Raw genomic sequence first — 56,588 nt, 5'->3', positions numbered from 1 at the left:
GCCGCGCGGGTGGTGTCGAGCAGGAAGTCGGCGGCGAACGGCGCAACGCCCGGGACCGTTGGTCCGGGCAGATCGGCGGGATGGATGAACACCACCGCCGAACGGGCGTCGAGGGCGGCGAACAGGGCCTGCTGACCGTCCTGGCCGAGGTAGGTGCCGGCGCTGTTGGCGAGCACCACAACACCGTCGGCGTTGAGATCGTCGAGCGCGCGCACCGTCTCGGCGATGGCCTGGTCGATGTGTGGCAGCGGGACGGTGGCGAAGAACCCGAACCGCTCCGGCTGTGACGCCACGAGATCGGCGGTGTAGTCGTTGAGATCGCGGGCCAGCGCCGCCGCGTCGGCCGGACCCGCTAGGAAAGTCGTGCCCGGGGTCGATACCGACAGGATGGCGGTGGCCACGTTCAATTCGGCCATCGTCTGCAGCGACCCCTCCGGACTCCAGTCGGGCAGCGCACGTCCGCCGGGTTCATCAATAGCGGCACCGAGCAACGTTTTTCGATAAAACGGCGGGATCAGATGGTGGTGAGTGTCGATGCGCAACATGAGTGCTCCTAATGGTCGGGGATGCCGGCGCCGGCCGGGGCCGGTCAGGTCTTGCCCGGGCCAAGGCCGGGGACGATGTCGCTAGAACGTAGGGTGAGCGGGTGGTCAAGTTGAGCGTAGGTGCATGATCGGGGGGTCGTAGCGGACCTCCACCACTTTCTCGGGCGAACAGCACTTCCTGCTGCGCAGGGCGGCGCCCGGCGAGTGCCACCGCCCCTACGGCACGCCTCGTGTCCACGAGCACAAAGAATGAACCGATGAAGCTGCCCGTGATGCCGCCAGTCCCGCCGATGCTGGCTAAATCGGTTCCGTCGATTCCACCTAGCGCGTCATACGAGCCGAAGTGGGATGGCTTCCGTTCCATAGTTTTTCGCGACGCTGATGAGGTGGAACTGGGCAGCCGCAACGAGCGCCCGATGACACGCTACTTCCCCGAACTAGTCGAGGCGGCCACGGCCGAGCTGGCCGAACGCTGCGTGATTGACGGTGAGATCGTCATCGCCACCGATCACGGCTTGGACTTCGAAGCCTTGCAACAGCGCATCCACCCGGCGGCGAGCCGGGTGAAGATGCTGGCCGAACAGACGCCGGCCTCTTTCATCGCGTTCGACTTGCTGGCCCTGGGCGACGATGACTACACGGGGCGACCGTTCAGTGAGCGCCGCGCTGCCCTCGTCGATGCGTTGACCGACACAGGCCCGTCATTCCACGTCACGCCGGCGACGACCGAACTGGCGACCGCACGGCGCTGGTTTGAGGAGTTCGAGGGAGCTGGGCTGGACGGCGTGATCGCCAAGCCCCTGACGATCACCTACCAGCCGGACAAGCGCGTGATGTTCAAGATAAAGCACGAGCGGACCGCCGACTGCGTGGTCGCCGGCTACCGCGTGCACAAGTCGGGTGACGACGCCATCGGCTCGCTTCTGCTCGGGCTCTACAAGGACGACGGCACCCTAGCGTCGGTCGGTGTCATCGGCGCGTTCCCGATGGCCGAGCGGCGGCGACTATTCACCGAGCTGCAGCCGTTCGTCACTGGATTCGATCGCCATCCCTGGAACTGGGCCGCCCACGAAGCCGGCGAACGCACGACACGCAGATATGAAGGCTCCCGCTGGAACGCTGGGAAGGATCTTTCGTTCGTTCCGCTCCGGCCCGAACGTGTGGTCGAGGTCCGCTACGACCACATGGAAGGCGAGCGGTTTCGCCACACGGCGCAGTTCAGCCGCTGGCGCCCCGACCGCAATCCCCGCTCATGCACCTACGCCCAACTCGAACACCCAGTCATCTTCAGGCTTGCCGACATCGTTCCCGGCCTCGGCCGAGGTGATTTGCGATGACGAAACGCCAGCCTCCGACAACCTGGGGAGAACATCACCGGCAATCGGTGTGACGTTCTGGTGGTTAGCGCGTTCGCTGAGCGCTTTTCGATCTAGAGTCGCTTCGTCGTTGAACTAGCCGAGGCACCGAGGACAGTCGGGGCTGATTGGCGGAGCGTGAGCGAGGACAGCATGCAGCAGTCAAGATCGCATCTGCCGATTCCAAATGCCGCACGCACGGGTCTGATTACTTACGACGCCAAGGATCCAGACACAACGTATCCTCCGATCGAGCAGATGCGGCCCCCCGCCGGGGCGCCGAACGTGTTGATCGTGCTGCTCGACGACGTCGGCTTCGGCGCCTCGAGCGCGTTCGGCGGCCCGTGTCAGACGCCGACCGCCGGGCGGCTGGCGTCGAGTGGCCTGAAGTACAACCGATTCCACACCACCGCGTTGTGCTCACCGACGCGGCAGGCGTTGCTAACTGGACGCAACCACCATTCGGCCGGGATGGGCGGTATCACCGAAATCGCCACTGGTGCACCGGGATATAACTCGGTGCTGCCCAATACCATGTCGCCGATCGCACGTACCCTCAAACTCAACGGCTACAGCACCGCCCAGTTCGGCAAATGCCACGAAGTGCCGGTATGGGAAACGAGCCCCGTCGGACCCTTCGACGCCTGGCCCACCGGCGGAGGCGGATTCGAATACTTCTACGGATTCATCGGCGGCGAGGCCAACCAGTGGTACCCCACCCTCTACGAGGGCACCACACCGGTCGAGGTGACCCGTACGCCCGAAGAGGGTTACCACTTCATGGAAGACATGACCGACAAGGCCATCGACTGGATCGGGCAGCAGAAAGCCTTGGCCCCCGACAAGCCGTTTTTCGTCTACTTCGCCCCCGGCGCCACCCACGCGCCCCACCACGTCCCGCGGGAGTGGGCCGATAAGTACAAGGGCAAGTTCGACGCGGGCTGGGATCAGCTGCGCGAGGAAACCTTCGCCCGGCAGAAGGAACTCGGCGTCATCCCGCCAGACTGCGAACTCACCGCCCGCCACGCCGAGATCCCGGCGTGGGATGAGATGCCCGAGGAGCTGAAGCCCGTGCTGCGCCGCCAGATGGAGGTCTATGCCGGTTTCTTGGAGTACACGGATCACCATGTCGGCCGGCTGATCGACAGCGTGGAGCGGCTCGGGCTTCTCGACGACACGCTGGTCTTCTACATCATCGGCGACAACGGCGCCTCGGCCGAGGGCACGCTCAACGGCACCTTCAACGAGATGCTGCCGTTCAACGGCATGGAAGCAATCGAGACCCCGCAGTTCATGATCGAGCGGCTGGATCAGTTCGGCGGACCGCAGTCCTACAACCACTACGCCGTCGGCTGGGCCCACGCCATGGACACCCCGTATCAGTGGACCAAGCAAATCGCCTCGCACTGGGGCGGGACCCGCAACGGCACCATCGTGCACTGGCCCAAGGCGATCACGGCCAAAGGCGAGATGCGCTGGCAGTTCCACCATGTCATCGACGTCGCGCCGACACTTCTCGAGGCGGCCGGGCTGCCCGAGCCGCTGTTCGTCAACGGTGTGCAGCAGCACCCCATCGAAGGGGTCAGCATGCTGTATTCGTTCAACGACGGCCAGGCGCCGGACCGGCACGAAACCCAGTACTTCGAGATGCTGGGTAACCGCGGCATCTACCACAAGGGCTGGACCGCGGTGACCAAGCACGGCACGCCGTGGCAGCTCTTGGGCCAGCAGAAACCGGCGTTCGACGACGACGTGTGGGAGCTCTACGACACCACCACGGACTGGTCCCAGGCCAAGGATCTGTCCAAGGAGATGCCCGAAAAACTGCATGAGCTGCAACGGCTTTGGTTGATTGAGGCCACCCGCTACAACGTGCTGCCGCTGAACGACGACACCGCCAGTAGGATGAATCCCGACGTCGCCGGCAGGCCAGTACTCATCAAGGGCAACACCCAACTGCTGTTCGGCCGCATGGGACGCCTGTCGGAAAACTGCATGCTCAACATCAAGAACAAATCGCATTCGGTGACCGCTTCGATCGAGGTGCCCGACAGCGGTGCCGAAGGGGTGATTATCGCTCAGGGCGCCAACATCGGCGGGTGGAGCCTCTACGCCAAGGACGGCAAGCTCAAATACTGCTACAACCTGGGCGGCATCAAGCACTTCTACGCCGAATCCGCCGACCCGCTACCGCTCGGCGCGCACCAGGTCCGTATGGAATTCGCCTACGCCGGCGGCGGAATGGGCAAAGGCGGTACCGTCACCCTCTACACCGACGGCCAGAAGGTCGGCGAGGGAAAGGTCGAAGCGACACTGGCGATAGTCTTCTCCGCCGACGATGGCTGCGACGTCGGCCAAGACTCGGGCGCACCCGTCTCACCCGACTACGCCGCTGGAAACAACGCCTTCAACGGCCGAGTCAAAGGCGTCCAACTCGCCATTGCCGAGGCAGCCGAAGCCGAGGGACACACCGTCAGACCCGAGGACGCCGTGCGCATCGCAATGGCACGCCAATAGCTCGTGATAATCACAGTCGGTCGGGCTGGCAAAGGGGAGTTTGAGATGAAGAAGCTGGCAACAGGGCCCTGGCTTAAAACGCACAAGTTGGAAGGGCGTCATGGCCGATCAACCGTTGGACACATCAACTCGACTCGCCGTGGAACGTACACGCCTGGCGCTCGAACGCACCCTGATGGCGTGGATTCGCACCAGCACGTCGCTGATCGCTTTTGGCTTCACCATCTTCAAGTTTTTCCAGTATCTGGCGACGGAGGAGCATCGTCCCCGCCCCATCGTCAGTCCCTGGGTCGTCGGAATGCTCATGATTGTCATCGGGCTTACTGCGCTGGCGCTGGCCTGGTTTCAGCATCGCCAGGAGATGAAGGCACTTCGGGCACAAGTTACACACACACCGTACTCACTGGCCGGCGTCATAGCCGGGCTGATCGCCGCTCTCGGATTGTGCGCACTCGTCGCAGTGGCCTGGCGGATGTAACCCGCATCGATGACTCGTCGCTCGGCTCGAATGTAGACGACCGACGAGCGGCGATGAGTTTTGTGCGATGTAGCAGGTCTACATCAACGTGACGACACTGCTGCAGGATGGATGACGTGGACTTGCCCGCACTGCCGCCGATCGAACCGATGCTGGCCAAGGCTCAGGCCAAGGTCCCGACCGAGGCGGGGATGTGGTCCTATGAGCCGAAGTGGGACGGGTTTCGGGCGCTGGTGTTTCGCGACGGCGACGAGCTGGTGCTCCAGTCTCGCAGCGGCAAGGAGCTCGGCCGCTATTTTCCGGAGCTGATCGAGTCGCTGCGCGACGAGCTGGTGGGGCGCTGCGTGCTCGACGGCGAGGTCGTGGTGCCGCGTGAAATCGGGGGACGGATCCGGCTGGACTGGGAATCGCTGAGCCAACGCATCCACCCGGCGGCGAGCCGGGTGAAGATGCTGGCCGAGCAGACGCCCGCGCATTTCATCGGTTTCGACGCGCTGGCCAGCGGTACCGCATCGTTGATGGGCGAGCCGTTCCGGGTCCGTCGGCAGGCGCTGTCGGAGTCGATCACCGAAAAGCAGTGGTGCCATGTCACCCGCACGACCGAGGATCCCGAACTCGGGGCACACTGGCTGACGACGTTCGAGGGCGCGGGTCTGGACGGGGTGATCGCCAAGCGACTCGACGGCAGCTATGTGCCCGGTAGGCGGGAAATGGTCAAGGTCAAGCATGCCCGCGATGCGGACTGTGTGGCGATCGGCTACCGGATTCACAAGAGCGGCGAGGGCGTCGGCTCGATCCTGCTCGGCCTGTACCGCGACGACGGCGAACTTCAGATGGTCGGCGGCGCGGCCTCGTTCACCGCCAAGGACCGGCTAAAGCTGCTGGCCGACCTCGAGCCGCTACGCAAGGGCGACCAACTCGTGTACGACGGAGAGCCCAGCCGATGGAACTCCGCCGCCGACAAGCGCTGGATCCCGGTGCGACCGGAGAAGGTCGCCGAGGTGGCCTACGACCAGATGGAAGGCAACACCGTGCACGGCCAGCGGTTCCGGCATGCCGTGCACTTCGTGCGCTGGCGCCCGGACCGGGATCCGCGCAGCTGCACGTTCGATCAGCTCGACGTCCCGCTGAACTACGACCTGTACGACGTGCTGGAGTCCTGAATTGGCAACGACTGCAGAAGAACTCGACGTCGACGGTGTCGTCGTCCGGCTGACGAACCCGGACAAGGTCTACTTCCCGAAGCTCGGATCGGGCGGCACGAAGCGCAAGCTGGCCGAATACTACATGGCTGTTGCCGGCGGCCCCATGCTGACCGCGCTGCGCGATCGGCCCACGCACCTGCAGCGGTTTCCGGACGGCATCGACGGCGAGGAGATCTACCAGAAGCGGGTGCCGCAGCACCACCCCGACTACCTGGAGACGTGCCGGGTTACTTTCCCCTCGGGCCGCACTGCCGACGCGCTGAAGGTCACGCATGCGTCGGCGATCGTGTGGGCGGCACAAATGGGGGCGATCACGCTGCACCCCTGGCAGGTGCGCTGTCCAGACACCGAGCACCCCGACGAACTGCGGATCGACCTGGACCCGCAGCCCGGCACCGGGTTCGAGCAGGCCAGCTCAATCGCCGTCGACGTGCTCAAGCCGCTGCTCGACGAGCTTGGGCTGATCGGCTACCCGAAGACGTCCGGCGGCCGCGGAGTGCACGTGTATCTGCGCATCAAGACCGACTGGGATTTCATCGCGGTGCGCCGTGCGGGCCTCGCGCTGGCTCGCGAAATCGAACGGCGGGCACCGAAGTTGGTGACGACGTCGTGGTGGAAGGAAGAGCGCGGCGAGCGGGTATTCATCGACTACAACCAGAATGCCCGTGACCGCACGTTCGCGTCGGCCTACTCGGTGCGGCGCACCGCAATCGCGACGGTGTCGACTCCGCTGGCGTGGAACGAGCTGGCGCACGCCGACCCGGACGACTACACGATGGCGACCGTGCCCGACCTGGTGCGGCGGCGCGGCGATGCGATGGCCGGCCTTGACTCGGTCGCGCAGTCCATCGAGCCGTTGCTGGAGATGGTCAGGGCCGACGAAGAACGCGGGCTTGGCGATCTGCCCTACCCCCCGAATTACCCGAAAATGCCCGGCGAGCCGCCTCGCGTGCAGCCGAGCAAGAAAGTCGCGGCGAACTGGGATGATGAGGGAAACAGGGTCTGACCCGGCCTTGACCGTGGCCACCGGACGAGCGAAAGATCACATCGGTCCGTCGCATCCCGCCGGGGCCACAGGAGGAGCCGTGATTGGTGTCAACGTCACGTTCCAGTACCAGGATTCGTTCGACCGCGCGCGAGTGATCGGCGTTGCCGACAATGCTCGGGCGACGTTCGAAGGCATGCCAGGCCTTCGCTTCAAGTTCTTCACACTGGACGAGTCCGCCCGACGGGCGACCAACTTCTACGTCTGGGATTCGAAAGAGGCGGCGGTTGAGTTCTTCTCCGACGGGCTTCGTCAGCGGGTGACCGACCTATACGGCGTCGCACCCACCATCGAGTACGTTGAAATCGCGCAGATCGTCGATAACTCTGGCCCATAGAACCCGGATCGCCCTCCCTCGACCGGCATCACAGGCCGAGTTCAATCGTGATCGGCATCGCTTGTCGGGGCGCTGTGCGCGAACGGCCGCCAACGATTTTCGGGTTGGGCAAGACGATCCGCGATGACATACAGGGTGCCCAGGTGGTGGCCGTAGCCGAGGTGGCTGCTGCGCACTTCAATGTTTTCGGTTAGCGGCGCGGGCAAGCTGGTACAGCACTGCCACGCGACGATTCCGTCGGATTTGCTATAGATACACGTCGTCGGCACGGCCAGTGGTTGCTCCCGTCTGATGCGTGCGGCCGTGGAAACAACATCGGTCGCGTCCGAACCGCGGTTGAGCAGCGACCACAGCCGCCATGCGGTGCTGGCCCGGTGATTGCCCCGAAATGGAGAGCCGAGCGTGATTACGAAGCGGACATCGTTTGGGTACGCGCGGGCCAGTTCGCGTGCGTAGATGCCGCCGGCACTCCAGCCGATCAGGCTGACCCGCTGTCCGCCATAGCGTTCCCGGAGCTGGCAAAGGCGCGCCGGCAGGTCCTCCTTGAAGGTGGGCCGGTATCCCAGATTGGTGCCCAAACCCCAGTCGTGCGCGCGGTATCCGAGACGGCGCAGCACGTCGCGCAGGAAGCGAGTGGACGGCGGGCCAGCCAGGAAACCCGGCATAACCAGCACCGGGTGTCCGTCGCCGTGCGGCCATCTCTCGATTAGGTCGCCGGACTGCCGCGCGACCATGTACTCCACCGCGGTGCGCCATTCCCACAACCGCAACAAGTGCCCGGGCGGAGCGGCGCCGGCGGCGTCGGGTATGTCGTCTTGTGATTCGAGTGCGTCAGGAAGCCGAAACATCGAGCATGTCCTTCTTCTACTCGGCGTTCTACTCGGCGACGACCGAGTTTCTGGGCGTCTGCCATGTTGCCTTATCGGCAGGCCGGCGCAAGCCGCGATGCGATCGGAGTGGCCAGCGGCAGGAACTATTTAGCCGCTGGCGTCTTGGGGCAACGGCAGCGCCCGCATCTGCGCCCAGCGTTGGCCGGACCTATCATTGAGTCGCACTGTTACGGCGAGCCGCAGCGTACAAGCAGTAGGGAATCAACCCGGTGCGGGCAACGGCCCGTCGAGTTCGGGGTTGATGGGGCGATGAGTTCGCGAGACGACACCTCCGCAGCCGTCCGGCGGGCACGGGAGCAGTTCCTGTCCGCGGGGCGGCTTGACGACGCCACACCTCGTCCCGACGTGCTGGACTCATGGCGTCGATCGTCGGCCTTGGGCGTCCACCCCGACCGGTTCGACCTGCCATTCGTCCGCGACCCCGATTGCGACTCGCCGCTATCAGTCGCGGCCACGCCCGTCCTCCGGCGGGTCGCCGACGACCTGACGGCGCACGCGGTGAGCGTCATCCTCACGTCGGCCGATGGCCTGGTACTGCAACGGCTGGCCTCGGAGCCGAGCATTAACAAAGCGTTAGACACGGTGCGACTGGCGCCCGGCTACAGCTATGCCGAGGAGTTCGTCGGCACCAACGGAATCGGCACCGCGCTGGAGACCGGACGGCCCACGTTCATCCGCGGCGACGAGCACTATGTCGGGACGCTGGGTGGGCTCGCATGCGCAGGGTCACCGATTCGCGATCCGGTAACGGGAAAGCTCATCGGCGTCCTCGATCTCACGTGCTGGGCCCGCCAGTCCGATCCGTTGCTGTTCGCGCTGGCCAAAAGTGCGAGTGGCCAGATCGAGGACCGGTTGAGCGCGCTGGCGCGCAAGAGCGAGACGGCTCTCTTGGAGGCGTTTCGGGAGCACGCCCGACTGTTCCCATTGGGCGTACTGGCGATCGGGGCCGACGTTGTGCTGATGAACCGCCACCTGCGCGAGACACTCGAGGCCAACGACCAGATCGCGCTTGTGGAACACGCGTCGGATCTGCTCCCATCCCGTGTGGCCCGGCCTGCCCTGGCCGTTCTGCCGAGCGGAAAAACCGTCAAGATCACCGCCGTTGAGCGGGCGGCGAGCCGCGGCGGCACCGCCCACGCCGTGTTCCATGTTCACCTCGCCGCCGATGCGACCGCTCACCAGCTCGGGACCGGCCAGCCGTGGCAGCGGCTGGTCGAGACGGGCCAGGACGCCCTTGGCGTTCTTGCCGAGCTACAGGCCTCGTTGCGGCGGGTGGCGACGCTGGTCGCACAAGGGGTCGACCCGTCGGAAGTGTTCTCGACGGTGGCGGGGGAGTTGGCCCGGTGCCTGGATGTGTACCACTCCGCTCTGGTCCGCTACGAGCCCGACGGGACAGCGGCTCTAGTGGCGGGCCGCCACGTGCCCGGCTTGACGAAGATGCCGGTCGGTTTGCGCTTTTCACCCGCGAACGAGACCGTCGCGACGAGGGTGTTCCGTACCGGCCGCGCCGCGCGGATGGACGCTCACGACAATGCGCCCGGTCCCGCCGTCGCGCACATCGTTACTGTGGGAATCTGCTCTGCGGTCGGAGCGCCGATCATCGTCGACGGCCGCCTGTGGGGCGCCGCGATCGTCGGCTCGACGCGGCCCGAACCCCTGCCCCCGGACACCGAGGCGCGCGTCAGGGACTTCGCAGACCTCGTTGCGACGGCGATCGCCAACGCCGAGACCCGCGCCCAACTAACCGCGTCGCGGGCCCGGCTCGTCACAGCCGCCGATGACGCTCGCCGCCGTGTCGAACGTGACCTCCACGACGGTGCCCAACAACGGCTGGTATCGCTTGGGCTCGAACTGCGCGCCGCAGAGGCGCAGGTGCCGCCCGAACTGCACCCGCTCAAGGAGCAGATTTCTCACATAGCGACGGGTTTGGCCGGTATCTCCGAGGAACTGCACGAGATCTCGCGGGGGCTCCAACCCGCGATCCTGTCAAAGGGACTGGGCCCAGCACTCAACACGCTGGCCCGACGTTCGGCCGTGCCGGTCCAGCTCGCCCTTGGCGTTGGCCGACCGGTGCCGGAGTCAGCCGAAGTGGCCGCCTACTACGTCATTGCAGAAGCATTGACCAATGCGGCTAAACACGCACGAGCTTCCAATGTGGACGTGCGCGTGGACACCGAGGGTGCGCAGCTTCGTATTCTCGTTCGAGACGACGGAATCGGCGGCGCGGACGCACGCAAGGGATCCGGACTCACCGGCCTCCTCGATCGCGTCGAGGCCAATGGCGGCCAGATGAGAATCTCGAGTCCCGCCGGGCGCGGGACATCACTGCACGTCACGATCCCAATCGGGAGTGGGCTCGACAACGACGACGGGTGAGGCAGCGAGCCCGGTGCGCGCTGAAGCCGGGGAAATGCGGAACCAAGGGTCTGCGAGTATGGACGGCGTGACCACCGCGATTGTGGTGATGCTGACGCTGCTGGGCATCGGCATTGTGATCGATCGGCTTCTTTGGCTCAGGAAATGGCTGAAGAACTCACCTCCGAGCCGAGAAGATCGCGAACCTCCTGCCGGAAAATTGTGATGCGAGGCGCTGTTAGCCCCGCGGCGTGACGCCGCGGGGGGTGAGCGGCAGCACGGGGGAGGCCGTCGTCCCCGGTCAGCCGACGGGGCCGGTTGCCAAGGTGATGTCGGCGGTGTGTTGCTGACCGGATTGATCCCGCCAAGACACGTTGACACCGGCGCCGGGATGGTGTTGGTCGAGCAGGTCGGTCAGCGCGGTATCGGAGCTCACGGCATTGCCGTCGAATCCGGTGATCACATCGCCCGGCACGATCCCGGCTTGACCTGCCGGGGAGCCCGGCAGCACTTGTCGCACCGGTACGCCGGCTTGGCCCGCAGAAGTGCCGACGCCGACGCCGAGCATTGCCGTGTCGCCGATGTGCACCGACCCGGACGAAGCACCCGACTCAATCTGCGAAGCGATCGACAGGGCGGTGTCGATCGGAATCGCGAAACCCTGCGCGCCGCCACGGCCCGAGAGTCGATATGTCGGGGACGCGGCGGTGTCGATGCCGATCACCTGCCCGCTGTTGTCCACCAACGGTCCGCCGGAGTCGCCCGCGCGGATGTTGGCGTTCGTCTGGATCATGCCGTGCAGTTGCTCGGCCGCGGCAAGGTCATCGGCGGCGACGATGGTCTGGCCGAGATTCGTCACCGTACCCCGCGCGTCGCTTAGTCCCTGCCCACCGGCGTTGCCGATGGCCAGGACCGGATCTCCCACCGCGACGTTCGACGATTTGCCGATCGGCGCGGTCGGCAGGCCGGTCGCGCCTTGCAGCTGCAACACGGCGATGTCATGCGTGCGGTCGTAACCCACAACGGTTGCCGGATAGGTCGCACCGGTGCCGACGTTGGTCGCGGTGATCTGTGTGGCGCCTTCGACGACATGGTTGTTGGTGAGCACCTCGCCGTTGGGGCTGAGGACAATGCCGGTGCCGGCGCCGACCGCACCCTGGTAACTCAGGCCGGTATTGATAAGTACAAGGCCCGGATCGATCTGAGCCGCGACCGTTGACGCATTCATCGCCGCGGCGCGTGCCTGGCTGATCGGCTGGAGCCCGTTCAGGCCATAGGCAGACTTATGCCAAGCCGGCGTCAGCAGCGCGACGAGGGCCACTACCGCAGCCATGACAAAGGACCACCACGGTGCTCGTTGGCGCATCTGGAGCCTCCCTTCGACGTTCTACTTCAACCAACGTCTGGCTCCGTGAGTTTCTTGCCGCGGTGGAGCTGGGAAGTCACTTAGAGGCCGCTGAGCCCCGCGTCACAAGGTTGATCGCATTAGAACCCGAGGTGGTTATCCAGGCCGGTGTTCTGGTGCGCTGTCTCGTGGATCGAGTTGTCGTGCACCGAGCTATCGAGCGATGTGCTGTTGTGCACCGAGCTTTCGAACAGCGAGCTGTGCGTCGAGTTGTCATGCACGGAGTTGTCGACCGTCGACGTGTGGACTGAGGTCGTGCTGTTGTCCACGCCGCTGGTGTTGTCGGTGCCGTGGATGTCGGTAATGGTCTGGTTGCCATGCACATTGGTGGTATTGCCGTCCGAAATCGACGTGGTCCCGTGGCCGGACGTCTGGATCACCGTGCCATCGTGCGAGCTCAGGACGTCACCGCCCGCGGTGGTGTTGCCCTGACTGATCGAGTTGCCGTCGCCGACGGTCACGCTCGATCCTGAACCGGCGTGAATGTTGCCGTTATTCACCGTGTTTCCGTTGCCGAGCACCGCGCCGTCACCGCTCACGATGTCGCCGCGGTTGTTGTCGCCGGTCACCACCGCATTGCCGCTGGCCTCGGTGTGGCTGCCACCGAGGGTGATGTCGCCGAAGCCGAGGTTGACGGCGCCGTTTTGGGCGTTGGCGCCCGCCTGCTGGTCCGGGCTCAAAAAGCTGTTGCCGCTTGCCAAGTCGGTGGTGGGGGAGAAACCGGTGTCCCACGACGGCTGGGTGTCGAATCCCGATCCGTACCCGTAGTAACTGGACACCGCCTGCTGCAGGCCGGCGACCGGGTCACCGCCGCCATTGAGCGCCAAGCTCGGGACGGCGGTCGCCGCTACCGACTGCAATTGCGCCGACGTGACATCGGAAAAGCCGGCGTTGGCAAGTGCTTGATTCGGATCGGAAACGAAAGCCCGCGCTTGCGTCTCGTCGCGGAACAAGTCGAGGAGGTAATCAATCAGGTTGACCATGAAGCGGAAAGGTAACCACGTTTCCTGCGAGCTGGCCGAGACAAAACGTAGGGAATGCTGAAAGCCGCAGGGCAGGAAAGGCTTCCAGGATTTCCCAAGGTTTAGTCGTCGACAGCGACTCCACCGCGCAGTCGGCGGCGCCGCCGCGACGTGGGGGTCTTGCCCGACGGTCGGCGGTTGCGCAGTCCACCACGCTCGGCCTCGACGGTGTCCTTCGCTGGTTCGTCGTCGCCTTTGTCCGCGCGCTTGTCGGGGTCCTCGGGCTTGCCCTCTTCCGCGGTCACCTTTGCGGGTTCTTCGGCGGGCTCTGCTGCGGTCGGTTCCGGCACGCCTCCGGATTCGGTCTCGGCGGCCTCGTCCTCTTGGGTTTCCGCGGGCTCTTGGGTTTCCGCGGGCTCTTGGGTTTCCTCTTGGGTTTCCTCCGCGGGCTCGTCCGCTTGGGTTTCCGCGGGCTCGCCACGCTTGCGGCGCCTGAAGCGCTTGCGCTCCTTGGGTTGCTTGGTCTTCAGCGGGCGCGGCGGTGGCGGCGGCAGCTCGGCGACAAACGACAGGTAGAACGCGGCGATGCCGAGGATCCAGATCGCGGCTGCGGCGCCGTAGATGCCGAACAGCCACTGGCCCGCATCGTCGAGCGAAAGCCAGATCTCGCTGATCGCGGTGCCCATGATCAACACGCCGCCCAACACGTGGAACACCGCCGACCACAGCCGCAGGGTCAGCGCCATCTGCGGGGTCCCGTACTCCGGCTTGCGGGTGCGCAGCAGCGTGAACACCACCGGCAGCGCCAAGAGCCCAATCAAGGCGCCGCACACGATCCGCATGACGGTGCCGAGCGTGTGCGGGATCTGATAGGACAGTTCCCACCAGCGGGGCAAGACGAAGAGGAAGTACAGCGCGCCCGCGACTACTGAAAGCGGCGCATGCACGAGCACCGCGACCTTGCGGCCCATACCCCTCCTTGAGGTTTGTTAGAGGCGCGACCAGGGCGATCGGCACCTGGTCGCACCCGACCGAGTGCGGAGGATGCGGGATTTGAACCCGCGAGGGCTGTTAACCCAACCCGCGTTCCAGGCGAGCGCCATAGGCCACTAGGCGAATCCTCCGTCGGCCATGGTAACCGACCCCTGAAACCGGGCCCGGCCTTCGCTCGACTCACGGGTACTACACTCTCGGTGGACCCCGTGCGGCGTCTATCCTGTGAACTCCCCCAGGGCCGGAAGGCAGCAAGGGTCAACGGGCTCTGGCGGGTGCGCGGGGTCCCCTCAAACTTTCCTCCGCGGCCAGAGGTGAAAGGCGCATGGTCTCGTACTACTCCCTCAGCCGCGATGAGCTCGTCACCCAGCACGCCATCCACCAGCAGAACTACGCGACGCTACTGGCCAAGCGACTGGCACTGGACCTGACCCGGGGCAAACCGTCGCCCGAACAGCTCGACCTGTCGAACGCGTTGCTGAGCCTGCCAGGCGCCGACGACTACCGCGACGAGGACGGCACCGACACCCGGAATTACGGCGGCCTGCACGGGCTGCCGGAGCTGCGGGCGATCTTCAGCGAGCTGCTCGGTATCCCGGTGCCGAACCTGATTGCGGGCAACAACGCCAGCCTCGAGCTGATGCACGACATCGTCGTGTTCTCGATGCTGCACGGCGGTGTCGATTCGCCGCGTCCTTGGAAGGACGAGCCGAAGGTCAAGTTCCTCTGCCCGGCGCCCGGCTATGACCGTCACTTCTTCATCACCGAGACCATGGGCATCGAGATGGTCAGGATCCCGATGCGCGAGGACGGCCCCGACGTCGACCTCATCGAGGAACTCGTGGCCGTCGACCCGGCGATCAGGGGCATGTGGTGCGTCCCGGTGTTCGCCAACCCGACCGGTGTCACCTACTCCTGGGAGGTGTGCCGGCGGCTGGTGCAGATGCGCACCGCGGCCAACGACTTCCGGCTGTTCTGGGACAACGCGTACTGCGTCCACACGCTGACGCACGACTTCGTGCGGCAGGTCGACGTGCTCGGGTTGGCGGCCGCCGCAGGCAACCCGAACCGGCCCTACGTCTTCGCGTCGACGTCGAAGATCACGTTCGCCGGGGCCGGCGTCAGCTTCTTCGGCGGCTCGCTGGGCAACATTGCCTGGTATCTGCAGTACGCGGGCAAGAAGACGATCGGGCCCGACAAGGTCAACCAGCTGCGACACCTGCGCTTCCTCGGCGACGCCGACGGGGTGCGGCTGCACATGCAGCGGCACCAGCAGTTGCTTGCGCCGAAGTTCGCGCTGGCCCTGCACATCCTCGAGGACCGGCTCGGCGATTCGAAGATCGCGTCATGGACCGAGCCGAAGGGCGGCTACTTCATCAGCCTCGACGTGCTGCCCGGCACGGCGCGTCGCACCGTCGCGCTGGCCAAGGACGCGGGCATCGCCGTCACCGAGGCGGGTGCGGCCTTCCCCTACCGAAAAGACCCGGACGACAAGAACATTCGGCTTGCACCCACGTTCCCGTCGTTGCCTGATCTGTCCGAGGCGGTCGACGGGCTGGCGACGTGCGCGCTGCTGGCGGCCACCGAGTCGCTGCTGCAGCGGACGTAGTCGGACCGGGTCGGTAACCTGCTGACCGTGGCCCTCTACCGGAAATATCGGCCGGCGACGTTCGCCGAGGTGGTGGGCCAGGAGCACGTCACCGAACCGCTGTCGACCGCGTTGCGGGCCGGCCGGATCCACCACGCGTACCTGTTTTCGGGCCCGCGTGGCTGCGGCAAGACCTCGTCGGCTCGCATCCTGGCCCGCTCGCTGAACTGCGAGCAGGGCCCGACCGCGACGCCGTGCGGTGTGTGCGAGTCGTGCGTCGCGCTGGCGCCCAACGGGCCCGGCAGCATCGACGTCGTCGAGCTCGACGCGGCCAGCCACGGCGGCGTCGACGACACCCGGGAACTGCGCGACCGGGCGTTCTATGCGCCGGCCCAGTCGCGGTACCGCGTGTTCATCGTGGACGAGGCCCACATGGTCACCACCGCCGGCTTCAACGCGCTGCTGAAGATCGTCGAGGAGCCGCCGGAGCACCTGATCTTCGTGTTCGCGACCACCGAGCCGGAGAAGGTGCTGCCGACGATCCGCTCGCGCACGCACCACTACCCGTTCCGGCTGCTGGCGCCCCGCACCATGCGGGCGCTGATCGAGAGGATCATCAGCAACGAGGACGTCGAGATCGACGACGCCGTCTACCCGCTGGTGATCCGTGCCGGCGGCGGCTCCCCCCGCGACACACTTTCGGTGCTCGACCAGCTGCTGGCGGGTGCGGAAGGCAACAAGATCAGCTATCAGCGGGCGTTGGCGCTGCTCGGCGCCACCGACGTCGCGTTGATCGACGAGGCGGTCGACGCGCTGACCGCCGGGGACGCCGCGGCGCTGTTCGGCGCCGTCGAGTCGGTGATCGATGCCGGCCATGATCCGCGGCGCTTCGCCACCGACCTGCTGGAGCGGTTCCGCGACTTGATCGTGCTGCGGTCGGTGCCCGACGCTGTCGCGCGCGGAGTGGTGGACGGCCCCGAGGACGTGCTGGACCGGATGCGGGAGCAGGCCTCGCGGATCGGCACGGCGACGCTGACCCGGTACGCCGAGGTAGTGCACGCGGGCCTGGGCGAGATGCGGGGCGCGACCGCGCCGCGGCTGCTGCTCGAGGTGGTGTGCGCCCGGCTGCTGCTGCCGTCGGCCAGCGACACCGAATCGGCCCTGTTGCAGCGGATCGAACGGCTCGAGACACGGCTGGACATCGCCAAGCCGGTTGATGGGCCGGAGCCCAAGCCGGCGCCCGCCGCACGCCCGCAGCCGGCGAAGCCGAAACCCAAACCCACGCCGGTCGAGGTCCAGAAGCCGCCCGAGCGTACGGCACCACCGGTCGCCGGCGGGCTCGACGCCGCCGCGGTGCGCACCATGTGGCCGACCGTGCGGGAAAAGGTTCGTAAGCGCAGCCGGACCATCGACGTGATGCTGGCCGGTGCGATCGTGCGCTCGGTCGAGGGCAACACGCTGGTGCTCAGTCATGAAACCGGGGCGCTGGCCAAGCGCCTGTCCGAGCAGCGCAACGCCGATGTGATCCGCGAGGCGCTCAAGGATGCGCTCGGAGTGGACTGGAAGATCCGCTGCGAGGTCGGCGCAGGGAGGCCGGACCCGACACAGCCCGACCCGACACCGCCCGACGAAGAAGAAAGCATGCTCGCCGAGGCCGGCCGCGACAACGCCGCCGGCACCGAGCGGCGTGACCCCGAGGAGGCCGCGCTGGAGTTACTGCAGAACGAGCTCGGCGCCCGCCGCATCGATGGTTCGTGACGCCGCCGCCGCGCCGACGGCGGTGAAATCCGACGTCGCGTGTGCGGTCACCGACTGGCTGCCCCGGGGACCCAGTTCGTCCCGGCCAGCGGCACACGGGCCATCGCCGCGGATTCGACGGTGAGCGCGACGAGGTCTTCGGGTTCCAGGTTGCGCAGGTGGGACTTGCCGCACGCGCGCGCGAGTGTCTGGGCCTCCATGGTGAGCACCCGCAGGTAGTTCCGAACGCGGCGGGCACCCTCGACCGGGTCGAGCCGGTTGGCCAACTCAGAATCCTGGGTGGTGATGCCGGCGGGGTCGCGACCGGCCTGGAAGTCGTCGTAGAAGCCGGCATCCGAACCGAGTTCGCGGTATTCGTCTGCGAATCGGGGATGGTTGTCGCCCAATGCGATCAAAGCGGCAGTGCCGATCGCGACGGCGTCGGCGCCCAGCGCCATCGCCTTGGCGACGTCGGCGCCGGAACGGATGCCGCCAGACACGATCAGCTGCACTTTGCGATGCATGCCCAATTCGGAAAGTGCCTGCACTGCTTGGGGAATCGCGGCGAGCGTCGGAATGCCGACGTGCTCGATGAACACCTCCTGCGTCGCCGCGGTGCCCCCTTGCATCCCGTCGACCACGACCACATCGGCACCCACCTTGACCGCGAGTTGCACATCGTAATAGGTGCGGGTGGCCCCGACCTTGACGTAGATCGGCTTCTCCCACTGCGTGATCTCGCGCAATTCGAGGATCTTGATGGCCAGATCGTCGGGTCCTGTCCAGTCGGGATGGCGGCACGCGCTGCGCTGGTCGACCCCCTCGGGCAACGTGCGCATCGCCGCCACCCGCTCGGTGATCTTCTGGCCGAGCAACATTCCGCCACCGCCGGGTTTGGCGCCTTGACCAAGCACGACCTCGATGGCGTCGGCCTTACGCAGATCGTCCGGGTTCATTCCGTAGCGCGATGGAAGATACTGGTAGACGAGGTGTTTGGAGTGACCGCGCTCCTCGGGTGTCATCCCGCCGTCGCCGGTGGTCGTCGACGTACCGACCTCGGTCGCTGCGCGCCCCAGCGCCTCCTTGGCGGGTCCGGACAACGCGCCGAAGCTCATGCCTGCGATCGTGATCGGAATGTCCAGGTGCAGCGGGAATTTCGCATGCAAATCGCCGAGCATCACATCGGTGCCGCACCGTTCCCGGTAGCCCTCTAGCGGATACCGCGACATCGACGCGCCAAGGAACAGCAGGTCGTCGAAGTGGGGAAGTTTCCGTTTGGCGCCCCAGCCGCGGATGTCGTAGATGCCCGTTTCGGCGGCTCGCTGGATCTCGTGGATCACGTCACGGTCGAAGGTCGCAGATTCTCGCAGGCCCGGCGCGTTGGTGGTCACGCTTGTCTCCCTTTCGGCGGCTTTGGCCGCCTTTGGCCGGCGGTCAATACGCCGACGCGTTGTCGACATGGAAGTTGTACAAAGTGCGGGCGGACCCGTACCGGGTGAACTCCGCTGGGTCGGCGTCGAAGTCGGCCGCCTCGAGCAGTTCGGTAAGCTCGGCGAGGTGCTCGGCACGCATCGGTTTCTGGATGCAGTCGGCGCCGAGCGACGCCACCGAGCCGCGCACGTAGATCCGGGCCTCGTACAGGGAGTCGCCAAGTGCCTCACCGGCATTGCCGCACACCACCAGACGACCGGCCTGGCCCATGAACGCGCTCATGTGGCCGATGTCGCCCCCGACGACGATGTCGACACCCTTCATCGAGATGCCGCAACGTGCTGCCGCGTTGCCCGTGATCACCAAGAGTCCACCGTGCGCCGTCGCTGCTGCCGACTGCGATGCGTCGCCGTTGACCCGCACCGTGCCCGACATCATGTTCTCGGCCACGCCGACGCCGACGTTGCCGTCGACGGTCACGGTCGCGTGCTTGTTCATTCCCGCGCAGTAGTAGCCGACGTGCCCTTCGATGGTGACCTCGAGGTCGGCGTCGAGCCCGCAGGCAAGCGCATGGGCGCCTTGTGGATTGGTGATGCGCAACGCCTTCGGCGCATCGGTCGACGCGAGCAGCGCGTTGATGTCGCGAGTGGTCGATTCGCGAAGGTCGATTGTGACGACCGAAGTCGTCTCTACCGATGCCATACGTACACCTGTTCGGGTTCCGGCTCAAAGATGCGCGCGTCGCCGATGCCGGGCAGGTTCGCTAGCGCGCGGTATTCCGACGCCATCGCGACCCAATCGCCGGTCTCGGCGATGATGGCCGGTTTGCACGAGATCGCATCGCGCAGAACCGCGAACGACTCGGCAGTGGACACCAGCAGCGTGTAGAACCCGTCGAAGGTCTCGTTTAGTGCCAACAGCGCCTTCTCCAGATCGGCGCCCTCGGCGAGTTGCTTGGCGACAAACCGCGCGCCGACTTCGGTGTCGTTCTCGCTGTCGAAGACGACGCCGTCGCGCTCGAGCTGGTGCTTGATCGACATGTGGTTGGAGAAGGAGCCGTTGTGGACCAGGCACTGGTCCGGTCCGACGGAGAAGGGATGCGACCCCGCGGCGACCACGGCCGATTCGGTGGCCATGCGGGTGTGTCCGACGCCCTGCCATCCGCGCGCGTTGGCCAGGCCGAAGCTGCGGGCAAGCGCGCGGGGGTTGCCGGTGCCTTTGAGCACGGTCAGCTCGGACCCGAAGCCGATCAAGCGCGCGCTCGGCACAGCCGATCGGGTGGCGGTGGCCAGGATGTCGTGGTCGAGGGGTGCGTGCAGCACCGTTGTCGGCGACTTGTCGATCCCAGTCACGGTGACGCACAGCTCGGTGCTCAGCTCTGCGGCGAGCGCCGGAGCGGCAACGGGGCTGTCAAGCAGCGTGACGGTGCCGTGCCCGGGGGGCGACCAACTGTCATCGCCGTAAATCGCCATCCCGGCCGAATCGGGTCCGCGGTCGACCAGCTGGGAAAGCATGTCCGCGAGCAGCGCGCCGAGCCGGGGGTACAGCGCGGGCTGGCGCAGATGAAGTCCCACTATTCCGCACATGCCGATCCTCAGAATGCGGTGAGGTAGCGGTCGACTTCCCACGCGGAGACGGTGTTGTGCCAGTCGAAGAACTCTTCGCGCTTGAGCGCCGCGAAGTAGTCCGCGACGCCGGCGCCGGCACCGTCGAGCGAGCCGCGCACCACAGCGTCGGCGTCCAATGCGTCGACCGCGTGCAGCAGGGTCAACGGCAGACCCGGACCGGTTCGGCTGCCTGGTACGCCCGGATCGAGCCCGCGGGCCATGCCGTCGAGGCCGGCGGTGACGGTGGCGGCGGTCGCAAGGTACGGGTTGGCCGAGCCGTCGGCACCGCGCAGCTCCACCCGGTTGTGGTCCGGCACGCGCAGGAAATGGGTGCGGTCGTTGCCGCCGTAACTGGCTGCCTGTGGCGCCCAGGTCGCCCCGCTTGCGGTGGACGTGGCACCGGTTCGCTTGTAGGAGTTGACGGTTGGGGCGATGACCGCCTGCAGCGCGCACGCGTGATCGAGAATTCCGGCGATGAACGAGTAGGCAGTCGACGACAGGCCGAGGCCTTTCTGGTCGGCCGGATCCGGGAACAGCTGACCGCTCGCGTCGGAGAGCGACAGATGCATGTGCATGCCGGTGCCGGTGCGGTCGCCGAACGGCTTCGGCATGAACGTCGCCTGCATGCCGCGGCGTTCGGCGATCACCGAGAGCAGATACCGGGCGGTGATGACGCGGTCGGCGGTGCTCAGCGCGTCGGCGAATTCGAAGTTCTGCTCGAACTGGCCGTTCCCGTCCTCGTGGTCGTTGGCGTAGTTGCCCCAGCCGAGCGCGTTCATCGCGTGCGAGATATCGGCGAGGTGGTCGTACATGCGGGTGACGCCCCGGGCGTCGTAGCAGGGCTGGGCGCTGAGGTCGGCGGAGTCGGCCACGGTCAGCGCGCCGTCGGCACCGCGGACAACCAGGAAGTACTCGATCTCCGCGCCCACGTCGACTGACAGCCCGAGGTCGGCTGCTTTGCGCAGGGCCGCTTTGAGGATGACGCGCGGCGAGTACGGCCACGGTTTGCCGTCGACGTGCGGGTCACAGTGGACGATTGCCAACCCGGGCCGGACGAACGGGATCGGCATGAAGGACGCTTTGTCGGGGATCGCGATCAGATCCGGATCCTTCGGCAACTGCCCCATGCCGCCCGCCGCGTAACCGGCGAAGCCGACGCCCTCCGTTTCTAACATCTCGGCGGCCTCGACCGGCACCAGCTTGGCGCACGGTTTGCCGGTGAGTGTCACGAAAAGGGCAAGAATGAACGTGGTTTTCGACGCGTTGGCGCGCTCGACGAGGCTGAGCGGTCGGGCATTGCCGTAACGCGACGGCGCCGGTTGGGCGGTGTCGACGGTCATCGTGTTGTTACCTCCTGGAACGGTGTTGCGGGGGTGTCATCGCATCTGGCCTGCGCCGCTGTATGGATGACGACTGGTGAGCAGATCCCCTTCGGCGAATCGGGCGTACCGGAAGTCGGCCGGTGTGACGCCGGGCAGGCCGGTCTTGCCGTCGACGAGCAGGTCGGCGACGAGCCGCCCGACCGCAGGCGAGATTTTGAAGCCGTGGCCGCTGAAGCCCGCCGCGAGGAAGAGACCCTCCAGCGGTGACGGGCCGATGATCGGGTTGTAGTCGGGGGTGACGTCGTAGCAGCCGCCGTAGGTCGCGGTGATCCGCGGATCCGGCATGGCGGGCAGGCGGTATTCGAGCTTGCCGATCGCCAGGTCGATCGCGTCGTCGTCGGCGCGGTTGGGATAGTTGTCCGGGTCGGCGAACTGCGGGTTGGAGTGATCGCTGTTGCCGGTCAGTAGCGTGCCGTTGGGCTCGCGGCAGATGTATTGAAGGCGATGAAGATCCGAGAACACCGGCACGCTTGGGGTGGGCGTGCCGGGGTCGACCAGTACAAGTTGGGCGCGCTGGGTGCGGACCGGGACGTCGACGCCGACCGTTGCCGCCAGTGCCGGCGTCCATGGTCCAGCCGCCAATATCACTGTCGCGGCGTGGATTTCGGTGCCATCGGCCAGCATGACGCCGGACACGGACCCGTCGCGCCGGGCGACCACCGCGGACACGGGGGCACGTTGGCGGATATTCACGCCCGACGCCCGTGCGCCGGCCGCGAACGCCATGCCGGTCAGGTACGCATCGCCTCGTCCGCCGCGCGGTTCGTAGGCGAACGAGGCGAAGTCATCGAGGTTCAGGCCGGGCCACAGCTCGGCCACCGTCTCGTGGCCGACAACGTCGACGTCGACGCCGAGCGCCTGCTGCATCGCGACATTGGCCTTCAGTGCGTCGACGTCGGCCTCGCCCACTGCGACTACGTAGCCGCACTGGCGGAATCCGATGTCGTCGCCGAACAACTCGGGTGCCCGTTCGAATACCTCAACACCGTGCCAGGCCATCGCTGCCAGCGACGGGATGCCGTAATGGCAGCGGACAACCCCACTGGACTTGCCCGTCATGCCGGAACACAACGAATCACGCTCGATGACCACGACGTCGCTCGCGCCGCGGGCGGCGAGGGACCACGCGATCGAGAGGCCCTCGAGCCCGCCGCCGACCACGACATATTGCGCTGTCTCCGCCACGGGTGCCTTACTGACTGGTTTCCGGTGTGCCGGGGTGTTTCCGCTGAGGAATCATCATTCGATGCTATGAAACACACTGAATGTGTCGGGCGGGTTTCGAGCGCGTCATCGCCACGTATCGGTGGCGGTCGTTTCACGAGGTTGGGTGCGGGTCACCAGTGGGAATCGGGATATGCAGTGACCGCGAGGAACCGGATGGGCAACCGGACGAGATCGAGCGGGCCGTGCAGACCCTCCCCATCGAGAAGGAGGCAGTCGCCGGGGCGCATCGTGTATTCGCTCTCCCCGTGGCCATAGATCATGACGCCTTCGAGCATGTACAGCAGCTCGGTGCCGGGGTGCTGGAACAGGGGATAGGGCTCGCTCTTGTCGGTGAGCGTGACCAGCACCGGCTCCAGTCGTTTGTGCTGCCCGCGCAGCGCACCGAGCAATTCGTAATGGTGACCGACGCGGGTGCCGCGGCCGACGATCACCGACCCGCGACCGGATTCGGTGAACGCGGCCTCCCGCGCGTTGTCCGCACCCCGGAACAGCGCGGTGACCGGGGCGTCGAGTACGGTCGCGAGTTTCGCCAGAGTGGACAGGCTGCACGAGGTCTGGGCGTTTTCGATCTTGGACAGCATGGCCTTCGAAATCCCGGCTTTGGCAGCCATTTCCGCGACCGACAGGCCGGTGGCGCGCCGCAGGGCGCGCACTTGCGCGGCGATTGCAACCTCGAGTGCCGGCATCGCGGGGGTGTCTGTCGGCACCTCGCGCTCGATCGGTGCGGGGTCACCGGTGTCGCGGTGGATCCGGGTCGGGGCATCAGCCATTCGCGCAGCCTATCCCAGGGTCTACTGGCAGTGAACGATTTGGCCGCCGGGGGCTCGGTTGGCCGCCGGGGGCTCGGTTGGCCGCCGGGGGCTCGGTTGGCCGCCGCGCGGCTATCGGTGCCGAGGGGCGTACATGATGAGTCCCACGCCGATCAGGCATACCGCCGCCCCGGCCAGGTCCCATCGGTCGGGCCGAAAGCCGTCCAGCGCCATGCCCCAGGCCAGGGACCCGGCGACGAAGACACCGCCGTATGCGGCGAGGATCCGGCCGAAGTGGGCATCGGGTTGCAGTGTCGCGACGAATCCGTATGCCGCCAACGCCGCGACGCCGAATCCGACCCAGGCCACGCCGCGGTGCTCACGCACCCCCTGCCAGACCAGCCATGCGCCGCCGATCTCAGCGATCGCGGCCAGGGTGAACAACGAGATCGACTTGGCAACGGTCACGTCGACACCTCCGCGGTGGATCTGGCGGTCGATTGGGCGGTCGATTGGCGGTTCATTGGGCGGTCGATTGGGCGGCTAGGCCGCGGCATCGACGCTGACACCAGCTCCCAGCCGCCGCGCTAGCTGCGTGGCCAGGTCGCCTTCGATCAGCCGGCGAACCCGCCCGGCGGTCGGACGCTCCAGCAGCACGCGAGTGGCGCCGCGCCGCCGGACGATCCGCACGATCGCCCGGTGCGCGTGGCGGGTCACCACGATCTGACCGTCGACATCGATGCCGTCGCGGCGCAGCCGGTGCACCGTCGTGGTGATCGCCGCGTCGGCGGCCGCCCGCTCCGTGGCCGTGGGCATCAGGCCGGGATTGGGCAGGCCGAGGGCATAGCCGTGGATCTTCAGCGGCAAAACCACGGTGACGGTCCCACCGGCGGCACGTGCCGCGGTCAGCAGCGCGTCTGAGGCGGCGGCGTCGGGCCGCAGCACCACCACCACGTCGCGTGCGGAGTCCGGCGGCGGATCGCCGCGGCGGCGGCCGAGCCGTGCCATTCCCGTCGTCATGCCGGCTCGGGCTCGGCGGCCAGCTCCGGAATGGCCACCGGCGCGGGGGTGACGTCGGCGCGCCGGTCACTGAAACGGCGCCAGAGGTGCAGCGGCGCGTAGGCGGCCAGCACCAGCACGCCGAGCAGGAACAGCGAGTGACTGGGGCTGCTGAGCACGACAGAGGGGCTGTTCCAGCCGCCGAACACCAGCAGTACGGCGCAGACCAGGCCGATCGCAAGGGCAACCCAGCGCATGAACCCGGGCAGCCGCACCGGCCGCTCGACGGACGGGCGAGTCTGGCGGTGGGCGAAATAGGCGAAAAAGCCCATCATGCAAGCGAAAAGATAGCCGATGTTGGAGAAGATGTAGATCCGCAGCGGGCTGCCGAACAGCAGCACGATCGCCGAGCACGCGACGTTGAACGCCATCGCGCGGTCGGGCACGCCGTGCTTGTTGAGGTGGCCGAACCACCGTGGCAGCACCCCGTCGGCGGACGCCTGAAACAGTGAGCGGGCGCAGCCCATGATGGCGTTGAGCACACTCAGCAGCAGCGCAAGGATGAGCGGCACCCCGATCACCCACTGCACCCACCCGCCCGAGGAGCCGGTGATCTTCGAGATGAACGTCGAGAAGATGGTGAGTGGGTCGACGTTGTCGGCGACGCCGATGACGAGAACGAGGACCACGGCGGTCATCACGAAGATGAAGAAGCCGTAGATGCCTTCCACGGTCATCGCGATCTTCGCGTCGCGCGACGGGTTGCCGCACTCGCCGAGGTAACAGGCCGCGGCCTCCATCGCGAGCACCGACCACGTCATGACGAACAGCCACGCGATGATCAATGTCGGGCTCGCCGCCGCACTGGGGGCGAAATGGAAACCGGCGAGGTTGCCGAAGTGCATTGAGCCGGGCCGGAACAGAGGAAGCAGGATCAGCACCGTCAGCGGCGCCATCGAGACGATGCCCATGAACGTCGCGAAGCCCGCACCGAGCCTGATGCCGAGGTACGAGGGAATGTACATCGCGGCGATCGCCACCACGGAGATGATCAGGACGGACAGGGTGACGGGGCTGCCGATCGAGCCGAAGGGAAGGTACGACGGTCCCTTGGGGATGCCGAACAACTGAATGATGTAGGCCGACGCGAGGATCATGTTGATGGGTGCGACGGGGAACCAGCCCAGCCAGTACGCCCATGCCGACAGCCCGCCGAGATGCCTGGCCGTCCCGCGATGAACCTCGTCGAACGCCTCGGTGGTGTAGGACGGCAGACCGCCGGTGCGATGCGGCATCACCGCCGCTAGCTCGGCGGCGAAAACGCAGAGCAGCACTCCCATCGCCGTGGCCAGCGCGATCAGGGGCACCGCGGCCGCGCCCAGGGCCTGAACGGCCGGCGGATCGATGCCGGTGACCAGGATCGGACCCGCCAGCCCGATCACGAATGCGCCCCACCAGTTGGTCCCCCTGTGCAGGCCCGTTTTCTGCGCGGCGGTCGTCGACGTCATCCAATGTCCATTCGTCAGCGGCCATGCATGGCCAGTGGTCACGGTCCACTGGTAGTAGAAGCCGCACTTGTTTCGCGGCGATAAACGCGGTGTAACGACAGTAGATAAGGTGGCGGTGCCTACGGCGTCCACCAGGGCCGCAGCGGCAGGCCGCCGTCGTGGCCGCGCTCGTCAAGCTTGACCGCAAGCACCTGGTGCAGCTGAATCGCGTTGTGGTCAAACCCAACTCGCGCGGCTGCCAGGTAAAGACCCCACACCTTGGCGGTGCCCAGCCCGACCTCTTCGACCGCCTCGTCCCAGTGCGCGACCAGGTTCGCGCACCAATCACGCAGAGTCATCGCATAGTGGTGGCGCAGGTTTTCCTCGTGCAGCACCTCGAAGCCGACGTCCTGGATCTCGGTGATGATGCGGCCCGATCCGGCGAGCTCCCCGTCGGGGAACACGTACCGATCGATGAAGCCGCCGGCGATGGGGCTGTGGCGATTGTGGCTGCGGGTGATGCAGTGGTTGAGCAACAGCCCACCGGTGCGCAGCCTGGACTTCAGGAAGGTGAAGTACGCCGGGTAGTTCGCGACCCCGATGTGCTCGGTCAGCCCGATCGAGGACACCGCGTCGAACTGCGTCTCCTCGATGTCGCGGTAGTCGCCGTGCCGGACCTCGGCCAGCTCGGTGAGGCCCTCGTCGGCAATCGCCTTCTGCGCCCAGATGGCCTGCTCTTTCGACAGCGTCACGCCGATCGCCTTGACGCCCTTGCGTGCGGCGTAGCGGACCATGCCGCCCCACCCGCAGCCGACGTCGAGCAGGCGATCGCCCGGGTTCAGCCGCAGCTTGTCGAACACCAGCCGGTATTTGTTGTTCTGCGCCTCCTCCAGGGTCGCATCCGGGTGCGGGTAGCACGCGCAGGTGTAGGTCATCGACGGCCCGAGCAGCCACTCGTAGAACGTGTTGGACACGTCGTAGTGGTGATGGATCGCCTCGGCGTCGCGGGTCTTGCTGTGCCGGAAGCCCTCAAAGACACGCCGCCACCGGGGCAGCACTTCCTGCGGCGGTGGTGCGATCGGCTTCAGGTGCTCGATGCCGATCGAGCGGATGATGTTGGCCAGCACCCGCGCCGGCGGCCGTTTGAAGTCAAGCTGGTACGCCAGCGCGCTGAGCAGTGGATAGGGGTCGCCGGGGTGCACACCTTGCGGCTCGAGGTCACCCGAGATGTAGGCACGAGCCAAGCCGAGTTCGTTGGGCGCGGTGGCCAGATAGGTGGTGCCGCGCGGCGTGACGAGGCGCAACCCCAGCGGCGCGTCCTCGGGTCCGGTGTGGCTGCCGTCGTACGCGCTGAACCGCAGCGGCAGCGACCCGGCGGCGAATACCTCGAGGACTTCGGCCAGCGTCATCTTGCCCGAGGGCGCCGTCGCGCGTTCCTTGAACGTGGTCATCGTCGTTGCACCGCCTTCGCATAGAGGTCGAGGAAGCGTGAGTCGGGATCGTAGGTCTTTTTCAGCGTCTTATAGGTCTCCCCGCCATACAGTTCGTCAAACTCCTCGGGCGAGTAAAAGGCGTCGGAGTACAGCGATTTGTGACCGTCGAGCTCGCTGACCCGCTGCTCGATCAGCCGGTTCGTCGCGCCCTCGGTCGCGCCGGCGGGCACCGAAGACCAGAAGCCGACATTGACGTAGGTGTGACCGGGACGGATGGGGTACAGCGGCCAGCCGTCGGCCCAATCGGGGGTGCCGCGCAGTCGCAGCGGACACAGCCAGATCGGCTCGATCGGGACGTTGCCCAGGAACCAGTCCAGGAACTCCACACACCGCTCGATCGGCACCTCGACGTCCTGCACGACCCGTTCGCGCGGTGGTCGGCCGTTACGCTTTTCGATGCGGTCGGCGATGTGGAACTTTTGGTCGTAGGACATCAGCTTCCAGTAGAAGCTGCTGCGCCGATAGCGCCGCGGCCAGAGCCGACGCAGCCGCGGGTTCTGCGCACCGAATGCCCGTGAACACCAGAACCAGTCGGTGTCCCACCGCCACAGGTAGTCGTGGATGGTCAGCCGGTCGTCCTTGACGCCGTCGTCGTGCTGGATCGACCGGTAGTAGATGTGCTTCCCGGTGTAGTCGCTGACCGGGCCCGGGGTCGATGTCTGCACGCCGACGCACAGATAGCTTTCATCGGCGCTGAACACGACGCCGTCCAGGTAATCCACCGGGTCGCCGCCGAGGCCGCCGGTTTCGATGATCCGGTCCATCTCCGCGACGAGCTCGTCGAGCGAGTGGAATCTCAGGTGCCGCAGCGCGACAAACGGCTTGATGTTCTCCAGCTCGATCCGTAGCCGCACCGAATAGCCGAGGGTGCCATACGAATTGGGAAAGCCACGGTACAGGTCTTGATGTTGGTCCGGTGCGGCGGTGACGACCTCGCCGGTGCCGGTGAGGATGTCCATCTCCAGCACCGACTCGTGTGGCAGCCCGTTACGAAACGATGCCGACTCGATGCCCAGCCCGGTGACCGCGCCACCCAGCGTGATGGTCTTCAGTTGTGGGACCACCAGCGGCGAGAGCCCGTACGGCAGCGTCGCGGCGACGAGGTCCTGATAGGTGCACATGCCGGCGACGTCGGCGGTGCGGGTGTGCGGATCCACCGCGAGCACGTTGGTCAGGCCCGACGCGTCCAGGCCCGGCGCGTTGCGTTTGGACCGCGCGCGGAACAGATTGGACGTCGGTTTGGCCAGCCGCACCGTCGCGTTGCGCGGGATCTTTCGGTAGCTGGCAATCAGCCGGCGCACACCCTCGGCGTGCGCGGCCTGCGCATCGGCCCCCGGTATTGACACAGATATACGCTAGTCCGCGGTGCGCGCCGACGCGACCGCTCGGCATTCGAACGACGACCTGACAGAGGAGCCTTGCCTGATGGGACAGGTCAGCGCCGCAAGCAGCGTCCTGATCAACGCCGAACCCGCGGCCGTGCTGAGCGCGGTGGCCGACTATCGGAATGTGCGGCCGAAGATCCTGTCCTCGCACTACAGCGCTTACGAGGTCGTGCAGGGCGGGCAGGGGCGAGGCACGGTGGCCAAGTGGAAGTTGCAGGCCACCAAGTCGCGGGTGCGGGACGTGCAGGCCAACGTCGATGTCGCCGGGCACACCGTGATCGAAAAAGACGCCAACTCGACGATGGTGAGCAACTGGACCGTCGCCCCCGCCGGTCCGGGTTCATCGGTCACGCTGAAGACGTCGTGGCAGGGCGCAGGTGGGGTGAAGGGTTTTTTCGAAAGGACCTTCGCGCCGTTGGGTTTGCGCAAAATCCAAGATGAGGTGCTGGAAAAACTGAAGAAGGAACTAGAGGGCGTGGCTTAGGGCGCTTAGGGCGCTTAGGGCGCTTAGGGCGTGGCTTCTGGGGTGGATTGGGACGTGGTTTAGGACGTGCCGCGCCGGGAGCCGAGGAAGCCGGCGATGCCGTTGACGACGGCGGCGGCGTACTTCTGCCGGCCATCGGGTGACGTGATCAATGCGGTGTCGGCCGGGTTTTTCATGTTGCCGAGCTCGACGAGGACGGCCGGGTATTGCGCCAGGTTCAGGCCGGCGAGGTCGGGGCGGCCGTAGAGCCCGTCGGAACCGATGTAGTTCGACGCCGGGATGCCCGCGGCCACCAGCTGATCACGCATGATTCTGGCCATCTGCATTGCCGGGCCGGCCTGGGCCTCGTTGAGCGGCGGCGCGGAATAGTTCACGTGGAAACCGCGACCGGTTGGCGGTCCGCCGTCGGCGTGGATGCTGACGATCGCGTCCGGATGCAGCGCGTTGGCCATCGCCGCGCGTTCGTCGACGCAGGGTGCCAGCGCGTTGTCATTGCCGCGTGACATCGCGGTGCGCACGCCCAGCTGGTCGAGGGCGGTGCGGATGCGAAGCACGACATCCCAGTTGAAGGTGTGCTCGGGATAGCCGTCGTTGGTCGCCGACCCGCTGGTCTGGCATTCCTTCGTTCCGCCGCGGCCGTTGGGCACCTGACGGTTGATCGAGGCATCGTTGGCGCCGTTGTGGCCGGGGTCGAGGAAGACGATCGCACCGCCGATGTTGGCCGGCGCGGCGGCGATGTGTGGTGCCGTGCTTGTCGACGCAGCCGCCAGCGCCGCAACCAACGCTGCGGCGCCGACACGCCGGCGAAGGGCATCTGGCACCGCGTCACGGTAGCCGATCATGACTACGCTGGGGGTTCGACCCGCCGACTATTCGCCGAACAGATGAACTCGAGACAGGACTGTGATGCAACCCGAAGGCTCGCCGGACATGTCGGCGTTGCTCGCCCAGGCGCAGCAGATGCAACAGCAGCTGATGGAGGCCCAGGAACAATTGGCCGCCGCCGAGGTGCACGGCCAGGCCGGCGGCGGTCTGGTGCAGGTGACCATGAAGGGCAGCGGGGAAGTGGTCGCGGTGTCGATCGATCCGAAGGTCGTCGATCCCGGTGACATCGATACGCTGCAAGATCTCATCGTCGGCGCCCTGGCGGACGCGTCGAATCAGGTCACTACCCTGGCGCAGAGCCGGTTAGGCCCGCTGGCCGGGGGGCTGGGGCTCTAGCGTTGTTCGAGGGCCCGGTCCAGGATCTGATCGATGAGCTGGGAAAGCTGCCGGGCATCGGCCCGAAGAGCGCTCAGCGGATCGCGTTTCATCTGCTGTCCGTCGAAGCGCCGGACATCGACCGGCTGACCGCGGTGCTGGCGAAAGTCCGTGAGGGAGTGCAGTTCTGCGCGGTATGCGGCAATGTGTCCGACGCGGAGCGATGCCGCATCTGCTCCGACGCGCGTCGCGATGCTGCAGTGGTGTGCGTCGTCGAGGAGCCCAAGGACGTCCAGGCCGTCGAGCGCACGCGGGAGTTTCGCGGCCGCTACCACGTACTGGGCGGGGCGCTTGATCCGTTGTCGGGCATCGGCCCGGACCAGCTGCGGATCCGCGAGCTGTTGAATCGGCTAAGTGAACGGGTGGACGGCGTCGAGGTCACCGAGGTGATCATCGCGACGGACCCGAACACCGAGGGCGAGGCGACCGCGACGTACCTGGTGCGGATGCTGCGCGACATCCCGGGCCTGACAGTCACCCGGATCGCCTCGGGCCTGCCGATGGGCGGCGACCTCGAGTTCGCCGACGAGCTGACCCTCGGGCGTGCGTTGTCGGGGCGCCGGCAGATGGCGTAGTTCTGCTGGGTTGCGCTCTGCTGCTGCTGCTGCGTCGAAACCAGCGTTTTGGCGGCTGTTACTCGCACTTTTCCGGCTAAACGTCGGTTTGGACGCAATGTCGGCGGGGGCTGCGACCATCGGGCGGTGGGGGAGGTCTTCATTGGCAGCGAGGCGGTCGCGTCGGGTCGGCTGACGCGATATCAGGTGCGACGCTGGTATCGCCCGATCTACCGCGGCGTTTATGTGCCCAGGCGGTCGGTTCCGACGCTGCGTGATCGGACGGTCGGTGCCTGGTACGCGTCGCACCGCCGGGGCGTGATCGCCGGCGTTGCCGCCTCGGCATTGCATGGCGCCGCATGGGTAGACGAGGAAACCCCGATCGAGCTGGTTTGGGAAGCACGGCCACAGCGGGGTCTGGTGTTGCGCAATGAGGCACTGGCCGACGACGAAATAACCAAGGTCGCTGGAATTCCGGTGACCACGCGGGCACGGACCGCGTTCGACCTGGGTCGGCATCTGCCTCGGGACGAGGCGGTGGCGCGGCTGGACGCGCTGATGTGGGCGACGCCGTTCTCGATGGAAGACGTGCTGATGCTGGCCAAGCGGTATCGCGGCGCACGCGGACTGCGGCGACTGTCGGCGGCGCTGCCGCTTGTCGACGGTGGCGCCGCGTCGCCGAGAGAATCGTGGCTGCGGCTGTTGTTCATCGACGCCGGATTTCCGCGCCCCGCGACGCAGATCCCGGTCGTCGACGGGCGCGGGCGGCTGGTGCGGATGCTTGACATGGGTTGGGAAGAATTTCGAGTGGCCGCCGAGTACGACGGCGATCAACATCGCACCAACCGCAAGCAGTACGTCAAGGATCTGCGGGTCCACCCGAAGCTCGAGGGCCTTGGGTGGATCGTGATACGCGTGATCAGCGAGGACCGCCAGGACGACGTCATCGCGCGGGCGCGAACGGCGCTGGTGTCGCGAGGCTGGCAACCTAGCGAGGCGCGGCGAGGCGCTCGCGGCGCAGCAGCGCGACCTCGTCGAGCTCCAGCGGCGCAAGCTCGCCTACGACCCGGCTGAGCAGCAGGTCGGCGAGCTGCGGGTTGCGCGCCAGGCACGGGCCATGCATGTAGGTCGCGACGACGCTGCCCTGGACCGCGCCGTCGACGCCGTCGCCGGCCCGATTGCCTGCGCCTCTTGTGACCGCACCTAACGGCTTCGCGGAGTCGCCCAAAACCGTTCCGCCGCGGTGGTTTTCGAAGCCGGTCAGCGGCTGCGTCAGGCCGTCCAGCAGCGGCCGGCTGACCAGCTCGCCGATGGTTCGCACGGGCTGCGGGGCGGTGATTAGATCGAGCAGCCCGACGCCGTCGACCCGCTCGCCCGCCGAGGTCTCATACCAGTGGCCGAGCACTTGAATCGCCGCGCAGATCGCCAGCACCGGCGCGCCGTCATTGGCCGCGCGTTGCAGACCCGGATGGCGGATCAGATGCTTGGTCGCCAACCGCTGCGCGTAGTCCTCCGCGCCACCAAGGGTGTAAAAGTCCAACCCCGAAGGCACCGGCTCGGACAGCGTGATCTCGATGATCTCGGCGTCGAACCCCCGCAGCCGCAACCGCTGGCGCAGCACCACCGCGTTGCCGCCATCACCGTAGGTGCCCATCACATCGGGCAACACCAGCCCGATCCGCACCGTCGAGTCAGCCACGGCGCCGGCCCAACGCTCGCTGCAGCTGGAGAAACGCCGTGTAGTTGGCAATAACCTCGACGTGACCCGGTGGGCACGACTCGATCGCCGCCGTCGTGTCGTGCACCAGCTTGTGGTCCACCCCCGCGTACGTCAGCCGCACGGCCAGGTCCGTCGCTCGTTCGCCGGCGGCTACCACCGCGGTGGTTCCGCCGGTGGCTCGCCGCCGGAGCGGCTCATCGACGAGCTGCTCGAACCGCACATCCCACAGCCACGACAGGTCCTCACCGTCGGGGATCTGCCCGTTCACCGCGATCACGACCCCGGCACCGTGCGTGTCGATCATCGACAGCGATTCCTGCCAGCCCGCCGGATTCTTGGCGAGCAGTATCCGCGCGGTGTGCGAGCCGACCGTCACGGTTCGGTACCGGCCGGCCACTTCGGAAACACCCGACACCGCCGCCACCGCCGCGGCCGGATCGACGCCGAGCGCCACCGCCGCGGCGACGGCCTGGGCCGCGTTGCCACGGTTCACCGTCCCTGGCAGCGCCAGCTTCATCGGGAGCGCCAACCCGTCTGGGCCGTAGAGCGTTTCATCATCGAACCACCACTGCGGCGTCGGCCGCTTGAAGTCGGTGCCGGTGCTGTACCAGTGGGTGTGTTCACGCACGATCACCTCGCCGGACCGCGGACAGCTCACCGAATCCAACGCCCAGCCACCGCCGGCGGCCACCCACAGCACATTCGGGCAGTCGTAGGCCGCCGAGGTCATCAGCACGTCGTCACAATTGGCTACCACGACCGCCGACGGATGCCGCGCCAAACCCGCCCGCAACGTGCGCTCGATCGCATTGATCTCGCCGACGCGGTCCAACTGGTCACGCGACAGGTTCAGTAGCACCACCACGCCCGGCTGCACCGCATCGGCGACGTGGGGCAGGTGCATCTCGTCGACCTCCAGGGCGGCCAGCCGCGCGTCTCGGGCCGAAGCCAGTGCCGCGATGAGCCCGGCGTCCATGTTGGCGCCCTCCGAGTTCGTCGCCACCTGGCCAACGGAACCGAGCGCCGCGGCCGCCATCCGCGTCGTCGTCGACTTGCCGTTGGTGCCGGTGATCAGCACGGTGCGCCGTCCCGAGCCGAGCTGGCGCAGCAGCGACTTGTCCAGGTTCATCGCGACGAGCCCGCCGATCATCGCGCCGGCGCCGCGGCCGGTCACCCGCGACGCCCAGCGCGCGGTCGCTCCGGCCGCAAGCGCGACACGTCCGCGGGCGGTGATCACCCGGGCAAGTTTAGGTAACGATGCGCGACACGCTGACCTCGCCGATCCGTCGCTCCCCGGCAAAGTCGGTGTGCCGTGGGATTCTGACTGCGTGGTGGCCATGACCCAGGTGCCCCCCTGGGGGCGGCCGGCCGCCGAGCACAAGGGCGGCTGGGTGGTACTTGACGTCGAGACGTCGGGTTTTCGCCCGGGCCACGCACGCATCATCAGCCTCGCCGCGCTGGCGCTCGACGGCAACGGCGCGGTGGAGCGGTCGGTAGTAAGCCTGCTCAACCCGGGCGTCGATCCGGGGCCCACACATGTGCACGGGCTGACGGCCGACATGCTGGCCGGCCAGCCGTCGTTCGCCGACATCGTCTCGGAATTGGTCTACATGCTGTGCGACCGCACGCTCGTCGCCCACAACGCGGCCTTCGACTATTCGTTCTTGTCGGCCGAAGCGGAGTTGGCCGAGATCGAGCTGCCGATCGACGAGGTGATGTGCACGGTGGAGCTGACCCGACGGCTGTCGCTGGGCACCGAGAACCTGCGGCTGGAGACGCTGGCCGCGCATTGGGGCATCTCGCAGCTCAAGCCGCACGATGCATTCGACGACGCGCTCGTGCTGTCGCAGATTCTGACGCCGGCGGTCAAGCTCGCCCAGGAACGCGACGTATGGCTTCCGGTGCGCCCCACGACGCGGCGTCGCTGGCCGAACGGCAGCGTCACCCACGACGAGTTGCGGCCGCTGAAGATGCTGGCCTCGCGGGTGCCGTGTGAGTGGCTCAACCCGGGCCGCTACCAGCCGGGGCGACCACTCGTGCAGGGCATGCGGGTCGCGCTGTCGGCCGAGGTGGACCGCACGCACGAGGAGCTGATCGAGCGGATCATGCACGTCGGGCTGGCCTACAGCGACATGATCGACGAGGACACCTCGGTGGTCATTTGTAACGACCCGAACGCCGAACACGGCAAGGGTTTTCATGCCCGCGAGCTGGGCGTGCCGACGCTCTCCGACGTCGACTTCCTCGCACAGCTCGACTCCGTGGTCGGCGGCACCGGCATCGAGGACTTCACCGACTCGACCGTGGAGCTCGGCGAGCAGTTCGCGTTGTTCTGACGGGTCTAGGGCCGCGCGGCCCGGTTCACCGCTGACACGACGGCCCGCAGCGATGCGGTGGTGATCGACGTCGCGATGCCGGCACCCCACACCGTGCGGCCGCCGATCGACGCCTCGACGTACGCGGCGGCACGGGCGTCCTCGCCCGCCGACAACGCGTGTTCGGCGTAGTCGAGCACCTGCACATGGATGCCGACACCGGTCAGGGCATCCACGAATGCGGCCAGCGGGCCGTTGCCGGTGCCGCGGATTTCGGTCTCGACGCCGTCGATCCGCACCACGGCCTCGATGGCGTCGGTGCCGCCGTCGACCTCGGACCCAACCACGCGCTGACGGACACGTTCCAGCGGTCGCACCGGAGCCAGGTACTCGTCGGCGAAGACGTCCCACATCTCCTTCGACGACACCTCGCCGCCCTCGCCATCGGTGATCTTCTGGATCACCTGCGAGAACTCGATCTGCAGCCGCCGCGGCAGCGCCAGGCCGTGGTCGGCCTTCATGATGTAGGCCACCCCACCCTTGCCGGATTGCGAGTTGACCCGGATCACCGCCTCGTAGGTGCGGCCGACGTCCTTCGGGTCGATCGGCAGGTACGGCACCTGCCAGAGGATGTCGTCGACGTCGGCGTCGGCCTCGTCGGCGGCCACTTTCATCGCGTCCAGGCCCTTGTTGATCGCATCCTGATGGCTTCCGGAGAACGCGGTGTACACCAGGTCGCCGCCGTACGGGTGGCGCTCATGAACGGGCAGCTGATTGCAGTATTCGACGGTGCGACGGATCTCGTCGATATTGGAGAAGTCGATCTGCGGGTCGATGCCGCGGGAGAAGAGATTCAACCCCAGCGTCACGACGCAGACGTTACCGGTGCGCTCGCCGTTGCCGAACAGGCAGCCCTCGATCCGGTCGGCGCCGGCCTGATAGCCCAATTCCGCTGCGGCGACGGCCGTTCCGCGATCGTTGTGCGGATGCAGGCTCAGGATGACGCTGTCGCGGCGGGCCAGGTTGCGGTGCATCCACTCGATGGAATCGGCGTAGACGTTCGGCGTGGCCATCTCGACGGTCGCCGGCAGGTTCAAGATGATCGGATTGTCCGGCGTCGGCTGGACCACGTCGGCGACCGCGTCGCACACCTCCTTGGCGTACACCAGTTCAGTGCCGGTGTAGGACTCCGGGGAATACTCGAAACGCCATTGCGTCCCGGGGTATTTCGCGGCCTGTTCGACACACTTGCGCGCGCCGTCGGTGGCGATCTGCTGCACCGCCGCACGGTCGGCGCGGAACACGACGCGACGCTGAAGGATCGACGTCGAGTTGTAGAAATGCACGATCGCCTTCGAGGCGCCCTCGCATGCCTCGAAGGTTCGCTCGATCAGTTCCGGCCGGCACTGGGTCAGCACCTGGATCGTGACGTCGTCGGGGATCACGCCTTCGGTGATGATTTCGCGGACGAAGTCGAAATCGGTTTGGCTGGCCGACGGGAACCCGACCTCGATTTCCTTGTACCCCATCCGCACCAGCAGGTCGAACATGCGACGCTTGCGCGCCGGGCTCATCGGATCGATCAGCGCCTGGTTGCCGTCACGCAGGTCGACCGCGCACCACATCGGCGCGGTGTTGATGACACGGTCCGGCCAGCTGCGATCGGCCACCCGGATCCGTTCGACCTCCTCGGCGAAGGGGCGGTAGCGCGAGATCGGCATCGCCGTCCCGCGCTGGGTATTCCACGCCGGCTGGCCGGGGTTCGGGGGTCCCGACGGTTTGGTGATCGTGCGGGCCGAGACGAATGCGTCGGCCGAATCAACTACCTCGACACGAGAATCACTGGGAGTCATTGCGTTTGCTTTCCGGGAGTGCATGGACTACGACCGGCGCATCGCGAACACCCGCGACGGGAAGCCGGTCTGGATCAGACCCCGTCGCGGCTGCCGAGAAGGAGCACCCGCTGCACGCCATGCACTCTACCGCATTGTCCGGGCCGCCAAAGCGCCGGCCCGTGACAGACTGTGCCGGTGAGGCACCTGGTCAGCGCCGCGGCCGCCGCGCTGCTGGCCGCGACGCTGGCGCTGACCGGTTGCGACCGCCTCATCGACGGCCGCGCCGCCGTCGGGTCCCGTAACGCCGATCCCGCGTACTTCTTCGCCGGCGACGTGGCCATCTACGGCCAGACCGTGAGCGACAACGACAAGACTGCGCTGGCGTACCTGCGGGCGCTGCGACGCATCGACGTGTGCGGCCTGCTGAACCACGACGCTTTGGCCAAGGTCGGTGAGATCCTCTCGGTGGGCACCCTTTTCGCGTTCAACGAGTGTGACATCGACGTCAAGGTGTCGGGTGCGGCGACGCGCAAATTCGCCTCGGTAGAGCTCGTGATGAGCAGCCAGCCCGGGAATGCGGTCGCGTTCCGGATCGGCGACACCCCGATCTACAAGAATCTTCCCGGCGGCTGCGAGTACCTGGTGCCGTTGCAGCTGGCGCGGCTGCCCGGTGCACACCCACTGCACAAGCCGCAGCAGCCGTTCGTGCGCGTCGGGTTGATCGCCGACAACGACTGCGGCACCGCGCAGCGCATCGCCGCCGCGGTGGCCGAGTGGTTGGGGAAGGGGCCGCTGCCGGCACGCGACGCCGCCGCGGTATATCCCGCACCGCTGGCCGAGCGAGACCCGTGCGAGGTGCTCGCCGGTCTCGGCGGGGACGTCGACCGCTGGGACATCGGGTCGTCGCAGCCGCATCAATGCCGGTTCGGCCTGTGGATGAGCGGATCGGGCGACGTGCTGTCAGTTCAGGTGCAACTCGAGCCGCTGCTGGTCGACACCATCACCGTCGGCAGGGACCGGTCGGAGCGCAACGGCGTCGAGATATATCTGGACCGCAGGTTCTGTTCGGCGGTTTCGTTCGTTGGCCCGCCGATGCGGCGCCGCATCATCGGTGGCGGTTACGTTGAGCTGCCCAACTCGGTGGTGCGGCCGGCGGTCGTGGTGGACGGCAAGGGCAGCACGGACTGCGACGCCGTCGCCGACCTGACCACCCGCGCGGCCAAGCTTTACGGCTGAACAGACTCGAACGGCTGGCCCCAGGTCTGGGCGAACGCGACCTGCTCCAACGGCAACCGCCGCCGGCCCTGCGCGTCGCGCTCGATGATCGCCGGGTCGACGTTGGCATAGTCGCCGAGCGAACCGACCGCCACAACGGCGACGGGGCGGACTTCGTCGGGCAACGCAAATGCACTGCGCGCGCCGTCGGGATAGAAGCCGGCCATCGGATGCGCGACCAATCCGCGAGAAAACGCCTCCACGGTCAGCTGGGCGATCGCCGCCCCGGCGTCGACCGCTGCGTAAAGCGCGGTCTTTTCGTCCGGTCCCTGGTCGACGCAAATCAGGATCAGCGCGCCCGCGGACTTCGCGTAGCTGTTTCCGCGCCGGAGAACTTCCGAGATCATCTCGAATGTCTGGTCGCCTCGGATGCCGACGATAAACCGCACCGGCTGGCGATCACCCCAGGTCGCGGCCCACCGGGCGGCCTCCAGCAGCGCGGTGATCTGCTCGGTGGTCAGCACGGCCGTCGCGTCGAACGCGCGAGGGCTCCACCGGCCCGCGAGCACGGGATGGATCGGGACCCGGGTGTCGGCGCGTCGATCGGCGGGAGGCCCAGCCACGGCTCCACGCTAGCGGTATCGCGCGGAGCAAAATGGGGTGCACTGACCCCTTATTCTTGTTTGAACCCCGCGCAGAAAGGTTGACCGTGGCGCTCGTCGTGCAGAAATACGGCGGATCGTCGGTGGCTGACGCCGAACGGATCCGCCGGGTCGCCGAGCGCATCGTGGAAGCCAAGAAGCAGGGTAACGACGTCGTCGTGGTCGTCTCGGCGATGGGCGACACGACCGACGATCTGCTCGATCTGGCCAAGCAGGTGTGCCCGGCCCCCCCGCCGCGGGAGATGGACATGCTGCTGACCGCGGGGGAGCGGATCTCCAACGCGCTGGTCGCGATGGCGATCGACTCGCTGGGCGCGCATGCCCGCTCGTTCACCGGGTCGCAGGCCGGGGTGATCACCACCAGCGTGCACGGCAACGCGAAGATCATCGACGTCACACCCGGGCGGCTGCAGTCGGCGCTCGACGAGGGCCAGATCGTGCTGGTCGCCGGCTTCCAGGGGGTCAGCCAGGACAGCAAGGACGTCACCACGCTCGGCCGCGGCGGGTCGGACACCACCGCGGTTGCGCTGGCCGCGGCGCTGAACGCCGACGTCTGCGAGATCTACACCGACGTCGACGGCATCTTCACCGCCGACCCGCGGATCGTGCCGAACGCGCGCCGGCTCGAGACAGTCAGCTTCGAGGAGATGCTCGAACTCGCCGCCTGTGGCGCCAAGGTGCTGATGCTGCGCTGCGTGGAATATGCCCGCCGCTACGACGTTCCGATTCACGTCCGGTCGTCGTACTCGGACAATCCCGGCACCGTCGTGACCGGATCGATGGAGGACATATCCATGGAAGACGCCATAATCACCGGAGTCGCCCATGACCGCGGCGAGGCGAGAGTCACCGTCGTCGGCATCCCCGACGTGCCGGGCTATGCCGCAAGGGTGTTTCGCGCGGTGGCCGACGCCGACGTCAACATCGACATGGTGCTGCAGAACGCGTCGAAGATCGAGGACGGCAAGACCGACATCACGTTCACCTGCTCGCGCGAAAGCGGGCCCACCGCGGTCGAGAAGCTGGATGCGTTGAAGGACCAAATCGGTTTCATCAAGGTGCTTTACGACGATCACGTCGGAAAGGTGTCGCTGGTCGGCGCGGGCATGCGCACCCACCCCGGCGTCACCGCGAAATTCTGCGAGTCGCTCGCCGCGGTCGGCGTCAACATCGACCTGATCTCCACCTCGGAAATCCGAATTTCGGTGTTGGTCAAGGACACCGAGTTGGACAAGGCCGTCGTGGCGCTGCACGAGGCGTTCGGTCTCGGTGGTGACGAGAAGGCGATGGTATATGCGGGGACGGGACGCTAGATGGTCGCGATAGGGGTTGTCGGGGCGACCGGTCAGGTCGGCCAGGTGATGCGCACGCTGCTCGACCAGCGCGACTTCCCCGCCACCAGCGTCAGGTTCTTCGCGTCGAAGCGTTCCCGGGGCACGAAACTTCCGTTCCGCGGGCAGGAGATCGAGGTCGAGGACGCCGAGACCGCCGACCCGGCGGGGTTGGACATCGCGCTGTTCTCCGCGGGCGCGACGATGTCGCGGGTGCAGGCGCCGCGGTTCGCCGCGGCCGGCGTCACGGTGATCGACAACTCGTCGGCATGGCGCAAGGACCCCGACGTGCCGCTGGTGGTCAGTGAGGTCAACTTCGACAGGGACGTCCGAGACGCGGGGCGCCTCAGGAAGGGCATCATCGCCAACCCGAACTGCACGACGATGGCGGCGATGCCGGTGCTGAAGGTGCTGCACGACGACGCGCAGCTGCTCCGGATGGTGGCTTCGACGTACCAGGCCGTCTCCGGCAGCGGACTGGCCGGGGTGCGGGAGCTGGCGGCGCAGGCGCGCGCGGTCATCGACGACGCCGAGCAGCTGGTGCACGACGGCGGCGCGCTCGACTTCCCGGCGCCCGACAAATACGTCGCGCCGATCGCGTTCAACGTGCTGCCGCTGGCCGGCTCGTTCGTTGACGACGGCTCCGGTGAGACGGACGAAGACCAAAAGCTGCGCAACGAAAGCCGCAAGATCCTCGGGATCCCCCAGCTGCTGGTCAGCGCCACCTGCGTGCGCGTGCCGGTTTTCACCGGACACTCACTGTCGATCAACGCCGAGTTCGCGCGACCAATCTCGCCCAAGCGTGCGAGCGAACTGCTCGCGAACGCACCGGGGGTCAGGCTGGTCGATGTGCCGACACCGCTGGCGGCGGCCGGGGTGGACGAATCGCTGGTCGGCCGGGTTCGACAGGATCCCGGGGTGCCGGACGGGCGGGGGCTCGCGTTATTCGTCTCCGGCGACAATCTGCGTAAGGGCGCCGCGCTGAACACCATTCAGATCGCCGAGTTGCTAGTCGCGCAGCAGTAGAGCCCTTCTCCGGACCCCGCTACGCTGTCCGGCGATGGGCGCGCGGACTGTGATCGGTACGGCGCTGCTCGCCCTCGCCGGTCTGATGTCCCCCGGCGCCCGGGCCGACCCGCCGGCTCCGGCGCCCCAACCCGTCCTCATGCCATTGTTACTGGGCGAAGTGGTGCGAATCGGACCGGCCGCGGGCACGGGTACCCCCACCCGCGACTACGGGATCGGCGCCACCGACCTGTGCGAGTTCATCGAGTTTCCCAGCGGCGTGCTGCAGGTGTGCGGCGACAGCTTCGCCGGACAGGGCGTCGGATTCGGCGGCTGGTACTCGCCGATCGCGCTGCACGTCGACACCGACTCGATCGACGATCCGGTCGGCGTGCGCTACGACAGGGTGCTGGGAATCGACAAGCCCCTGCTCGCCGAGCCAACGCCGGCCGGCGATTCCCAGCTGCCTGGCGGGGTGGTGCAGATCAACCGGGACAACTACCTGATGGTCGCCACGGTGCGTAACCTGGTGCCGCAGACGTCGCGGCTGGTGAAAGCCGACCCGGCGCAAGGCAATTGGCCGACGGTGCCGGGCTCGGTCCGCGATGGCGGCTATGAGGGCCATCGACAATCGCAGATCAGCGGCTACTACGACCCGATCCCGAAGGGCGACTCGACCTCCGGCTGGGTCTACATCGTCGCCGACGCCTTCGACCGCAGCCAACCGGCGGTGCTGTATCGGGCCAAGCCGGAAACCTTCACCGACCGCTCGACATGGCAGGGCTGGTCGGGCCTGACCGGCGCCGACGGCGGCTGGAACAAACCGCCGACGCCGTTGTGGGGCGACAAGATCGGCGAGATGAGCATCCGGCAGATCGACGGCAAGACCGTGCTGTCGTACTTCAACGCCAGCACCGGCAACATGGAAGTGCGGGTGGCCGACGACCCGACCGGGCTCGGCAGCGCCCCCGTGACGACCGTCGTGTACGCCAGCGATTGGCCGACCCCGGCCGAGAGTCTTCCCCCGCCGACCGACAACCATCTGGCGCAACCGTACGGCGGCTACATCTCGCCGGGGTCGACCCTCGACGAACTGCGGATCTTCATTAGCCAGTGGAACAACGTCGACCCGCGTGCCCACGCGCCGTATCGGGTGATCCAGTTTGCGGTCAACCCGTTCAAGCCGGGGGCCCTTGAAGCCGGTCACTCACAGGAAATTCACGGGTAGAACGCAGCCCGCACATCGGATCCGGTGGGCATCATCACTGGCATGACAGAAACACCTGAGCATCAAACCGAACCGACATCCGTCGCGACGGCACCGCCGCGCGCCGAGCGGCCCGTTTATGACCGGCCGGTGGACCGGCCGAGCCGCCTCACACTGATCGCGCTCTGGGTGGCAATCGTGGCCGGCGTCGTTTTCATCATCGCGGTGATCTTCTTCTCCGGCTTCGCACTTGGCCGGCATTCGGGTGGTGGTGGTGGCGGCTTCCACCACCGCCACGGCGGCGGCCGCGAATTCGGGGGATTCCACAAGGCGCCCGGCCCGATGGGACAGTGGGGCCCATACCAAGGACCCTTCGGCGGCCCGGGTGCCCCGGGCGGCCCCGGCGGCGTTAGCCCGTCGCCGACCAGCGTAGTCCCGAGCCCACCGGCAACCCCTCGCCCGTAGCGGACGCCCAGGCGGCCATTTTCTTGACTCAATCCAGAAAACGGGCATACTGGGCTTCGTGAATGTACGTGACCCCAAGCCCGACACCCTGCTGAGGGGTGTCGGGCTGCGGGTTACCGCGCCACGAGTCGCGGTATTGAATGTCCTTGCGGCGCATCCTCATTCCACGGCCGAGGAGATCGCAGCGCACGTTCGCGACGCATTGGGGTCGGTGTCGACGCAGGCCGTGTACGACGTGCTGGGGGCGTGCGTGGGTGCCGGTCTGGTGCGGCGCATCGAGCCGGCCGGTTCGTCGGCGCGCTACGAGACACGCACCGGCGACAACCATCACCACCTGGTGTGCCGCGTGTGCGGGGCGGTCGCAGACGTCGACTGTGTTGTCGGTGACGCGCCCTGTCTGGAACCCTCCGATCTCGCGGGATTCGAAATCGACGAAGCCGAGGTTGTGTTCTGGGGGACGTGCGAAGACTGCCGTGCCGCCAAGGAGTCTGTGGGGTAGGCCCACAACCACAAAGAGATGAGACACAAATGACGGAAACGTACGCGACGACGGATGCGGGCGCCCCCGCACCCAGCTTCGAGCACTCGCTGACCGTAGGTCCGGACGGCCCGATTCTGCTGCAGGACCACTTCCTGATCGAGCAGATGGCCAACTTCAACCGGGAGCGCATCCCGGAGCGGCAGCCCCACGCCAAGGGCGGTGGCGCATTCGGTCACTTCGAGGTGACCCAGGACGTCAGCGAGTTCACTCGCGCAGCGGTGTTTCAGCCGGGCGCCAAGACCGAGACGGTAATCCGGTTCTCCACGGTGGCAGGCGAGCGTGGCAGCCCAGACACCTGGCGTGACCCGCGCGGCTTCGCGTTGAAGTTCTACACCTCAGAGGGCAACCTCGACATCGTCGGGAACAACACCCCGGTGTTTTTCATCCGCGATCCGATGAAGTTCCAGAACTTCATCCGCAGCCAGAAGCGTCTGCAGTCGTCGAACCTGCGCGACAACCACATGCAGTGGGATTTCTGGACGCTGTCACCGGAGTCGGCGCATCAGGTCACCTGGCTGATGGGCGATCGCGGCATCCCGAAGACGTGGCGGCACATGAACGGTTACTCCAGCCACACCTACAGCTGGATCAACGCCGCCGGCGAGATCTTCTGGGTGAGGTACCACTTCATCTCCGATCAGGGCATCGAGTTCTTGACCCAGGAAGAGGCCGACGATTTGGCCGGCAAGGACGGCGACGCGCACCAGCGGGACCTGTACGAGGCGATCGAGCGCGGCGACTACCCGAGCTGGACGCTCAAAATGCAGGTCATGCCGTTCGATGACGCCAAGACTTACCGGTACAACCCGTTCGACCTGACCAAGGTATGGCCCCACGGCGACTACCCGCTGCACGAGGTCGGCAGGCTGACGCTGGACCGCAACGTCACCGACTACCACGCGGAGATCGAGCAGGCCGCCTTCGAGCCGAACAACATCGTGCCCGGCACCGGCCTGAGCCCGGACAAGATGCTGCTTGCCCGCGGATTCTCCTACGCGGATGCGCACCGCGCCCGGCTCGGGGTGAACTACAAGCAGATCCCGGTGAACTCGCCGAAGGTCGAGGTGCACAGCTACTCCAAGGACGGCGTGATGCGGATCCGCAATGTGACCGATCCGGTGTATGTACCGAACTCGGTGGGTGGCCCGCAGGCCGATCCGGCCCGAGCGGCCGAGGTGCGCTGGGCGTCCGACGGCGAGATGGTGCGCACGGCCTACACCCTGCGCCGCGACGACGACGACTGGGGTCAGGCCGGCACCCTGGTCCGGGAGGTGCTCGACGACGAAGCGCGGGAGCGCCTGGCGCACAACGTCATCGGCCATGTGTCCAAGGGCGTGAAGGAGCCGGTGCTTTCGCGGGTGTTCGAGTACTGGCGCAACATCGACCCCGACTTGGGCAAGAAGATCGAAGAAGGTGTGCGCGCCAACTTGAACGGCAACGGCGGGTAATCCCGGTAATCGCCGAACGCCAGGCGCCCCGGCTGCGATTGCGGCCGGGGCGTCTTGCCGTCTGCGATTCGCCTGGCATGATCATGCGCATGAGCATCGAAGTCGTTTACACCGCAGAATCGACGGCCACGGGCGGTGGCCGCGACGGCCACGTGAAGTCCTCCGACGGCAGGATCGACCTCGACACCCGGCCGCCAAAGGAGGCCGGCGGAAGTGGCGAAGGCGCCAACCCCGAACTGCTGTTCTCGGCCGGCTACGCCGCTTGCTTCCTCGGGGCGCTGCGGTTGGTGGCCAAGAACGACAACGTCAAGCTGGACGACGCTACCGCCGTCACCACCCGGGTCGGCTTCGGCAAGGATTCCGAGGGTGGCTTCGGGATCAACGCCGACCTCATCGGATACCTGCCCGGCCTGGAGCAGCGCCAGGCCGACGACCTGATGAAGCAGGCGCATCAGGTCTGCCCGTATTCGAAAGCCACCCGAGGCAACATCGACGTCACGCTGTCGGCGAAGGTTTAGCAGATGCCGGCCCGCGGAAAGCGCAGCGTCCGCGGTAACGGCGTCGCCGCAGCGATGGCCGTCGGTCTCGCATTCGCGCTCGCGGCGCCTGCCTCGGCTCGTCCGTCGGATCCGGGTGTGGTGAACTACGCGGTGCTCGGAAAGGGATCGGTCGGCAACATCGTCGGCACGACGATGCGCTCGGAAAACCTGTTCAACGCGCCGTTTCAGGAGTTTTGGGTGGACAACCCGGTGTGCAACAACTACGCCGACATCGGCCTGCCGGAGGTCTACAACGATCCCGACCTCGCATCGTTCAACGGCGCCGAGACACAGGAATCGGCGACCGACAACACCCACTTCGTCAAGCAGGCGGTCGGCGTGTTCGCCACCGGCAATGCGGCCAATGCGGCGTTTCACCGGGTCGTGGACCGCACTGCCGGGTGCTCCGGGCAGACCACGGGCATGCATCTGTCCACCGGCGTGACACAGGTGTGGACGTTCACCAACGGCGCGATCACCGGCACGGACGCCGAGTGGATCAAGCAGGAGGCGGGGACCGACCGGCGCTGCTTCACCCAGACCCGGCTGCGGGACAACGTGCTGCTGCAGGCCAAGGTGTGCCAGCCGGGCAACGGCGGGCCGGCGGCCAACGTGCTGGCCGGCGCGATGCAGAACACGCTGGGGCAGTAGCGGCGGCCGGCGTCTCGCGACAGGTCACAAAGCTGTCAGCGGAAATCCTCGGAACTTGTCGGTGCTCTCTGGAAGATGGGGTGAAGGCGGTTGCGGGAACCGCCGGACCCTACCCGGAGGGACGGTCGACATGACGGTCACCGCGCAGGCCGAGCGCGTCCACCCTGGTCACACCGACGAGCCCCCGCTGGCCAGCACCGCGGCGGCGGCCCGTCACATCGAGGAGAGTTGCCTGGCCGACACCACGGTCGGCCAGATCGGGCTGGAGCTGGAGGCGCATTGCTTTGACCTGGACGACCCGTACCGCCGTCCGGGCTGGCAGGAAATCAGCGACGTCATCGCCGCGCTGCCCGAGCTGCCCGGACGAAGCGTCGTCACCGTCGAACCGGGCGGGGCGGTCGAGCTGTCCGGCCCGCCAATGGACGGCGCAGCGGCGGCGCTCACCGCGCTGTTGGCCGACCGCGCGACGCTGCGGGCCTCCTTCGCGCAGGCGGGTCTGGGTCTGGTGCTGCTCGGGGCCGACCCGCTGCGGCCTCCGCACCGCGTGAACCCGGGGGCACGCTACCGCGCGATGGAGCAGTATTTCGCCGCCGCGCGGATGGGCGCCGCGGGCGCGGCGATGATGACATCGACCGCGTCGGTGCAGGTCAACGTCGACGCCGGACCGGCGTCGGGCTGGGCCTCGCGGGTGCGGCTGGCGCACGCCCTCGGGCCGACGATGATCGCGATCGCCGCCAATTCGCCGCTGCTTGCCGGTCGCTTCTCGGGATGGCACAGCACGCGCCAGCGGGTCTGGGGCCAGCTCGACACCGCGCGATGCGGACCAGTCCTCGGCGTGCGTGGGCTCGATCCCGGCGGCGACTGGGCCCACTATGCACTGCGGGCGCCGGTCATGCTGGTGCACAACCCGGGAGCGGTGCCGGTCAAGTCGTATGTGCCGTTCTGCGACTGGGTCGACGGCAGAGTCGCGCTTGGTGGGCGCCGACCGACCGCCGCGGACCTCGACTATCACCTGACCACGCTGTTCCCGCCGGTGCGGCCGCGCGGGTGGCTGGAGATCCGGTACCTCGACAGCGCGCCCGACGCGTTGTGGCCGGCGCTGACCTTCATGCTGGTCACCCTGCTCGACGACGCGGCGGCCGCCGACATTGCGGCCGAGGCCACCGAGCCAGTCGCCGGCGCCTGGGACAACGCGGCGCGCGCCGGGCTGACCGATCGGCGGCTACACGAGTCGGCGACCACATGTGTCTACGCGGCCGCCGAGCGCACCCCGGCGGCGCTGCGAGACTCGATGCAGCAGTTGATCCGTATCGTCGAAGACGGCAGCTGCCCGGGAGACGCGTTCTCTGAGCGGGTGATCCGGTACGGATTGCCGGCGGCGGTGACTCAACTGGCCAGAGGTGAGGCATGAGCGATCGCGACACGTTGGCGCGGGATTTGACCGCCGCCCGCGGCCGCACTCTCGAGCTGGTCGATTTCGACGACGACGAGCTGGGCCGGCAGTACCACCCGCTGATGAGCCCGCTGGTTTGGGATTTGACGCACATCGGCCAGCAGGAGGAGTTCTGGCTACTGCGCGGCGGCAACCCGGAGCGGCGGGGGATGCTGTCGCCGGAGGTCGACTCGCTGTACGACGCGTTCATTCACTCGCGCGCCAGCCGGGTCGATCTGCCGCTGCTGTCGCCGACGCAGGCCCGGTCGTACTGCGGCAGTGTGCGATCGGCGGTGTTCGACGCGCTGGACGCGATGCCGGACAACGGCGGAGAGTCGACGTTTGCGTTCGGGATGGTGCTCAGCCATGAACACCAGCACGACGAGACGATGCTGCAGGCGCTGAACCTGCGCACCGGGGTGCCGTTGCTCGACGCGGGTACTCCGCTGCCGGCCGGGCGCCCGGGCGTGGCCGGCACGTCGGTGCTCGTGCCCGCCGGGCCGTTCCTGCTCGGCGTGGACGCCGCCGACGAACCGTACTCACTGGACAACGAGCGCCCGGCCCACGTGGTGGACGTGCCCGCCTTCAGAATCGGGCGGGTGCCGGTGACCAACGCCGAGTGGCGCGAATTCGTCGACGACGGCGGCTACCACGACCGGCGGTGGTGGTCCGAGCGCGGCTGGACGCACCGGCAGGAAGCCGGGCTGGCAGCGCCGCAATTCTGGAGTCTCGACGGCACCCGGACCCGGTTCGGTCGCGTCGAGCACGTCCCCGACGACGAGCCGGTGCAGCACATCACCTACTTCGAGGCAGAGGCCTATGCCGCGTGGGCCGGTGGCCGGCTGCCCACTGAGGTGGAGTGGGAGAAGGCGTGCGCGTGGGATCCGCGGGCCGAACGGCGGCGCCGATTCCCTTGGGGGCCAAGCGATCCGACATCCGAACGGGCGAACCTGGGCGGCGGTGCGCTGCGGCCGGCGCCGGTGGGCGCTTATCCCGCCGGTGCATCGGCATACGGAGCCGAGCAGATGCTCGGCGATGTGTGGGAATGGACGTCGTCACCGCTGCGGCCGTGGCCGGGTTTCACGCCGATGATCTACGAGCGCTACTCCCAGCCCTTCTTCGACGGCGACTACCGGGTGCTGCGCGGTGGTTCGTGGGCGGTCGCGCGGGAAATTCTGCGGCCAAGTTTCCGCAATTGGGACCACCCGATCCGGCGCCAGATCTTCGCCGGTGTTCGTGTTGCGTGGGACGTCGAGGACCGCGGCTGATGTGCCGCCACCTGGGCTGGCTGGGTGAGCCGTGCTCGCTGGCGTCGCTGATCTTCGACCCGCCATCCGGGTTGCTGGTGCAATCGTATGCACCGCGGCGGCAAAAGCACGGCCTGATGAACGCCGACGGCTGGGGTGCGGGCTTTTTCGACCACGGGGTGGCGCGCCGCTGGCGCAGCGCCGCGCCGCTGTGGGGCGATTTGAGCTTCGCTTCGGTGGCGCCGGCGCTTCGCAGCGGCTGTGTCGTTGCGGCGGTCCGGTCCGCGAGTGCCGGGATGCCGCTCGAGGTCAGCGCCGCCGCGCCGTTCAGCGACGGGCACTGGCTGTTGTCGCACAACGGCCTGGTCGACCGCGCGGTGCTGCCGTTGACGCCGCACGCCGAATCAGTTGTCGACAGCGCGCTGCTGGCCGCGCTGATCTTCGAGCGTGGGATGGACGCGCTGGCCGACACGATCGCCGCGGTCGGTGCGGCCGACCCGAATGCCCGGCTGAACATCTTGGCCGGCAATGGTTCTCGACTTGTTGCCACCACATGGAGTGACACCCTTTCGGTGCTGCGCCGCGACGACGGGGTGGTGCTGGCCAGTGAACCGTACGACGACGACCCGGCGTGGGAGGACGTGCCGGACCGCCATCTCGTCGAGGTGGCCGACGGGCCGGGCGGTGGCTCGGTTGTCCTGACACCACTGAAAGGATCCTGATGGGCGTCATGCTGTCCAATCACCTGGCCGCGGACGCCGCGAACCGGGCGTTGCGCCGCGACGTGGTGCACGGCCTGCGGCAATCGCCGAAGTCCTTGCCGCCCAAGTGGTTCTACGACGAGGTCGGCAGCGACTTGTTCGATCGGATCACCCGGCTGCCGGAGTACTACCCAACGCGGACCGAGGCGCAGATTCTTCGTGCCGTGGCTGCAGCGATCGCCGAGGCGACGCGCGCCGACACCCTGGTCGAGCTCGGCAGCGGCACTTCGGAGAAGACCCGGATGCTGCTTGACGCGCTGCGCGACAACGGCTCGCTGCGCCGCTTCGTCCCGTTCGACGTCGACGCGGGAATCCTGGAAATGGCCGGGGCGGCAATCGAAGCCGAGTATCCGGGGATCGCCGTCGCCGCGGTGTGCGGCGACTTCGAGGAGCATCTCGGCAAAATCCCGTCCGGGGACCGGCGGCTCGTGGCGTTTCTTGGGTCGACGATCGGCAACCTCACGGCGGAGCCGCGTGCGCGATTCCTTTCCGCGTTGTCGGCGGTCTTGACGCCGGGTGACCACCTGTTGCTGGGCACCGACCTCGTCAAGGACGCTGGCCGGCTGGTGCGCGCCTACGACGACACCGCCGGGGTCACCGCGGCGTTCAATCGCAACGTGCTCGCGGTGATCAACCGCGAACTCGGCGCGGATTTCGACATCGACGCGTTTGAGCATGTCGCACGGTGGAACTCGGGCGAGGAGCGCATCGAGATGTGGTTGCGGGCGGCGACCGATCAGCGGGTGCGGATCGCCGCAGTGGATCTGTCCGTCGACTTCGCGGCCGGCGAGGAGATGCTCACCGAGGTGTCGTGTAAGTTCCGGCCCGAAATCGTCGCCGCGGAACTGGCGGCCGCTGGGCTGACACCGGTCGAGTGGTGGACGGACCCCGCGGGCGACTTCGGATTGTCGCTCGCGGTGAAATGACCACCACCGCCGCGCTTGCCGAGCAGTGGCGGTCGGCCCGGCCGGCGGTCACCGGGGTTCACCTCGACAGCGCGGCCTGCTCGCGGCAGAGCTTCGCGGCCATCGACGCCGCGGCCAACCATGCCCGCCGAGAGGCCGAGGCCGGAGGCTACGTCGCCGCGGCCGAGGCCGACGCGACGCTGGCCGCGGGCCGGGCCGGGGTGGCCACGCTGACTGGGATGACGCCCGACGATGTCGTTTTCACCACCGGGGCCGCTCACGCCCTCGACCTGCTGCTGGCCAGCTGGCCGCAACGTGGCGGCGTGATCGCTTGTCTGCCAGGCGAATTCGGTCCGAACTTGGCTGTGATGGCCGCCAACGGATTTGCGGTGCGTGCGCTGCCGACAGACGGCCTTGGGCGTGCGGTGGTCGACGACGTCGCGGCGTTGCTGGCCGCCGAACCGCCCGACCTGGTGCACCTCACTGCGGTGGCCAGTCATCGCGGAATCGTGCAGCCGGTCAAGGAAGTTTCCGCGCTGTGCGCCGAGCACCGCGTGCCGCTGGTCGTCGACGCCGCACAGGCGCTCGGCCACGTCGACTGCGCGGTCGATGCGGACGCGGTCTACTCCACGTCGCGCAAATGGCTCACCGGACCGCGCGGAGTCGGCGTGCTCGCGGTCCGATCGGTCATCGCCGAACGGCTACGGCCGCGGCTCCCGCCGCCGGATTGGCCAATCGACATTGCCCCGCTTCGGCGGCTGGAGCTGGGCGAGGCCAATATCGCCGCCCGGGTTGGGTTTTCGATCGCGGTCGGTGAACATGTGGCGACCGGTCCCGAGCGGGTTCGCGATCGGCTGGCGGCGGTGGGGCGGTCGACGCGCGCGGCGCTGCGCGACGTTGCGGGCTGGCGTGTCGTCGAGCCCGAGGACACCCCGACTGCGATCACGACGCTGGCCCCGACCGGCCACGCGGACGTCGAACGGGTGCGTGCCGACCTGATTGCCGGCCACTCGATCGTCACCACCGTCGCCGGACCGGACCGCGCGCCATTCGAATTGACTCACCCGGTGCTGCGGGTATCTCCGCACGTTGACGTGACCGATGCGGAGCTGGCGAGCTTCGCCGGGGCGCTCAACTCGGTTTGTGCGCGCTGAGCAGGAACGCGGGCATCTTGCGCCTGCCCTTGTCGTCGAGGTCGAACTTGACCGGCGGTTCCGGGCTCCCCGGGATGTCGGGCATGTTCGCGTGGATGAACGCCGGGCGGATCTCGCCGATCTGCCAGTGCTTCGAAACCGCATCGCGCAGTTCGTCTTCGGTGACGACGTTTGGTGTCGGATACGGGCTATCGGCGGGGAACGCACCCGTCGCGAACACCAGGATGTAGTACGACGCGCCCGGTGCCGCCGCCCGGTGCATCGAGCGCAGATAGTCATCACGCGACTCGACGGGCAACGAGTGAAATAGCGTGCTGTCCAGGATCGTGTTGAACCGGCCGTCGTAACCGGTGAACGACGTGATGTCGGCCTGGACGAACGTGGCGTTGGTCAGCCCGCGATCCTGCGCCGCCTTGGTAGCGGCCGCAATGGCCGTCGGCGTCAGGTCGACGCCGACGACGGTGTAGCCCTGCGCGGCCAGAGCCAGTGACAGCTCGGCCAACCCGCAGCCGGCGTCGAGCACGTCGCCGCGGATCTTGCCCGCTCGAATCAGCTCGGCGAGTTCCGGTTGGGGCTCGCCGATATTCCAGGGCGGTGGTCCCTCGAAGATGCCCTGTTCGCGATAGGCGTCGTCCCAATTCATCACTTCTGTCATGTCCACCTCATTTCCCGGGTCGCTGCGCTCCCGCCCTCCGAGCTCAATTCCCGGGTCGCTGCGCTCCCGCCCTCCGACCCGACGCTACGCGGGGATTTCCCAGGTGTGCACAGGCTCGTTACTGTGCATGCCCTGGCAGTAGCGGCGCAGCATGTCGGCCAGCGCCTGCGGTCGGGCCAGGCCATCGTGCTCCTGTAATGCCTGCACCGTTCGCACTTGCCACGCCGACCCGGTTTGACCGTTCTTCGCCCGGCCCTCGATCACGCCCAGGTAGCGTTCCCGCACCGCAGCGGCCACGCCCCAACGGTGCAGTCCTTCGTCGGCCATCGACAACAACTGGCGCAACACCAGCTCGTCGGGCGTCACCTCACCCAGCCCGGGCCAGTACAACCGGGCGTCCATCCCGTACTTGGCGGCATGCACGAAATTGTCATGTGCGGCGGCGAAACTCATCTTCGTCCACACCGGGCGGTCTTCTTCGGACAGCGTCCGCAGCGCGCCGTAGTAGAACGCGGCGTTGGCCAGCATGTCGACGACCGTCGGCCCGGCCGGCAGCACCCTATTTTCCACCCGCAGGTGCGGACGCCCCTCGACGACGTCATAGACCGGCCGGTTCCAGCGGTAGATGGTGCCGTTGTGCAGCCGCAGCTCGCCCAGCTTCGGTGCCCGCCCGGCCGCCAACTCGGCGGCCGGATCTTCGTCGGACAGTTCGGGAAGTAACGACGGGAAGTACCGCACGTTCTCCTCGAACAGGTCGAAGATCGAGGTGATCCAGCGCTCCCCGAACCAGACCCGGGGTCGCACACCCTGGGCCTTGAGTTCGTCGGGGCGGGTGTCGGTGGCCTGGGTGAAAAGCTCGATGCGGGTCTCGGCCCACAGCTGATGGCCGAGGAAATACGGCGAGTTGGCACCCAACGCCAACTGCGGGGCCGCGAGCACTTCGGCGGCGTTCCAGTTGTCGGCGAAATCGGCCGGCGAAACCTGCAGGTGCAGTTGCATGCTGGTGCACGCCGATTCCGGTGCGATGGAGGTGGTTTGGAGCGACAGCCGTTCCGGTCCCGAGATGTCGATGAGGATGTCCTCGCCGCGTGCGGTGAAGATCGACTCGTTGAGCAGCCGGTAGCGCACCGACTCGCTCATCCATTCGCCGGCCAGGTGCTCGGGCATGAGCGTGGGCAGGATTCCGATCATCACGATGTGCGCGCCGTGCTGGTTGGCCTTGGTCTCGGCGGCGTTGAGGCTGGCCCGCACATCGGACTCCAGCTCCAGCGCCGACGAGCCGGGCAGCGGCCGCGGCGGCACGTTGAATTCGATGTTGAAGGCGCCCAGCTCGGTCTGGAACGCCGGGTCGGCGATCGCGGCGAGCACTTCCCGATTTGCCATCGCCGGCAGGTACTCGTCGTCGACGAGGTTGCACTCGATCTCCATGCCGGTCAGCGGCCGCTCGAAATCGAAGCTCGACCGGGCCAGCATCGTCTCGAAAACGTCGAGGCACAGCTGCACCTTGCGGCGGTAGTCGCGCCGGTGCGCGCTGCCGTAGGTGGTCTGCTTGACTTCCTCGCCCACAGGCCGATGGAACCCGTTTGCCCAGCGCAGCGCAACCAAATCGCAGGATTCGCCATCATCGGCCTGGTTAGCGGGGCCGGATGGGCCCGATGTTCGAGTTCTCCGGCGGGGTCGGATTCGGCGCGATGGCGGCTGCGAATGATTTCGGTGCATTTCGACGATTTGGTGTGTTTGCCGCGCCCTCGAAGATTTCAAGCACGAGATGAAGCGGCGGGACATGGCCGACCGCATCTTCGAGCTGAAGCGCCGAGCCGCGGCCACCATTTGAACGAACCTGTGAATATGCTGTGAGTTTGCGGGTGGGCAGTAAAAGCCCGTCATGGCGGCCGCGGCAGGAATAGATTCTGACAATGGCAGATATCCGATCGACAGCACGGCGCATCGTCTCCGCCGGTGCATTCGCGCTCGCTCTGGCCGCCGTTCCAGCGGTGGGTATCTACGCAAGCCCGAGCGGAAACCCGGTGCCGCGCAGCGTCGCACAACCGGCGGAATGCACGGGCGGCGAATCGATGGATGCCTATTCGCTGGCATGCGTGCCCGACGTCGTTCCGAACACCGGCGGCGCGCCCAGCGAGGAACAACTGACCGAAACGAACCCGGGCAGCGCGTCGCCCAGCCGGCACGAGCGCTAGGACCAGGCGATAAGCAGCGAGGTCAGCGCGACGGCGAACACGACCGCCACGACGCCGGACACCGCGAACACATCGGGTGAAATGCCATGCGCGACAGCGAAGTTGGCCAGAGCTGTGAACCGCCGGGTGTACCAGGGCTTCAGCGCATAGAGGCCGTTCACGCTGCGCCCAGCGGGGGGTCGAGCAGGGTGGTGAGCAGCCGATGCAGCTCGTCGGCACCGGAGGGCGTGAGGCGGTAGCGCAGTGCCTCGTGAATTTCGTCGAGCACCTTGAACCCGGCGCGGAGCCGGGACAGGCCGAGGCTCGTCACCGTGAGGTCATAGCGACGCCGATCCTTGATGTTCCGGCGGCGCTCGACGAACCCCGCGGCGACCAGATCGTCGACCAGCCCGACGACAACGGGTGCGCTGACCGCGAGGTCCTTGGCGACCAGTTCCTGCGAGCACGGCTGGCGCCGACCGACGCTCTCCAGTGCCGCCAGGTGGCGAGGGTCGAGGCCGAGCGGCCTCAACCGCGCGGCGCCTTCGCCGCGAAGCCTCTGGTGCGCGTGTGCGATCAAATGGCCGCTGCGCCCGCCGAGTTGGGTGACCGCGGCGGCACCGATGACCCCGCCAAGCAATTCGGTCAGTCGCGTGCGCTCGGGCGCGGCGAGATTCGCGGTCAGCAACGCCTCGGCACGGTCCATCGCGGGGGTGAGCCGGCGCAAAGTTGAGCGGCCCGCGGCGGTGAGCACCAGCGCGTACGAGCGCCGATCGCCGGCGTCGCGCTCCCGGCGGACCAGGCCGTCATCCTCCAGCGCGTCGACGAGCTGGACCATGATCGTGCGGTTGACCCGGGCGAGCGCGGCCAGCCGCTGCTGCGACATCGGCCCGTGGTCGTCCAGCAACGCCAGCACCAACAGATGGCGCATGCCGTACGGCGGTGGTACCGCGATGGATGCCGCCCGTTCGGCCCGCAGGTACGCGCGCCGCAGCAGGTACCCGATGTAGTGCTCCATGCGAAGCTGTCGGGGCGCGCCGGCCACGGGGGCAGCATAGAGAGTGCCTTGACGGTTAGCCATATAGATCGTTAGCCTTATTGCGTATATCGCCGGTTGGGAGAAACCATGACAAGTCCCGTCTCGAACCCTAAGGCCGCGCCGAGCTACCAACGTGCGCTAAATGTGGCGATGCGTGCGTTGCTGGCTTCGCCGCTGCATTCGCTGTTGAGCCGCCGGCTTCTGGTGATCGACGTGACCGGCCGACGCAGCGGCGCCGTGTACCACATCCCGGTCGGGTACGTCGAGCACGACGGCGACCTGCTGATCGGCAGTGGCGGCCGATGGTACCGTAATCTCGTTGCGGGTCAGGAGGTTTCGATCTTGCTGCGAGGGCGGCGGCGTGCTGCCCGCGCCGAGGTCGTCACCGACGAGGCGCGCTGTGCGGAGCTGTACCGTTACATCTTGGCGGGCAACCCGATCCACGGGAAGTACGTCGGCATCGGTGTCGAGCCGGACGGCACGCCGAATCAGTCCGATCTGCGTCGCGCGCTCGCGGCCGGCGCGGCGGTCGTGCGACTGGCCACCACCACCTGAGGACCGAACGGTCGACCGCGGGTCGCGACCTCGATCGACGGGTCGGCGTGTCGGGCCAGCGCGCGCATCGCCGAGCCGCTGTAGGCCCGCAGCGAGCTGATGAAGCCGTCGTGGATCAGCGGCACGAACGGGATGAACGGCGCCATCGCCGCCAACTGCACGACATGTACCGGCGACGGCGGCCGCGGCAGGTCGATGATCAGCAGCTTGTCGGCCACCCGGGTGCCCTCGGCGAACACCTTCGACGCCAACGGCGGCG

At 67.2% G+C, this 56,588-nt stretch carries 56 protein-coding genes, 1 tRNA gene, 1 other RNA gene and 2 pseudogenes (1 of these 60 running past the window's edge); 32 read left to right on the top strand and 28 right to left on the bottom strand.

From position 1 onward, the window contains the following. A protein-coding gene (locus VE759_RS14310) for an amidohydrolase family protein (RefSeq protein ID WP_324933471.1) crosses the window boundary here: on the bottom strand, positions 1-545 show its 5' portion. The gene continues 490 nt to the left of window position 1, outside the view; only the first 545 of its 1,035 coding nucleotides appear in the window; its start codon is at positions 543-545; the stop codon falls past the left edge of the window. Positions 546-589: 44 nt separating this feature from the next. Then, positions 590-697 (bottom strand): annotated as a pseudogene (locus tag VE759_RS22935) (hypothetical protein); the annotation flags it as partial. A gap of 105 nt (positions 698-802) precedes the next feature. On the opposite strand from VE759_RS22935, the gene VE759_RS14305 reads away from it, so the two are divergent. The 6 genes from VE759_RS14305 (at position 803) to VE759_RS14280 (ending at position 7,482) form a co-directional block, all read left to right on the top strand. Continuing rightward, positions 803-1,882: an ATP-dependent DNA ligase gene (locus VE759_RS14305; RefSeq protein WP_324933469.1), complete on the top strand. Its 1,080-nt coding sequence runs from the start codon at positions 803-805 to the stop codon at positions 1,880-1,882. A 171-nt stretch (positions 1,883-2,053) separates the two neighbouring features. Then, entirely contained in the window at positions 2,054-4,417 is a 2,364-nt protein-coding gene (locus tag VE759_RS14300) for an arylsulfatase (RefSeq protein ID WP_324933466.1), read from the top strand. Between the two features lie 100 nt (positions 4,418-4,517). Then, positions 4,518-4,895: a DUF202 domain-containing protein gene (locus VE759_RS14295; RefSeq protein WP_324933464.1), complete on the top strand. Its 378-nt coding sequence runs from the start codon at positions 4,518-4,520 to the stop codon at positions 4,893-4,895. A gap of 107 nt (positions 4,896-5,002) precedes the next feature. Then, positions 5,003-6,058, top strand: coding sequence for an ATP-dependent DNA ligase (locus VE759_RS14290; RefSeq protein WP_324933461.1), 1,056 nt, complete (start codon positions 5,003-5,005; stop codon positions 6,056-6,058). Between the two features lies 1 nt (position 6,059). Beyond that, positions 6,060-7,106: a non-homologous end-joining DNA ligase gene (gene ligD, locus VE759_RS14285; RefSeq protein ID WP_324933458.1), complete on the top strand. Its 1,047-nt coding sequence runs from the start codon at positions 6,060-6,062 to the stop codon at positions 7,104-7,106. A 13-nt stretch (positions 7,107-7,119) separates the two neighbouring features. Further along, on the top strand, positions 7,120-7,482 hold the full coding sequence (locus tag VE759_RS14280; RefSeq protein WP_324933512.1) for a hypothetical protein: 363 nt from the start codon (positions 7,120-7,122) through the stop codon (positions 7,480-7,482). A 41-nt stretch (positions 7,483-7,523) separates the two neighbouring features. Here the strand turns inward: VE759_RS14280 and VE759_RS14275 are convergent, their stop codons facing one another. Next, on the bottom strand, positions 7,524-8,330 hold the full coding sequence (locus tag VE759_RS14275; protein ID WP_324933455.1) for an alpha/beta hydrolase: 807 nt from the start codon (positions 8,328-8,330) through the stop codon (positions 7,524-7,526). A 291-nt stretch (positions 8,331-8,621) separates the two neighbouring features. Here VE759_RS14275 and VE759_RS14270 point away from each other — a divergent pair, with 291 nt between their 5' ends. Next, positions 8,622-10,748: a GAF domain-containing protein gene (locus VE759_RS14270; RefSeq protein WP_324933451.1), complete on the top strand. Its 2,127-nt coding sequence runs from the start codon at positions 8,622-8,624 to the stop codon at positions 10,746-10,748. Positions 10,749-10,815: 67 nt separating this feature from the next. Next, positions 10,816-10,953, top strand: a complete 138-nt coding sequence (locus VE759_RS14265; RefSeq protein ID WP_324933515.1) for a hypothetical protein — start codon at positions 10,816-10,818, stop codon at positions 10,951-10,953. Between the two features lie 75 nt (positions 10,954-11,028). Here VE759_RS14265 and VE759_RS14260 read toward each other — a convergent pair whose 3' ends face one another. From VE759_RS14260 to VE759_RS14245, 4 genes are all read right to left on the bottom strand, one after another. Next, entirely contained in the window at positions 11,029-12,093 is a 1,065-nt protein-coding gene (locus VE759_RS14260; protein ID WP_324933448.1) for a S1C family serine protease, read from the bottom strand. Between the two features lie 119 nt (positions 12,094-12,212). Beyond that, positions 12,213-13,115, bottom strand: a complete 903-nt coding sequence (locus tag VE759_RS14255; protein WP_324933446.1) for an IniB N-terminal domain-containing protein — start codon at positions 13,113-13,115, stop codon at positions 12,213-12,215. Between the two features lie 101 nt (positions 13,116-13,216). Further along, a complete protein-coding gene (locus VE759_RS14250; RefSeq protein WP_324933443.1) occupies positions 13,217-14,065 on the bottom strand; it encodes a hypothetical protein in 849 nt (282 codons plus the stop codon). Between the two features lie 67 nt (positions 14,066-14,132). Further along, positions 14,133-14,218: transfer RNA gene (locus VE759_RS14245), tRNA-Ser, on the bottom strand. Between the two features lie 68 nt (positions 14,219-14,286). Here VE759_RS14245 and ffs point away from each other — a divergent pair. The 3 genes from ffs (at position 14,287) to VE759_RS14230 (ending at position 17,433) form a co-directional block, all read left to right on the top strand. Further along, positions 14,287-14,381: signal recognition particle sRNA small type (gene ffs / locus VE759_RS14240), an RNA gene on the top strand. A gap of 31 nt (positions 14,382-14,412) precedes the next feature. Continuing rightward, on the top strand, positions 14,413-15,696 hold the full coding sequence (locus VE759_RS14235; RefSeq protein ID WP_324933440.1) for an aminotransferase class I/II-fold pyridoxal phosphate-dependent enzyme: 1,284 nt from the start codon (positions 14,413-14,415) through the stop codon (positions 15,694-15,696). A 27-nt stretch (positions 15,697-15,723) separates the two neighbouring features. Continuing rightward, the gene (locus tag VE759_RS14230; protein ID WP_324933438.1) at positions 15,724-17,433 is read left to right on the top strand and encodes a DNA polymerase III subunits gamma/tau; all 1,710 of its coding nucleotides are present in this window, start codon (positions 15,724-15,726) and stop codon (positions 17,431-17,433) included. Between the two features lie 47 nt (positions 17,434-17,480). Here the strand turns inward: VE759_RS14230 and VE759_RS14225 are convergent, their stop codons facing one another. The 11 genes from VE759_RS14225 to VE759_RS14175 form a co-directional block, all read right to left on the bottom strand. Next, a complete protein-coding gene (locus VE759_RS14225; RefSeq protein WP_324933435.1) occupies positions 17,481-18,803 on the bottom strand; it encodes an FMN-binding glutamate synthase family protein in 1,323 nt (440 codons plus the stop codon). A gap of 43 nt (positions 18,804-18,846) precedes the next feature. Next, positions 18,847-19,545 carry a protein glxC gene (locus VE759_RS14220; protein ID WP_324933432.1) on the bottom strand — a complete coding sequence of 233 codons (699 nt, stop codon included), beginning with the start codon at positions 19,543-19,545 and terminating at the stop codon, positions 18,847-18,849. Next, entirely contained in the window at positions 19,533-20,429 is an 897-nt protein-coding gene (locus tag VE759_RS14215) for a glutamine amidotransferase (RefSeq protein WP_324933429.1), read from the bottom strand. The genes VE759_RS14220 and VE759_RS14215 overlap by 13 nt, the downstream gene beginning before the upstream one ends. Before the next feature lie 8 nt (positions 20,430-20,437). Beyond that, positions 20,438-21,790, bottom strand: a complete 1,353-nt coding sequence (glnT, locus tag VE759_RS14210) for a type III glutamate--ammonia ligase (RefSeq protein WP_324933426.1) — start codon at positions 21,788-21,790, stop codon at positions 20,438-20,440. A 36-nt stretch (positions 21,791-21,826) separates the two neighbouring features. Then, a complete protein-coding gene (locus VE759_RS14205) occupies positions 21,827-23,017 on the bottom strand; it encodes an FAD-dependent oxidoreductase (protein ID WP_324933423.1) in 1,191 nt (396 codons plus the stop codon). A gap of 152 nt (positions 23,018-23,169) precedes the next feature. Then, a complete protein-coding gene (locus tag VE759_RS14200) occupies positions 23,170-23,829 on the bottom strand; it encodes an XRE family transcriptional regulator (protein WP_324933420.1) in 660 nt (219 codons plus the stop codon). 111 nt (positions 23,830-23,940) lie between these two features. After that, positions 23,941-24,276 carry a YnfA family protein gene (locus VE759_RS14195; protein ID WP_324933417.1) on the bottom strand — a complete coding sequence of 112 codons (336 nt, stop codon included), beginning with the start codon at positions 24,274-24,276 and terminating at the stop codon, positions 23,941-23,943. Positions 24,277-24,351: 75 nt separating this feature from the next. Continuing rightward, positions 24,352-24,828 (bottom strand): hypothetical protein, encoded by a 477-nt coding sequence (locus VE759_RS14190; protein ID WP_324933414.1) that lies wholly within the window; start codon positions 24,826-24,828, stop codon positions 24,352-24,354. After that, positions 24,825-26,315, bottom strand: a complete 1,491-nt coding sequence (locus tag VE759_RS14185) for an APC family permease (protein WP_324933411.1) — start codon at positions 26,313-26,315, stop codon at positions 24,825-24,827. The genes VE759_RS14190 and VE759_RS14185 overlap by 4 nt, the downstream gene beginning before the upstream one ends. Positions 26,316-26,434: 119 nt before the next feature. After that, on the bottom strand, positions 26,435-27,745 hold the full coding sequence (locus VE759_RS14180; protein WP_324933408.1) for a class I SAM-dependent methyltransferase: 1,311 nt from the start codon (positions 27,743-27,745) through the stop codon (positions 26,435-26,437). Further along, complete coding sequence (locus tag VE759_RS14175; protein WP_324933407.1) at positions 27,742-29,133, bottom strand: FAD-binding oxidoreductase; 1,392 nt, start codon at positions 29,131-29,133, stop codon at positions 27,742-27,744. Before VE759_RS14175 ends, VE759_RS14180 begins: the two co-directional genes overlap by 4 nt. Before the next feature lie 79 nt (positions 29,134-29,212). Between VE759_RS14175 and VE759_RS14170 the strand changes: the two genes are divergently transcribed. Further along, the gene (locus tag VE759_RS14170; RefSeq protein ID WP_324933404.1) at positions 29,213-29,656 is read left to right on the top strand and encodes an SRPBCC family protein; all 444 of its coding nucleotides are present in this window, start codon (positions 29,213-29,215) and stop codon (positions 29,654-29,656) included. Between the two features lie 59 nt (positions 29,657-29,715). Here the strand turns inward: VE759_RS14170 and VE759_RS14165 are convergent, their stop codons facing one another. Next, entirely contained in the window at positions 29,716-30,498 is a 783-nt protein-coding gene (locus VE759_RS14165) for an Rv3717 family N-acetylmuramoyl-L-alanine amidase (RefSeq protein ID WP_414687915.1), read from the bottom strand. Between the two features lie 64 nt (positions 30,499-30,562). Between VE759_RS14165 and VE759_RS14160 the strand changes: the two genes are divergently transcribed. The 3 genes from VE759_RS14160 (at position 30,563) to VE759_RS14150 (ending at position 32,544) form a co-directional block, all read left to right on the top strand. Then, positions 30,563-30,877, top strand: a complete 315-nt coding sequence (locus VE759_RS14160; protein ID WP_324933399.1) for a YbaB/EbfC family nucleoid-associated protein — start codon at positions 30,563-30,565, stop codon at positions 30,875-30,877. A gap of 2 nt (positions 30,878-30,879) precedes the next feature. After that, positions 30,880-31,491 carry a recombination mediator RecR gene (recR, locus tag VE759_RS14155; protein ID WP_324933396.1) on the top strand — a complete coding sequence of 204 codons (612 nt, stop codon included), beginning with the start codon at positions 30,880-30,882 and terminating at the stop codon, positions 31,489-31,491. A 126-nt stretch (positions 31,492-31,617) separates the two neighbouring features. Continuing rightward, a complete protein-coding gene (locus VE759_RS14150) occupies positions 31,618-32,544 on the top strand; it encodes a hypothetical protein (protein WP_324933394.1) in 927 nt (308 codons plus the stop codon). On the opposite strand, the gene VE759_RS14145 is transcribed toward VE759_RS14150, so the two are convergent. Together VE759_RS14145 and VE759_RS14140 are read right to left on the bottom strand one after the other, a co-directional pair. Next, on the bottom strand, positions 32,459-33,169 hold the full coding sequence (locus VE759_RS14145) for a glutamine amidotransferase (protein WP_324933392.1): 711 nt from the start codon (positions 33,167-33,169) through the stop codon (positions 32,459-32,461). The genes VE759_RS14150 and VE759_RS14145 overlap by 86 nt on opposite strands. Beyond that, positions 33,162-34,427 carry a Mur ligase family protein gene (locus VE759_RS14140; RefSeq protein WP_324933388.1) on the bottom strand — a complete coding sequence of 422 codons (1,266 nt, stop codon included), beginning with the start codon at positions 34,425-34,427 and terminating at the stop codon, positions 33,162-33,164. The genes VE759_RS14145 and VE759_RS14140 overlap by 8 nt, the downstream gene beginning before the upstream one ends. A gap of 100 nt (positions 34,428-34,527) precedes the next feature. On the opposite strand from VE759_RS14140, the gene VE759_RS14135 reads away from it, so the two are divergent. Continuing rightward, positions 34,528-35,526, top strand: a complete 999-nt coding sequence (locus VE759_RS14135; RefSeq protein ID WP_324933385.1) for a DEDDh family exonuclease — start codon at positions 34,528-34,530, stop codon at positions 35,524-35,526. Between the two features lie 5 nt (positions 35,527-35,531). Here VE759_RS14135 and leuA read toward each other — a convergent pair whose 3' ends face one another. Then, complete coding sequence (gene leuA, locus VE759_RS14130; protein ID WP_324933382.1) at positions 35,532-37,358, bottom strand: 2-isopropylmalate synthase; 1,827 nt, start codon at positions 37,356-37,358, stop codon at positions 35,532-35,534. A gap of 177 nt (positions 37,359-37,535) precedes the next feature. On the opposite strand from leuA, the gene VE759_RS14125 reads away from it, so the two are divergent. Then, a complete protein-coding gene (locus VE759_RS14125; RefSeq protein WP_324933380.1) occupies positions 37,536-38,576 on the top strand; it encodes a hypothetical protein in 1,041 nt (346 codons plus the stop codon). On the opposite strand, the gene VE759_RS14120 is transcribed toward VE759_RS14125, so the two are convergent. Further along, a complete protein-coding gene (locus VE759_RS14120; RefSeq protein ID WP_324933377.1) occupies positions 38,567-39,178 on the bottom strand; it encodes a nitroreductase family protein in 612 nt (203 codons plus the stop codon). The two genes, VE759_RS14125 and VE759_RS14120, sit on opposite strands and share 10 nt — an antisense overlap. 86 nt (positions 39,179-39,264) lie before the next feature. Between VE759_RS14120 and VE759_RS14115 the strand changes: the two genes are divergently transcribed. The 13 genes from VE759_RS14115 to egtE all read left to right on the top strand — a co-directional run bounded on the left by VE759_RS14115 (position 39,265) and on the right by egtE (position 51,903). After that, a complete protein-coding gene (locus tag VE759_RS14115; RefSeq protein ID WP_324933374.1) occupies positions 39,265-40,530 on the top strand; it encodes an aspartate kinase in 1,266 nt (421 codons plus the stop codon). Further along, positions 40,531-41,574, top strand: a complete 1,044-nt coding sequence (locus tag VE759_RS14110) for an aspartate-semialdehyde dehydrogenase (RefSeq protein ID WP_324933371.1) — start codon at positions 40,531-40,533, stop codon at positions 41,572-41,574. Between the two features lie 85 nt (positions 41,575-41,659). Further along, the gene (locus VE759_RS14105) at positions 41,660-42,781 is read left to right on the top strand and encodes a DUF4185 domain-containing protein (protein WP_324933509.1); all 1,122 of its coding nucleotides are present in this window, start codon (positions 41,660-41,662) and stop codon (positions 42,779-42,781) included. 42 nt (positions 42,782-42,823) lie between these two features. Continuing rightward, positions 42,824-43,225, top strand: a complete 402-nt coding sequence (locus VE759_RS14100) for a hypothetical protein (RefSeq protein WP_324933367.1) — start codon at positions 42,824-42,826, stop codon at positions 43,223-43,225. Positions 43,226-43,283: 58 nt separating this feature from the next. Then, entirely contained in the window at positions 43,284-43,724 is a 441-nt protein-coding gene (locus VE759_RS14095) for a Fur family transcriptional regulator (RefSeq protein ID WP_324933364.1), read from the top strand. Positions 43,725-43,753: 29 nt separating this feature from the next. Next, positions 43,754-45,214, top strand: a complete 1,461-nt coding sequence (locus VE759_RS14090) for a catalase (RefSeq protein ID WP_324933361.1) — start codon at positions 43,754-43,756, stop codon at positions 45,212-45,214. Positions 45,215-45,303: 89 nt separating this feature from the next. After that, positions 45,304-45,732 (top strand): organic hydroperoxide resistance protein, encoded by a 429-nt coding sequence (locus VE759_RS14085; protein ID WP_324933358.1) that lies wholly within the window; start codon positions 45,304-45,306, stop codon positions 45,730-45,732. Between the two features lie 54 nt (positions 45,733-45,786). Then, on the top strand, positions 45,787-46,404 hold the full coding sequence (locus VE759_RS14080; protein WP_324933506.1) for a sensor domain-containing protein: 618 nt from the start codon (positions 45,787-45,789) through the stop codon (positions 46,402-46,404). Between the two features lie 130 nt (positions 46,405-46,534). After that, entirely contained in the window at positions 46,535-47,815 is a 1,281-nt protein-coding gene (egtA, locus tag VE759_RS14075; protein WP_324933356.1) for an ergothioneine biosynthesis glutamate--cysteine ligase EgtA, read from the top strand. Further along, on the top strand, positions 47,812-49,104 hold the full coding sequence (egtB, locus tag VE759_RS14070) for an ergothioneine biosynthesis protein EgtB (RefSeq protein ID WP_324933353.1): 1,293 nt from the start codon (positions 47,812-47,814) through the stop codon (positions 49,102-49,104). Before egtA ends, egtB begins: the two co-directional genes overlap by 4 nt. Next, on the top strand, positions 49,104-49,805 hold the full coding sequence (gene egtC / locus VE759_RS14065; protein ID WP_324933349.1) for an ergothioneine biosynthesis protein EgtC: 702 nt from the start codon (positions 49,104-49,106) through the stop codon (positions 49,803-49,805). Before egtB ends, egtC begins: the two co-directional genes overlap by 1 nt. Next, complete coding sequence (gene egtD / locus VE759_RS14060; protein WP_324933346.1) at positions 49,805-50,770, top strand: L-histidine N(alpha)-methyltransferase; 966 nt, start codon at positions 49,805-49,807, stop codon at positions 50,768-50,770. Before egtC ends, egtD begins: the two co-directional genes overlap by 1 nt. After that, positions 50,767-51,903, top strand: a complete 1,137-nt coding sequence (egtE, locus tag VE759_RS14055; RefSeq protein WP_324933343.1) for an ergothioneine biosynthesis PLP-dependent enzyme EgtE — start codon at positions 50,767-50,769, stop codon at positions 51,901-51,903. Before egtD ends, egtE begins: the two co-directional genes overlap by 4 nt. On the opposite strand, the gene VE759_RS14050 is transcribed toward egtE, so the two are convergent. Both VE759_RS14050 and VE759_RS14045 read right to left on the bottom strand, forming a co-directional pair. After that, positions 51,881-52,558, bottom strand: a complete 678-nt coding sequence (locus VE759_RS14050; protein ID WP_324933340.1) for a class I SAM-dependent methyltransferase — start codon at positions 52,556-52,558, stop codon at positions 51,881-51,883. The genes egtE and VE759_RS14050 overlap by 23 nt on opposite strands. 84 nt (positions 52,559-52,642) lie before the next feature. Continuing rightward, positions 52,643-54,124, bottom strand: coding sequence for a glutamate--cysteine ligase (locus tag VE759_RS14045; protein ID WP_324933337.1), 1,482 nt, complete (start codon positions 54,122-54,124; stop codon positions 52,643-52,645). 350 nt (positions 54,125-54,474) lie between these two features. Here VE759_RS14045 and VE759_RS14040 point away from each other — a divergent pair, with 350 nt between their 5' ends. After that, a complete protein-coding gene (locus tag VE759_RS14040) occupies positions 54,475-54,756 on the top strand; it encodes a hypothetical protein (RefSeq protein WP_324933334.1) in 282 nt (93 codons plus the stop codon). On the opposite strand, the gene VE759_RS14035 is transcribed toward VE759_RS14040, so the two are convergent. Together VE759_RS14035 and VE759_RS14030 are read right to left on the bottom strand one after the other, a co-directional pair. Continuing rightward, positions 54,753-54,917, bottom strand: a complete 165-nt coding sequence (locus tag VE759_RS14035) for a hypothetical protein (RefSeq protein WP_324933331.1) — start codon at positions 54,915-54,917, stop codon at positions 54,753-54,755. The genes VE759_RS14040 and VE759_RS14035 overlap by 4 nt on opposite strands. After that, positions 54,914-55,780, bottom strand: coding sequence for a MarR family transcriptional regulator (locus tag VE759_RS14030; protein WP_324933328.1), 867 nt, complete (start codon positions 55,778-55,780; stop codon positions 54,914-54,916). The genes VE759_RS14035 and VE759_RS14030 overlap by 4 nt, the downstream gene beginning before the upstream one ends. An 81-nt stretch (positions 55,781-55,861) precedes the next feature. Here VE759_RS14030 and VE759_RS14025 point away from each other — a divergent pair, with 81 nt between their 5' ends. Further along, positions 55,862-56,329, top strand: a complete 468-nt coding sequence (locus tag VE759_RS14025) for a nitroreductase family deazaflavin-dependent oxidoreductase (RefSeq protein WP_324933325.1) — start codon at positions 55,862-55,864, stop codon at positions 56,327-56,329. Here VE759_RS14025 and VE759_RS14020 read toward each other — a convergent pair. Beyond that, a pseudogene (locus VE759_RS14020) lies at positions 56,263-56,588 on the bottom strand (hypothetical protein); the annotation flags it as partial. The gene VE759_RS14025 and the pseudogene VE759_RS14020 sit on opposite strands and share 67 nt — an antisense overlap.

This window comes from Mycobacterium sp., assembly GCF_035640695.1.
Taxonomy (GTDB): Bacteria; Actinomycetota; Actinomycetes; order Mycobacteriales; family Mycobacteriaceae; genus Mycobacterium.
Note: the sequence above shows the minus strand (reverse complement) of the source record. Positions and strands in the feature narration are given on the sequence as shown.

Excerpts from the sequence above, each read along its gene's own strand:
- VE759_RS14180 (WP_324933408.1), bottom strand. The coding sequence starts at position 27,745 with ATGACCACGTTCAAGGAACGCGCGACGGCGCCCTCGGGCAAGATGACG.
- VE759_RS14255 (WP_324933446.1), bottom strand. The coding sequence starts at position 13,115 with ATGGTCAACCTGATTGATTACCTCCTCGACTTGTTCCGCGACGAGACG.
- egtE (WP_324933343.1), top strand. The coding sequence starts at position 50,767 with ATGACCACCACCGCCGCGCTTGCCGAGCAGTGGCGGTCGGCCCGGCCG.
- VE759_RS14290 (WP_324933461.1), top strand. The coding sequence starts at position 5,003 with ATGGATGACGTGGACTTGCCCGCACTGCCGCCGATCGAACCGATGCTG.
- VE759_RS14090 (WP_324933361.1), top strand. The coding sequence starts at position 43,754 with ATGACGGAAACGTACGCGACGACGGATGCGGGCGCCCCCGCACCCAGC.
- VE759_RS14105 (WP_324933509.1), top strand. The coding sequence starts at position 41,660 with ATGTCCCCCGGCGCCCGGGCCGACCCGCCGGCTCCGGCGCCCCAACCC.
- egtD (WP_324933346.1), top strand. The coding sequence starts at position 49,805 with ATGGGCGTCATGCTGTCCAATCACCTGGCCGCGGACGCCGCGAACCGG.
- VE759_RS14250 (WP_324933443.1), bottom strand. The coding sequence starts at position 14,065 with ATGGGCCGCAAGGTCGCGGTGCTCGTGCATGCGCCGCTTTCAGTAGTC.
- VE759_RS14160 (WP_324933399.1), top strand. The coding sequence starts at position 30,563 with ATGCAACCCGAAGGCTCGCCGGACATGTCGGCGTTGCTCGCCCAGGCG.
- VE759_RS14200 (WP_324933420.1), bottom strand. The coding sequence starts at position 23,829 with ATGGCTGATGCCCCGACCCGGATCCACCGCGACACCGGTGACCCCGCA.
- VE759_RS14260 (WP_324933448.1), bottom strand. The coding sequence starts at position 12,093 with ATGCGCCAACGAGCACCGTGGTGGTCCTTTGTCATGGCTGCGGTAGTG.
- VE759_RS14305 (WP_324933469.1), top strand. The coding sequence starts at position 803 with ATGAAGCTGCCCGTGATGCCGCCAGTCCCGCCGATGCTGGCTAAATCG.
- VE759_RS14040 (WP_324933334.1), top strand. The coding sequence starts at position 54,475 with ATGGCAGATATCCGATCGACAGCACGGCGCATCGTCTCCGCCGGTGCA.
- VE759_RS14165 (WP_414687915.1), bottom strand. The coding sequence starts at position 30,498 with ATGATCGGCTACCGTGACGCGGTGCCAGATGCCCTTCGCCGGCGTGTC.
- egtC (WP_324933349.1), top strand. The coding sequence starts at position 49,104 with ATGTGCCGCCACCTGGGCTGGCTGGGTGAGCCGTGCTCGCTGGCGTCG.
- VE759_RS14275 (WP_324933455.1), bottom strand. The coding sequence starts at position 8,330 with ATGTTTCGGCTTCCTGACGCACTCGAATCACAAGACGACATACCCGAC.
- VE759_RS14295 (WP_324933464.1), top strand. The coding sequence starts at position 4,518 with ATGGCCGATCAACCGTTGGACACATCAACTCGACTCGCCGTGGAACGT.
- VE759_RS14220 (WP_324933432.1), bottom strand. The coding sequence starts at position 19,545 with ATGGCATCGGTAGAGACGACTTCGGTCGTCACAATCGACCTTCGCGAA.
- VE759_RS14080 (WP_324933506.1), top strand. The coding sequence starts at position 45,787 with ATGGCCGTCGGTCTCGCATTCGCGCTCGCGGCGCCTGCCTCGGCTCGT.
- egtB (WP_324933353.1), top strand. The coding sequence starts at position 47,812 with ATGAGCGATCGCGACACGTTGGCGCGGGATTTGACCGCCGCCCGCGGC.
- VE759_RS14170 (WP_324933404.1), top strand. The coding sequence starts at position 29,213 with ATGGGACAGGTCAGCGCCGCAAGCAGCGTCCTGATCAACGCCGAACCC.
- VE759_RS14215 (WP_324933429.1), bottom strand. The coding sequence starts at position 20,429 with ATGTGCGGAATAGTGGGACTTCATCTGCGCCAGCCCGCGCTGTACCCC.
- VE759_RS14025 (WP_324933325.1), top strand. The coding sequence starts at position 55,862 with ATGACAAGTCCCGTCTCGAACCCTAAGGCCGCGCCGAGCTACCAACGT.
- VE759_RS14185 (WP_324933411.1), bottom strand. The coding sequence starts at position 26,315 with ATGACGTCGACGACCGCCGCGCAGAAAACGGGCCTGCACAGGGGGACC.
- leuA (WP_324933382.1), bottom strand. The coding sequence starts at position 37,358 with ATGACTCCCAGTGATTCTCGTGTCGAGGTAGTTGATTCGGCCGACGCA.
- VE759_RS14235 (WP_324933440.1), top strand. The coding sequence starts at position 14,413 with ATGGTCTCGTACTACTCCCTCAGCCGCGATGAGCTCGTCACCCAGCAC.
- VE759_RS14050 (WP_324933340.1), bottom strand. The coding sequence starts at position 52,558 with ATGACAGAAGTGATGAATTGGGACGACGCCTATCGCGAACAGGGCATC.
- VE759_RS14190 (WP_324933414.1), bottom strand. The coding sequence starts at position 24,828 with ATGACGACGGGAATGGCACGGCTCGGCCGCCGCCGCGGCGATCCGCCG.
- egtA (WP_324933356.1), top strand. The coding sequence starts at position 46,535 with ATGACGGTCACCGCGCAGGCCGAGCGCGTCCACCCTGGTCACACCGAC.
- VE759_RS14300 (WP_324933466.1), top strand. The coding sequence starts at position 2,054 with ATGCAGCAGTCAAGATCGCATCTGCCGATTCCAAATGCCGCACGCACG.
- VE759_RS14085 (WP_324933358.1), top strand. The coding sequence starts at position 45,304 with ATGAGCATCGAAGTCGTTTACACCGCAGAATCGACGGCCACGGGCGGT.
- VE759_RS14135 (WP_324933385.1), top strand. The coding sequence starts at position 34,528 with ATGACCCAGGTGCCCCCCTGGGGGCGGCCGGCCGCCGAGCACAAGGGC.
- VE759_RS14270 (WP_324933451.1), top strand. The coding sequence starts at position 8,622 with ATGAGTTCGCGAGACGACACCTCCGCAGCCGTCCGGCGGGCACGGGAG.
- glnT (WP_324933426.1), bottom strand. The coding sequence starts at position 21,790 with ATGACCGTCGACACCGCCCAACCGGCGCCGTCGCGTTACGGCAATGCC.
- VE759_RS14110 (WP_324933371.1), top strand. The coding sequence starts at position 40,531 with ATGGTCGCGATAGGGGTTGTCGGGGCGACCGGTCAGGTCGGCCAGGTG.
- VE759_RS14100 (WP_324933367.1), top strand. The coding sequence starts at position 42,824 with ATGACAGAAACACCTGAGCATCAAACCGAACCGACATCCGTCGCGACG.